Annotated in this window: 57 protein-coding genes (2 of these 57 cut by a window edge); 23 read left to right on the forward strand and 34 right to left on the reverse strand. The window is 60.1% G+C overall.

The genetic code is table 11. The features are described from left to right. Positions 1-465: the 5' portion of a porin family protein gene (locus CKO36_RS00515; protein WP_200279070.1), read on the reverse strand. The gene continues 762 nt to the left of window position 1, outside the view; only the first 465 of its 1,227 coding nucleotides appear in the window; it begins with the start codon at positions 463-465; the stop codon falls past the left edge of the window. Positions 466-611: 146 nt separating this feature from the next. Then, positions 612-1,250, reverse strand: coding sequence for a polysaccharide biosynthesis/export family protein (locus tag CKO36_RS00520; protein WP_200279072.1), 639 nt, complete (start codon positions 1,248-1,250; stop codon positions 612-614). 416 nt (positions 1,251-1,666) lie between these two features. Here CKO36_RS00520 and CKO36_RS00525 point away from each other — a divergent pair, with 416 nt between their 5' ends. From CKO36_RS00525 to CKO36_RS00535, 3 genes are all read left to right on the forward strand, one after another. Continuing rightward, positions 1,667-2,320: a P-loop NTPase family protein gene (locus CKO36_RS00525; RefSeq protein WP_200279074.1), complete on the forward strand. Its 654-nt coding sequence runs from the start codon at positions 1,667-1,669 to the stop codon at positions 2,318-2,320. Positions 2,321-2,336: 16 nt separating this feature from the next. Beyond that, the gene (locus CKO36_RS00530; protein WP_200279076.1) at positions 2,337-3,122 is read left to right on the forward strand and encodes a hypothetical protein; all 786 of its coding nucleotides are present in this window, start codon (positions 2,337-2,339) and stop codon (positions 3,120-3,122) included. Between the two features lie 88 nt (positions 3,123-3,210). Beyond that, positions 3,211-4,764 (forward strand): FG-GAP-like repeat-containing protein, encoded by a 1,554-nt coding sequence (locus CKO36_RS00535; RefSeq protein WP_200279078.1) that lies wholly within the window; start codon positions 3,211-3,213, stop codon positions 4,762-4,764. A gap of 6 nt (positions 4,765-4,770) precedes the next feature. Here the strand turns inward: CKO36_RS00535 and CKO36_RS00540 are convergent, their stop codons facing one another. From CKO36_RS00540 to CKO36_RS00560, 5 genes are read right to left on the reverse strand one after another with little or no spacing between them, the layout of a single operon-like run. Further along, positions 4,771-6,159, reverse strand: a complete 1,389-nt coding sequence (locus CKO36_RS00540; protein WP_242469288.1) for a YihY/virulence factor BrkB family protein — start codon at positions 6,157-6,159, stop codon at positions 4,771-4,773. 36 nt (positions 6,160-6,195) lie between these two features. Further along, entirely contained in the window at positions 6,196-6,678 is a 483-nt protein-coding gene (gene smpB / locus CKO36_RS00545) for an SsrA-binding protein SmpB (RefSeq protein WP_200279080.1), read from the reverse strand. 23 nt (positions 6,679-6,701) lie between these two features. Further along, positions 6,702-8,087 (reverse strand): TRAP transporter large permease, encoded by a 1,386-nt coding sequence (locus CKO36_RS00550; RefSeq protein WP_200279082.1) that lies wholly within the window; start codon positions 8,085-8,087, stop codon positions 6,702-6,704. Next, complete coding sequence (locus CKO36_RS00555; protein ID WP_200279084.1) at positions 8,080-8,676, reverse strand: TRAP transporter small permease subunit; 597 nt, start codon at positions 8,674-8,676, stop codon at positions 8,080-8,082. The genes CKO36_RS00550 and CKO36_RS00555 overlap by 8 nt, the downstream gene beginning before the upstream one ends. A gap of 15 nt (positions 8,677-8,691) precedes the next feature. Then, complete coding sequence (locus tag CKO36_RS00560; protein WP_200279086.1) at positions 8,692-9,060, reverse strand: DUF2782 domain-containing protein; 369 nt, start codon at positions 9,058-9,060, stop codon at positions 8,692-8,694. Between the two features lie 98 nt (positions 9,061-9,158). On the opposite strand from CKO36_RS00560, the gene bioA reads away from it, so the two are divergent. From bioA to ybgF, 8 genes are all read left to right on the forward strand, one after another. Beyond that, positions 9,159-10,466 (forward strand): adenosylmethionine--8-amino-7-oxononanoate transaminase, encoded by a 1,308-nt coding sequence (gene bioA / locus CKO36_RS00565; RefSeq protein WP_200279088.1) that lies wholly within the window; start codon positions 9,159-9,161, stop codon positions 10,464-10,466. A gap of 115 nt (positions 10,467-10,581) precedes the next feature. Continuing rightward, a complete protein-coding gene (ybgC, locus tag CKO36_RS00570) occupies positions 10,582-11,049 on the forward strand; it encodes a tol-pal system-associated acyl-CoA thioesterase (RefSeq protein ID WP_338053390.1) in 468 nt (155 codons plus the stop codon). Next, complete coding sequence (tolQ, locus tag CKO36_RS00575; RefSeq protein WP_200279090.1) at positions 11,039-11,713, forward strand: protein TolQ; 675 nt, start codon at positions 11,039-11,041, stop codon at positions 11,711-11,713. The genes ybgC and tolQ overlap by 11 nt, the downstream gene beginning before the upstream one ends. 39 nt (positions 11,714-11,752) lie before the next feature. Then, a complete protein-coding gene (gene tolR / locus CKO36_RS00580) occupies positions 11,753-12,193 on the forward strand; it encodes a protein TolR (RefSeq protein ID WP_200279092.1) in 441 nt (146 codons plus the stop codon). A gap of 9 nt (positions 12,194-12,202) precedes the next feature. Further along, a complete protein-coding gene (tolA, locus tag CKO36_RS00585; protein WP_200279094.1) occupies positions 12,203-13,165 on the forward strand; it encodes a cell envelope integrity protein TolA in 963 nt (320 codons plus the stop codon). A gap of 23 nt (positions 13,166-13,188) precedes the next feature. Continuing rightward, complete coding sequence (gene tolB, locus CKO36_RS00590; RefSeq protein WP_200279096.1) at positions 13,189-14,481, forward strand: Tol-Pal system beta propeller repeat protein TolB; 1,293 nt, start codon at positions 13,189-13,191, stop codon at positions 14,479-14,481. 93 nt (positions 14,482-14,574) lie between these two features. Next, entirely contained in the window at positions 14,575-15,099 is a 525-nt protein-coding gene (pal, locus tag CKO36_RS00595) for a peptidoglycan-associated lipoprotein Pal (protein WP_200279098.1), read from the forward strand. 42 nt (positions 15,100-15,141) lie between these two features. After that, positions 15,142-15,978 carry a tol-pal system protein YbgF gene (gene ybgF, locus CKO36_RS00600; RefSeq protein WP_200279100.1) on the forward strand — a complete coding sequence of 279 codons (837 nt, stop codon included), beginning with the start codon at positions 15,142-15,144 and terminating at the stop codon, positions 15,976-15,978. A gap of 38 nt (positions 15,979-16,016) precedes the next feature. Here ybgF and hda read toward each other — a convergent pair whose 3' ends face one another. The 5 genes from hda to CKO36_RS00625 all read right to left on the reverse strand — a co-directional run bounded on the left by hda (position 16,017) and on the right by CKO36_RS00625 (position 21,155). Next, positions 16,017-16,712 carry a DnaA regulatory inactivator Hda gene (gene hda, locus CKO36_RS00605; protein ID WP_200279102.1) on the reverse strand — a complete coding sequence of 232 codons (696 nt, stop codon included), beginning with the start codon at positions 16,710-16,712 and terminating at the stop codon, positions 16,017-16,019. A gap of 89 nt (positions 16,713-16,801) precedes the next feature. Continuing rightward, complete coding sequence (gene wrbA / locus CKO36_RS00610) at positions 16,802-17,392, reverse strand: NAD(P)H:quinone oxidoreductase (RefSeq protein WP_200279104.1); 591 nt, start codon at positions 17,390-17,392, stop codon at positions 16,802-16,804. A gap of 51 nt (positions 17,393-17,443) precedes the next feature. Beyond that, positions 17,444-18,946 (reverse strand): D-glycero-beta-D-manno-heptose-7-phosphate kinase, encoded by a 1,503-nt coding sequence (gene rfaE1 / locus CKO36_RS00615; protein WP_200279106.1) that lies wholly within the window; start codon positions 18,944-18,946, stop codon positions 17,444-17,446. Further along, entirely contained in the window at positions 18,943-19,521 is a 579-nt protein-coding gene (locus CKO36_RS00620; protein ID WP_200279109.1) for a D-sedoheptulose-7-phosphate isomerase, read from the reverse strand. Before CKO36_RS00620 ends, rfaE1 begins: the two co-directional genes overlap by 4 nt. A gap of 95 nt (positions 19,522-19,616) precedes the next feature. Beyond that, a complete protein-coding gene (locus tag CKO36_RS00625; protein WP_200279111.1) occupies positions 19,617-21,155 on the reverse strand; it encodes a mechanosensitive ion channel domain-containing protein in 1,539 nt (512 codons plus the stop codon). A gap of 100 nt (positions 21,156-21,255) precedes the next feature. Between CKO36_RS00625 and polA the strand changes: the two genes are divergently transcribed. Continuing rightward, positions 21,256-24,018, forward strand: a complete 2,763-nt coding sequence (gene polA, locus CKO36_RS00630) for a DNA polymerase I (protein WP_200279113.1) — start codon at positions 21,256-21,258, stop codon at positions 24,016-24,018. A gap of 183 nt (positions 24,019-24,201) precedes the next feature. Here polA and CKO36_RS00635 read toward each other — a convergent pair whose 3' ends face one another. The 9 genes from CKO36_RS00635 to CKO36_RS00675 all read right to left on the reverse strand — a co-directional run bounded on the left by CKO36_RS00635 (position 24,202) and on the right by CKO36_RS00675 (position 32,909). After that, positions 24,202-24,366 carry a hypothetical protein gene (locus CKO36_RS00635; RefSeq protein ID WP_200279115.1) on the reverse strand — a complete coding sequence of 55 codons (165 nt, stop codon included), beginning with the start codon at positions 24,364-24,366 and terminating at the stop codon, positions 24,202-24,204. 309 nt (positions 24,367-24,675) lie between these two features. Next, positions 24,676-25,419 carry a PP-loop family protein gene (locus tag CKO36_RS00640; RefSeq protein ID WP_200279117.1) on the reverse strand — a complete coding sequence of 248 codons (744 nt, stop codon included), beginning with the start codon at positions 25,417-25,419 and terminating at the stop codon, positions 24,676-24,678. 11 nt (positions 25,420-25,430) lie between these two features. Beyond that, a complete protein-coding gene (locus tag CKO36_RS00645; protein WP_200279119.1) occupies positions 25,431-25,964 on the reverse strand; it encodes a metallophosphoesterase family protein in 534 nt (177 codons plus the stop codon). A 74-nt stretch (positions 25,965-26,038) separates the two neighbouring features. Further along, complete coding sequence (locus CKO36_RS00650; protein WP_200279120.1) at positions 26,039-27,040, reverse strand: zinc-binding dehydrogenase; 1,002 nt, start codon at positions 27,038-27,040, stop codon at positions 26,039-26,041. A gap of 25 nt (positions 27,041-27,065) precedes the next feature. Beyond that, positions 27,066-27,410 carry a helix-turn-helix domain-containing protein gene (locus tag CKO36_RS00655; RefSeq protein ID WP_200279121.1) on the reverse strand — a complete coding sequence of 115 codons (345 nt, stop codon included), beginning with the start codon at positions 27,408-27,410 and terminating at the stop codon, positions 27,066-27,068. A 115-nt stretch (positions 27,411-27,525) separates the two neighbouring features. Then, positions 27,526-28,461, reverse strand: coding sequence for a CPBP family intramembrane glutamic endopeptidase (locus tag CKO36_RS00660; RefSeq protein WP_200279122.1), 936 nt, complete (start codon positions 28,459-28,461; stop codon positions 27,526-27,528). Positions 28,462-28,585: 124 nt separating this feature from the next. After that, on the reverse strand, positions 28,586-30,238 hold the full coding sequence (gene groL / locus CKO36_RS00665) for a chaperonin GroEL (RefSeq protein ID WP_200279123.1): 1,653 nt from the start codon (positions 30,236-30,238) through the stop codon (positions 28,586-28,588). Positions 30,239-30,339: 101 nt separating this feature from the next. Then, on the reverse strand, positions 30,340-30,630 hold the full coding sequence (gene groES / locus CKO36_RS00670) for a co-chaperone GroES (protein WP_200279124.1): 291 nt from the start codon (positions 30,628-30,630) through the stop codon (positions 30,340-30,342). Positions 30,631-30,806: 176 nt separating this feature from the next. Then, positions 30,807-32,909 carry a GTP-binding protein gene (locus CKO36_RS00675; protein WP_200279125.1) on the reverse strand — a complete coding sequence of 701 codons (2,103 nt, stop codon included), beginning with the start codon at positions 32,907-32,909 and terminating at the stop codon, positions 30,807-30,809. On the opposite strand from CKO36_RS00675, the gene CKO36_RS00680 reads away from it, so the two are divergent. After that, positions 32,898-33,953: a L,D-transpeptidase family protein gene (locus CKO36_RS00680; protein WP_242469289.1), complete on the forward strand. Its 1,056-nt coding sequence runs from the start codon at positions 32,898-32,900 to the stop codon at positions 33,951-33,953. The genes CKO36_RS00675 and CKO36_RS00680 overlap by 12 nt on opposite strands. Here the strand turns inward: CKO36_RS00680 and CKO36_RS00685 are convergent. Further along, entirely contained in the window at positions 33,932-34,129 is a 198-nt protein-coding gene (locus CKO36_RS00685) for an alanine-zipper protein (protein ID WP_200279126.1), read from the reverse strand. The two genes, CKO36_RS00680 and CKO36_RS00685, sit on opposite strands and share 22 nt — an antisense overlap. Before the next feature lie 295 nt (positions 34,130-34,424). On the opposite strand from CKO36_RS00685, the gene CKO36_RS00690 reads away from it, so the two are divergent. Further along, complete coding sequence (locus CKO36_RS00690) at positions 34,425-35,039, forward strand: chorismate--pyruvate lyase family protein (protein ID WP_200279127.1); 615 nt, start codon at positions 34,425-34,427, stop codon at positions 35,037-35,039. On the opposite strand, the gene lipB is transcribed toward CKO36_RS00690, so the two are convergent. From lipB to CKO36_RS00740, 10 genes are all read right to left on the reverse strand, one after another. Continuing rightward, positions 35,036-35,593, reverse strand: coding sequence for a lipoyl(octanoyl) transferase LipB (lipB, locus tag CKO36_RS00695; RefSeq protein WP_242469296.1), 558 nt, complete (start codon positions 35,591-35,593; stop codon positions 35,036-35,038). The genes CKO36_RS00690 and lipB overlap by 4 nt on opposite strands. A gap of 59 nt (positions 35,594-35,652) precedes the next feature. Then, entirely contained in the window at positions 35,653-36,000 is a 348-nt protein-coding gene (locus CKO36_RS20225; RefSeq protein WP_200279131.1) for a DUF493 family protein, read from the reverse strand. Continuing rightward, on the reverse strand, positions 35,993-36,856 hold the full coding sequence (locus tag CKO36_RS00705; RefSeq protein WP_200279133.1) for a D-amino acid aminotransferase: 864 nt from the start codon (positions 36,854-36,856) through the stop codon (positions 35,993-35,995). The genes CKO36_RS20225 and CKO36_RS00705 overlap by 8 nt, the downstream gene beginning before the upstream one ends. Beyond that, positions 36,853-38,007 carry a D-alanyl-D-alanine carboxypeptidase family protein gene (locus CKO36_RS00710; protein WP_200279135.1) on the reverse strand — a complete coding sequence of 385 codons (1,155 nt, stop codon included), beginning with the start codon at positions 38,005-38,007 and terminating at the stop codon, positions 36,853-36,855. The genes CKO36_RS00705 and CKO36_RS00710 overlap by 4 nt, the downstream gene beginning before the upstream one ends. 131 nt (positions 38,008-38,138) lie before the next feature. Then, positions 38,139-38,984, reverse strand: a complete 846-nt coding sequence (locus CKO36_RS20050) for a septal ring lytic transglycosylase RlpA family protein (protein WP_200279136.1) — start codon at positions 38,982-38,984, stop codon at positions 38,139-38,141. 74 nt (positions 38,985-39,058) lie between these two features. After that, positions 39,059-40,174 (reverse strand): rod shape-determining protein RodA, encoded by a 1,116-nt coding sequence (rodA, locus tag CKO36_RS00720; protein WP_200279207.1) that lies wholly within the window; start codon positions 40,172-40,174, stop codon positions 39,059-39,061. A 12-nt stretch (positions 40,175-40,186) separates the two neighbouring features. Continuing rightward, positions 40,187-42,067 (reverse strand): penicillin-binding protein 2, encoded by a 1,881-nt coding sequence (gene mrdA, locus CKO36_RS00725; RefSeq protein WP_200279137.1) that lies wholly within the window; start codon positions 42,065-42,067, stop codon positions 40,187-40,189. A 44-nt stretch (positions 42,068-42,111) separates the two neighbouring features. Continuing rightward, on the reverse strand, positions 42,112-42,591 hold the full coding sequence (gene mreD / locus CKO36_RS00730) for a rod shape-determining protein MreD (protein ID WP_200279138.1): 480 nt from the start codon (positions 42,589-42,591) through the stop codon (positions 42,112-42,114). 8 nt (positions 42,592-42,599) lie between these two features. After that, positions 42,600-43,499 (reverse strand): rod shape-determining protein MreC, encoded by a 900-nt coding sequence (gene mreC, locus CKO36_RS00735; protein ID WP_200279139.1) that lies wholly within the window; start codon positions 43,497-43,499, stop codon positions 42,600-42,602. A 76-nt stretch (positions 43,500-43,575) separates the two neighbouring features. Then, positions 43,576-44,622, reverse strand: a complete 1,047-nt coding sequence (locus tag CKO36_RS00740; protein WP_200279140.1) for a rod shape-determining protein — start codon at positions 44,620-44,622, stop codon at positions 43,576-43,578. A 489-nt stretch (positions 44,623-45,111) separates the two neighbouring features. On the opposite strand from CKO36_RS00740, the gene gatC reads away from it, so the two are divergent. From gatC to CKO36_RS00760, 4 genes are all read left to right on the forward strand, one after another. Further along, the gene (gatC, locus tag CKO36_RS00745) at positions 45,112-45,393 is read left to right on the forward strand and encodes an Asp-tRNA(Asn)/Glu-tRNA(Gln) amidotransferase subunit GatC (RefSeq protein ID WP_200279141.1); all 282 of its coding nucleotides are present in this window, start codon (positions 45,112-45,114) and stop codon (positions 45,391-45,393) included. Positions 45,394-45,468: 75 nt separating this feature from the next. After that, on the forward strand, positions 45,469-46,935 hold the full coding sequence (gene gatA / locus CKO36_RS00750) for an Asp-tRNA(Asn)/Glu-tRNA(Gln) amidotransferase subunit GatA (RefSeq protein WP_200279143.1): 1,467 nt from the start codon (positions 45,469-45,471) through the stop codon (positions 46,933-46,935). A gap of 8 nt (positions 46,936-46,943) precedes the next feature. Next, positions 46,944-48,404, forward strand: a complete 1,461-nt coding sequence (gatB, locus tag CKO36_RS00755; protein WP_275957798.1) for an Asp-tRNA(Asn)/Glu-tRNA(Gln) amidotransferase subunit GatB — start codon at positions 46,944-46,946, stop codon at positions 48,402-48,404. A gap of 102 nt (positions 48,405-48,506) precedes the next feature. Beyond that, on the forward strand, positions 48,507-48,956 hold the full coding sequence (locus tag CKO36_RS00760; RefSeq protein ID WP_200279147.1) for a rhodanese-like domain-containing protein: 450 nt from the start codon (positions 48,507-48,509) through the stop codon (positions 48,954-48,956). Positions 48,957-48,960: 4 nt separating this feature from the next. Here CKO36_RS00760 and CKO36_RS00765 read toward each other — a convergent pair whose 3' ends face one another. Both CKO36_RS00765 and parE read right to left on the reverse strand, forming a co-directional pair. Next, positions 48,961-50,079 carry an FIST signal transduction protein gene (locus tag CKO36_RS00765; protein WP_200279149.1) on the reverse strand — a complete coding sequence of 373 codons (1,119 nt, stop codon included), beginning with the start codon at positions 50,077-50,079 and terminating at the stop codon, positions 48,961-48,963. A 46-nt stretch (positions 50,080-50,125) separates the two neighbouring features. Then, complete coding sequence (gene parE / locus CKO36_RS00770) at positions 50,126-52,012, reverse strand: DNA topoisomerase IV subunit B (protein WP_338053391.1); 1,887 nt, start codon at positions 52,010-52,012, stop codon at positions 50,126-50,128. 302 nt (positions 52,013-52,314) lie between these two features. Between parE and CKO36_RS00775 the strand changes: the two genes are divergently transcribed. From CKO36_RS00775 to CKO36_RS00795, 5 genes are all read left to right on the forward strand, one after another. Further along, a complete protein-coding gene (locus CKO36_RS00775) occupies positions 52,315-52,533 on the forward strand; it encodes an exodeoxyribonuclease VII small subunit (RefSeq protein WP_200279210.1) in 219 nt (72 codons plus the stop codon). A 70-nt stretch (positions 52,534-52,603) separates the two neighbouring features. Beyond that, positions 52,604-53,497 carry a polyprenyl synthetase family protein gene (locus CKO36_RS00780; protein WP_200279153.1) on the forward strand — a complete coding sequence of 298 codons (894 nt, stop codon included), beginning with the start codon at positions 52,604-52,606 and terminating at the stop codon, positions 53,495-53,497. A gap of 147 nt (positions 53,498-53,644) precedes the next feature. After that, a complete protein-coding gene (gene folE2, locus CKO36_RS00785) occupies positions 53,645-54,424 on the forward strand; it encodes a GTP cyclohydrolase FolE2 (protein ID WP_242469301.1) in 780 nt (259 codons plus the stop codon). 373 nt (positions 54,425-54,797) lie between these two features. Next, complete coding sequence (locus CKO36_RS00790; RefSeq protein ID WP_200279157.1) at positions 54,798-55,628, forward strand: glycine/sarcosine N-methyltransferase; 831 nt, start codon at positions 54,798-54,800, stop codon at positions 55,626-55,628. Next, positions 55,625-56,175 carry the 5' portion of an SAM-dependent methyltransferase gene (locus CKO36_RS00795; RefSeq protein ID WP_200279160.1) on the forward strand. The gene runs 292 nt beyond the window's last position, so the window shows 551 of its 843 coding nt (coding positions 1-551); the start codon lies at positions 55,625-55,627; its stop codon lies off the right edge, out of view. The genes CKO36_RS00790 and CKO36_RS00795 overlap by 4 nt, the downstream gene beginning before the upstream one ends.

The raw sequence follows: 56,175 nt of genomic DNA on the forward strand, positions 1-56,175 counted from the left end.
GTTTGTTTGTACAAAGCCTGAGGTTTCCACCTCGCTGGTGAGCGTTGAGTCGTAGTCAATACGCATGTCCAAGTCGAAGCGACTGCGTTCGAGTTGATAGGCGGCATTCAGTCCAAGAAAGCCATCGGTCCTGTCAAGCTCTGAAACCCCGGTATAGCGGCGAGAACTGATGCCGCTGTTGATCGCAATCTCCTCGGCCTCGGTGCGCCGACCAAATTTGGTCTCGGCGCGGACAATCGCGCCCATCGAACTTTGCGCGTCAATGCTTGTCAGTCGCACATTGTCATCATAGAAACTGTCCAGGCTGGCTTGCGATTGCAGATACCAGTCCTGCGCTGATGCCGATAGCGACAGCAGCGTGGCAATTGCCAGCCACCAGGGCCGGCTCGGTTGCCTGTTTCTTTTGCGAATGGTGGCGACCGGCCAGCTGTCAGCCGACGGCTGGGACTCAAGCCGCGAATGCACTACTGTCTGATTTGACAACGCCCTGAACCTTATATTCTCGATTAAATGTTAGCTTATGCCTCCAATTATATGAGAAATCGAGAATTCTGCTAAATCTTTATTTTTTTAGGTCGGGATTCTGTGTCATGCCGTGGGATGAGGCTCATTTAGGGCACGACGATGACATCACCAGCTTGCAGTGGAATATTTTGCTGGAGGTTTTTTCCTCGTTCAACTTCCTTGTAATTGAACAGGATTTGCACCTGCTTTCCGTTGACATTGCGTAGAACCTTGATGTCTTTGCGGTCAGCAAAGGGTGTCAAGCCACCGGCCATGGCCAGCGCCTGCATCACCTGCACATTGCGGCCGATCACAAAATCACCTGGTTTATTGACTCGACCGAGGACGTAAATGCGATTACCCGGAATATCTTGCAGACTGACGGTAACCAAAGGATTTGGCACGTACCGAGAGACACGTTCCGCGATAATACCGGTGAGCTCTTCAACCGTGTGCCCCTGAGCCTTGAGATTCCCTACCAGCGGAAAAGAAATCCACCCGTCCGGCCCCACCAGTACCGGCTGATCCAACCCTTCCTCGCCCCAAATCGAGATGAGAATGATGTCGCCCGGGTGAAGGCCGTAACCAGTGGACTCGGTTGGGGCTCCCGTCATGCCATCTTTCGGTGCGGCTGCATCGGGGGGGGCCGCTGTAACCAAAGGGGTCAGCAGGATCGCCACCCCGCACAGACCGAATGTAAGCCAAATCACCAATGGTCTCCGTAAACCGAATTGCAGCCCCTGCATGGTGTCGCTCCCTCTGTCTATTCTATAACTTGTTGAAAAGCGCAACCCTGACTTGCATATAACCCATATCGACCAAGGCGGTATGAGCAGCACCTCTGCCATAGCGTCAACGCAAATCTTGATACTGATATCAATATTATCACGGTTGGGAAGGCCCTTGAGAAGGCAGGACTGTGGTGCCCGGTACTTGACAGCTTAACTTTACTCTTCCCCGTTTGGCGGTAGCCCTGATCGTTGTGGAACACCAGGATTCGTTGTAAGATTTGCGTCATCACATTTAAGAACAAAATCCAGCCGCCAGAGAATTAGCTGTCTTATGAGACCCGACACAGCTCAACGAGCGATCATTCCCCCTGAAGTTTTTTTATACACAATAATTGTGTCTAATGCGAGCTGTGTGAGCGGGGAGCAAGCTCATGAATGAGCAGGAAAGCCGGCGTGGGATTCTGGAACAAGCAGCTGAATCAAGGCGTATTTTTCTTGCAGTTGACAATGCCTTGGGTCGTCAAGCGACGGCTTCCATGCTGGTAACGAGCGCTTGTCGCGGTGAGGGGAAAACCTTGGCAGTTGCCACGCTTGCTGCATCGGCAGCACTACTGAGCAAAGGGTCTGTTCTGGCGATTGATTTCAACTGGTTTCGCCCCGGCTTGCATGAGTGCTTCGGGGGAAGTCTTGGGGATACGATCGAAAAATACGCTACGGCCAGCCTGGATGAAATTACGCGTCCCACCGGCATTGAAAACTGCGACATCATCGCTGCTCCTGCTAATCACAATAGTCAAGAGCAGCATTCGGTAAGTGAATGTTACAAAATTGCAATCCGTTTGATTGAGGAAGCCAAGCAGACTTACCAATTTGTCATCATTGATGCGTCATCGATCATACCGACCAACCACCAGATGATGGATCCAGTTATTTTGGGCGCAATGGCCGATGGCATCGTTCTCGTGATCCAAGCTGGCGTTTCTCTCAGGCAAAATGTCCGGAGAGCCCAAAAGACATTGGAAGGGGCTGGTGTGAATATCTTAGGTGTTATCAATAACCAATTTCGACCCCAAAAAACCCGCTAAGGTAGCACTACAAGCCATGCTATTTTTTTTCCGAAGATATCGCTATGCCATCATTGCACATAAGGCGTGGTTATTATTGATTATAGTAATTTCTTTTTGCGTGGGCGGCTGGTTCGCCGCCCGGCCTGACCTTTCGATTGTATACCAATCGTTTTCGGTTGCGGGCGATCCCCTCATCGCGGCAAGCGACAGCCCGGTCAATGTACTTCCTTTGTCTCGGCTGATTGATCAACCAACGGAATTTTTCAGCGAGCGATTCGCAACAACGCAACTTCGCGAGGAATTAAGTCTGGCCGGGCTTCTGCCTGATAACATTCAGTCCAACGACTTTGGCCTGGGTCGCTTGGCACGCGATACCATGACTTTGGAGCGCACATCTTCCGGAAAAGTTCGCGTTCGCTACAAAGGCAACAATGAGAAGGTCGGAGTAGCCTTAGTCAAGTTCTTTTCCAAGCGGCTTGCCGAACGCGCTCGTAGCGGCAAGACACGCGCGGCAGGCCAGATGGCAATATCGGGAACTCCGAATGCCGGCAGCCCCATTTCGGTGCAACCAATATTAACGCCGGATCAGTCGATCATCATAGACACCGCGCGCTCCCCATTTCACATTGCCAAGCTGGTGCCTGCACTACTTACCTTCGCAATCTTAATGGTTGTCTTCTTGTTAGCCGTTGGCATCAAGGAATTTTTAAACGCAGCATTCAAATCTGAGCGTCAAATGGCACAATACCTTGGCCTCCGGGTGTTGGGGACCATGATTGATGCGGATCGGCTTTCAACGGCTCGCCAGTCTTCGACTTGAACAAATAGAGCGGGCCTAATCCTGTGAACCTGCTATTATTTAATTTAAGAGAATATTGAGGGTAAAACCTGACAGGAGGTTACAGACCATGGCGCGACTTAGCACTATACATGCCACAATCGCCTTAGGCGGATTGTTGTGTCTTTCAAGTTCTATCATCTCCGCAGCGTCATACAATCTTGCATGGGATCCAGTTGAGGACAGCCGGGTAGCGGGATATCGGTTGCACTACGGAGAGGTTTCTGGCGAGTACACTAAAACTGTCGACGTTGGAAAAAATACGCAGCACAGTGTTGCTGGCATCCCGGGCAACAAAGTTTACTATTTTACCGTCACCGCTTACGACGGTGCAGGGAACGAATCTCCCCCGTCAGACGAAGTAAAGGCCGAGCCTAGCAACTCGTCTAAAGCCAAAAATTTCGCTGATGCCTCCGCTTCCACTGCATCCAACACCAAGTCCAATGATCAAAGGGCAAGGAGTCTGAGGACTATCCCGGGTAGCGCCACTGATGATGCTGGTTTGACCAATAACCTCTCGCCAACCGATATTGGGGCTTCTTTGGTTCCAAAATTGCTCACTGGCTTTGGTCCCGATCCTATTAATGGGGGCTGGGCCATGCTTTTGAACTCTGACTGGTTCGAAGAAAACCGTATCCTGTTGGATTGGCCGGAATACAACGCCTTGAGTGGAGAAATCCGCCCGGCAACAGGTGATATCGACGGCGATGGCCATGATGAGATTGTCATTGGGCTAGGACCGGTTGAAGGTGTTCCGGAAATTCCGCAAGGAACTTTTCGGGTGCTTGATGACGACCTAACTCCCTTAGCATGGGGACAAATCGAATGGACCGACTACAATAACCAAAATGGCGAGACTATTCCGGCAGTTGGCGACATCGACGGCGATGGTCGAGCCGAGATCATCATTGGGCTTGGCGCCGGCGGTCAGGGTATGTTGCAAATTTTCTCCTACCAAAATGGCGCTCTAGTCAGTTCCGGCTGGGCCGAGGTTGACTGGGCTGATTATGCGAAACTGAATGGCGAAACACGTCCTGCGGCTGGTGATGTTGACGGCGACGGGGTCTCGGATTTGGTCATCGGCTTTGGGCGAACGGCGGGCATTGCCAACGGAAGTGGCGGTGGGAATTTTGTTATCAAGAATCATATTACCGGAATCGCCCCGTCCATAGCCGGGCAGCCTAGTTCGCTAATTGGTAGTAACGACCAGTTTGTATCCTTAAGCTGGGCCGATTATGGACAGATCAACGGTGAAACCTGGCCAACAACCGGAGATATCGATCAAGATGGGCGGGACGATGTCATTTTGGGGCTTGGTGAGGGTGGTGACGGCGTAATTGAGCTATTTCGCTCGGAACCAGATGGTTATGCACTGCCGTTAGGCTTTGTAGAGTCCTCCCAGTCGGGCAACGGCACTAGGGTGGGAGCGGTGCGACCGGCTGCCAGGGATTTGAATGGCGATGGCAGGGTGGAGGTTATCGCTGGACGTGGATTGGCTAATGAGGGGCGTATTGAAGTTTTTGAAAATGTTTCATCTGTTCTACTTTATAGAGACAGTATATTTTTGAAAGACACTGGTGAGACCGGCGCCATTGGACAGGTTTGGCCTGCTTTCAAGCAATGATTGCTTTCAAGCGGGCTTTTCTACATCCATCAAATCCTTTAGCGTTAACCCAGTCACGGCTTCGGTGACAGCGGTGTCGATACTTGCCTCGATCTTGGCCACCGGGCCGGTGAGCGGTGCTGGCACCTGTTCCTCTTCGTAGTGGCGCACGGCGTTAAGCACGGCGATGATGGGAATCTGCTCGGGTGGCCGTCCTGGAATGAAGCCGACGCTATCGTCTTGCGCGTGACCGCTACTAGAGCCATAGCCGGAACTGGGATTGGAACCCTGGGCGTTGGCCTGGGTGCGGCGAATGATGTGTTTGGCCTCCAGCATGTCAAGCAGGGTGGCGCTATTGGTTCCGGGGATACCGCAGGCTTTGGCCAGAGTGTCAGCGCTTGGTGGCTCCAAGCCCTGCTGATAGTCACTGGTAATACGGCTGGCCAACAGCAGCGCCAGACGCTCGCGCAGGCGGTTGCTCAGGCGTGGTTGGCGTTCCTTGGTGGCCAGATAAGCGGGGTTTTGCACATAAAAGGCGATATTGGCGCCGATCAGCACAATCAGCCAGGCAATATAGACCCACATCATGAACAGAATCAGAATCGCCAGCGAGGAATAGATGGCGGCATATTTGGTGGAGCTGGACATGAAAGTGGCAAACAGCAAGCCCACCAGTTGCCACAGCAGACCGGCCACCAGGGCTCCGATCATGGCGGCGCGCAAGCGTACCCTGGTGTTGGGCACATAGGCGTAAATAAAGGTAAAGGCCAGGCTGATCAGCCCATAGGGCAGCAGCCAGGGGCCGAGCGTGCCGAGCACAAAGCCCATGGCCTGTTGATCCAGCAGCCATTGCACCAGGATATTGCTGCGCAGCGAGGCTGTGGCTCCCACAGCGGCGAAAAACAACACCGGGCCAATCAATAACACGCTTAGATAATAGCTGACGCGCTCCGCCAGAGGGCGAATGTGCTGGATGCGCCAGGCGGAGTTGAACACCTGCTCGATTTTTTGGATCAGCGAGATTACTGAATACAGCAACACGGCAAGCCCAACAGAGCCCAACACCTTGACGTTGGTCTTGTCGACAAAGGCAATCAGATTGCTTGCAATCTCTCCGCCCTGGTCGCCCAAGGGGGCGAGTACATGCAGCAGCCAGGGTTCCAGCTGATTATGGACCCCGAACCCCTTGAGCACTGAGAAGCTGACCGCCAGCAGCGGCACCAGTGACAGCAGGGTTGTGTAGACCAGGCTCATGGCCTGCAGGGACAGCAGGCCCTGGTGAAAATCCCGCCCCAGCGCGAACAGAGTCCGTCCCACCCAGAGGCCGTATGCCTGCCAGGCGGGGAGTTGTTCAAGCGGGGTGTGCCACAGCAGCCGCTCGGCCGTGCCTGGAACGGCTTTAAGATTGAGCATCATCCGGCCGCAGTGCAGACACCGACTGACTCCCAGCCGCTACACATGCGTACGCGCCAGACGGGCCTTCTCGCGTTGCCAGTCGCGGTCTTTCTCGGTAGCGCGTTTGTCGTGCAGCTTTTTGCCCTTGGCCAGGCCGATTTCCAACTTGGCGCGACCGCGCTTCCAATACATGGCCGTTGGCACCAGGGTATAGCCGGCGCGCTCGGTTTGGCCAATCAGCCGGTCAAGCTCCCCGCGATGGAGCAGCAGCTTGCGGGTGCGGGTGGGATCCGGAGTGACATGGGTCGAGGCCGAGGATAAGGGAGAGACATGGGCACCAATCAGAAAAGCCTCGGCATGTAACACCTTGACATAGCTCTCCTTAAGCTGCGCGCGTCCGGCGCGCAGACTCTTGACCTCCCAGCCCAGCAGGACCAGACCGGCCTCGATGCGTTGTTCGATGTGATAGTCGTGTCCGGCTTTTTTGTTCAGCGCAATGGTATTGCTGCCGGCGGACTTTTTCTTGCTAGATTTTGCCATGCCTCAAGTGTAAGCGATTTCGCTCAATCCTGATAAATTGCGTGCGGCAGCCAGGTGGCGATGTCCGGGAACAGCGCCAACGTCCCCAGCATTAGCAGTTGGATCAGAATAAAGGGCGCCACGCCCTGGTAAATTTGCACGGTACTCAGTTGCGGCGGTGCCACACCGCGCAGGTAGAACAGCGAGAAGCCAAAGGGCGGGGTGAGGAAGGAGGTTTGCAGGTTAATGGCGATCATTACCCCGAGCCAGATCGGGTCGAGTCCCATAGTCAGCAGTACCGGCCCGACAATGGGCACCACGACAAAGGTGATTTCGATGAAGTCCAGAATAAAGCCCAGCAGGAACATCACCAGCATGACCAAGGCCACCGCGCTCAGAGTGCCACCGGGCAGGCTGGTGAGAAATTCCGTGACCAGTTCATCACCATGAAAGCCGCGAAACACCAGTGAGAACACCGCTGCACCAATAAAAATCAGAAACACCATGCTGGTGACCAGGGTGGTTTGTCGCACCACTTCGCGCATAGTGCTCAAACTGAGCTGACGTTGCTCGGCTGCGAGCAGCATGGCACCAACAGCCCCCACAGCTGCGGCCTCGGTCGGAGTGGCAAAACCGTAGAGAATCGACCCCAGTACGGCGACAATCAGCACCAGGGGCGGCAGCAGCACGCGCACCACCTGCAACCAGAGTCCGGAACCGCTGCGCAGGCGCTCGTCGGCCGGAATTGCCGGCACCCAATGCGGTTTCAACCAGGCAATGAGCAGCAGGTAGGTGATATAGGCGGCCACCAGCAGCAGTCCAGGAATCAGAGCGCCAACGAACAGATCCCCGACCGATACCGTCTTGGGCGACCAGATGCCCATATCGAGCTGTGCCTGCTGATAGGCGGAGGAGAGCACGTCACCGAGGAGCACCAACACAATGGACGGCGGAATGATCTGCCCCAGGGTGCCGGAAGCGCAGATGGTGCCAGCCGCCAGGCTCGGTGAGTAGTGGCGCTTGAGCATGGTTGGCAGCGACAGCAGCCCCATGGTGACCACAGTGGCGCCGACAATGCCGGTGCTGGCGGCGAGCAGCATCCCGACCACCGTCACCGAGATGCCTAGCCCGCCCCGCATGGGGCCAAACAGCATCGCCATAGTATCAAGCAGCTTCTCGGCCACTCGCGAGCGTTCTAGCATCACTCCCATAAACACGAACAGCGGCACCGCAATCAGGGTTTCGTTGGTCATGATGCCGTAGACGCGGTTGGGCAGCGCTTGCAGGAAGGCATGATCGAATAGACCAAAGCCTTCGCCGATCAGCGCCATGATCAGCGCCGTGCCACCCAGCGACAGCGCCACTGGATAGCCCAGCAGCAGCACCAAGCCGACCATCACAAACAGCAGCACCGGCATCCAGTCAGCCATGTGCGCCTCCACCCGTGGTCTCAGGGGGCGTGGGGCTGGTCAGGGCGGACTCGCAGCCAGCCAGAAAGAGGCCGTTGCGCAGCACCAGCACGACAGCCTGGATCAGCAGCAGCAGCGGCATGAGCAGAATCAGCGTTTTCAGCAGCCAGACGCCGGGTAAGCCACCGGCCTCGCGCGAGCCCTCGTGCAGCTTCCAGGACTCGACCACATAGTCGCCACTGACGAACAGAATAAACAGGCACACCGGGATCAGCAGCAGCAGGGTGCCGAGCAGATCCACCCAGGCACGCTGCCGGGGCGAGAAGCGCTGCGAATAGAAAATATCGACCCGTACATGCGCATTGCGCCCCAGGGTGTAGGCGATGCCAAGCATGAACAGGGTCGCGTGCATGTAGGTGACGGACTCTTGCAGGCTGATCCAGCCGAGATCAAAGGCATAGCGCAGCACAACAACGAGAAAGGTCACCAACACCATGGCCAGCGCCAGCCAGGCCAGGGTCTGACCGATGGTCAGGTTAATCCGGTCGAGCCAGCGCGCCAGCCGCAACAGGCGCGCCTGAGGCTGAGAAAGGGGTGCCTGCTCAGTCATGGGACTCCGGGGCGGCTACCAACTAAACAGCAGCCATTGCGGCACGGACAGATTCGGTCCACGGTCTTCATCGGCATCGAGTTCACCATCGCCATCGGTGTCAAACATATAATAGGGTGGGCCGGCGAGCGGATCGATTTTGACCATATAGAGTTTGCCCTTGATGCGATACTCATAGATCACTTCCGTGTCGGTTTCGGTAATGGTCACTTCGGGGGCAATGCCGTCCTGTGCCGAGGCGCCGGGATAGACGCTGCTCGCAGAGGGCGCCGGAGTGGGCAACGCCAGCGGATAATCTGGCGGCGCAGTCGGCGGCGTTTGGGCGAGCGGACTTGTGACAAATCCAAGCAGCGCAAGCGCCGAGGCGATGAACAGGGTTTTCATGGGTTAGTCTCCAGCCATGGGTTGCGGCCTGTGCGCCGGTCCCCTGCGCACGCCAAGTTCTTAGTTTATCATCGACACGCAAGACAGGAGGCCTGCCAATGCAAGAGGACAGACTGCTCGAACTCGATGCCCGCCATGCTTGGCATCCCTACAGCGCGACACGCCATCCGGATCCAGTCTATCCGGTGCGTCGGGCGCAGGGGTGCCGCCTGGAACTCACCGATGGCCGGCAGCTAATCGACGGCATGGCCTCCTGGTGGTGCGTGATTCATGGCTACAATCACCCGCGCTTGAATGCGGCTGCGCAGGCGCAGTTGCAGGACATGGCGCATGTGATGTTCGGTGGCCTGACCCATGCTCCAGCCATGGGGCTGGTGGAGCGGCTGGTGCGCCTGACTCCGGCGCCGCTGCAACGGGTGTTTCTGAGCGATTCCGGCTCGGTTGCGGTCGAGATCGCACTCAAAATGGCCATGCAATACTGGCAGGCGCGCGGAACACCGGACAAAGTCCGCTTTCTGGCATTACGCCGTGGCTATCATGGCGATACCTTCCATGCGATGTCAGTCTGTGATCCCGTCACCGGCATGCACCGACTGTTCAGTGGCGCGCTGCCGCAGCAGCTGTTTGCCCCAGCACCGACGCCAGGGTTCGACCAAGGCTGCACCGAGGCGCAGATCGCTGACATGCAGCAGTTGCTCGACGCACATCACCAGCAGCTGGCTGCGGTGATTCTGGAGCCCATTGTGCAGGGCGCCGGCGGCATGCGCTTTTACTCCCCTGAGTATCTGACCCGGGTGCGTGCCCTGTGCGATCACTATCAGGTATTGCTGATTGCCGATGAAATCGCCACCGGCTTCGGGCGCACTGGCCGGCTGTTTGCCTGCGAGCATGCCGGCATCAGCCCGGACATCATGACACTGGGCAAAGCGCTGACCGGGGGCTATCTGACCTCGGCGGCCACCCTGACCACCGAAACGGTCGCCGATACCATTGCCAGCGCCGAGCCGGGGGTCTTCATGCACGGCCCCACCTTCATGGGCAATCCACTCGCCTGCGCCATCGCCAATGCCAGCATCGATCTGCTGCTTGACAGCGATTGGGCGGCTAACATCCAGCGTATCGAAACCGGGCTACGTGCCGGCCTGGCCCCCTGTCGCGAGCTGTCCGGCGTCGCTGAGGTGCGGGTGCTCGGGGCCATTGGCGTGGTGGAGATGGAGCAGCCAGTCGCCATGCGCGAGATTCAGCGTCACTTTGTGGCCCAAGGCGTTTGGATTCGCCCCTTTGGACGTTTGGTCTATTTAATGCCGCCCTTTGTCATCACCGACGCCGAGTTGGAGCACCTCTGCGCGGCCATGCTGAGCGTCCTGCACGCCTGGGGATCGAACCCGTCGCCAGCTGTCGCCTGATCACGCTCGCTTGCTCATGCTGCCCGAGCAGACGCTTTCGGCTATGATAAGTCGCGCTGGACGCAACCGGCTCAGGGGCCAGCGTTTAGTCACATCCAGACTTCATGCAAACTTCATGCAGACCGTTCAAATCATGCACGCCGCTCAGTCACAGGATTCAACATCAAGCCAACCACCCACCTTTGTCTGGCCGGTGCGCGTTTACTACGAGGACACCGATGCCGGCGGTGTGGTCTATAACGCAAACTATCTGCGTTTTTTTGAGCGCGCCCGCACCGAATGGCTGCGCGCGCTTGGCTTCGAGCAGGATCAGCTGCGTGCGACGCATGATCTGCTGTTTGTCATGCGGCGCATCAATGTGCGCTTTGTGCAGCCGGCGCGCTTCAACGATGCGCTCAGTGTCACAGTGGTGGTGCAGCATCTCGGGCGTGCCAGTATTGATTTTGAGCAGCAGATTCGCCGCGTGGCCGATGACCAACTCTGCTGCCAGGCCGAGGTGAATATTGCGGCGGTGAGTGCCGCCTCGCTGCGGCCCACCCGTATACCGCCCCATCTTTTCGCGGAGATCGCCGATGAGCGCTGAGCTTTCGCTGTTCGATCTGTTCGTCAATGCCAGTTGGCTGGTGCAGCTGGTGTTGCTGGTGCTGATTCTGGCCTCAGTGTTGTCCTGGGCGGTGATTTTCGACCGCTCGCGGGTGATCAAAAAAGCCCGGCAGGCGGCTGAAACCTTTGAGCACCGCTTTTGGTCCGGAGGTGATCTGAGCGCCTTGTATCGCGATCTCGGTCAGAGCGAAGCCAGCGGTTCCGGGCTGGCGTCGATTTTTCGCGCCGGTTTTAAGGAATATGTCCGGCTGCGCAAAATCGAACCCGATGACACCATGGCCGTCATCGTCGGCGCCGAGCGCTCCATGCGCGTGGCGCTCAGCCGCGAGATGGATCGGCTTGATGCCAATCTGGCCTTTCTAGCCACTATCGGCTCCATTGGCCCCTATGTGGGCCTATTTGGCACCGTCTGGGGCACCATGACGGCCTTTTACGCCTTGGGCAACCTGCAACAGGCGACCCTGGCGGTAGTGGCGCCCGGCATCTCCGAGGCACTGATTTCCACTGCCGTGGGGCTGTTCGCTGCCATTCCGGCCGTAGTAGCTTTTAATCGCTATGTTGATCAGGTTGAGCGGCTGCACAATCGCTACGAGGAGTTCATGGAAGAGTTCTCCACACTGCTCCAGCGCCAAGGCCATCAATAAGCGCCATCACATCAGGGCCATTCATCGCCAGAGTCATCAATGAAGCGCAAAGACCGCCGCAACCGCCGCCGGCCCATGGCCGAGATCAACGTGGTGCCCTACATTGATGTGATGATGGTGCTGCTGGTCATTTTTATGGTCACGGCACCGCTGATCAATCAGGGCGTGAAACTTGACCTGCCCCAGGCGCAGGCTGATCCGCAGCCGGCCGAGGATAATCCGCCGGTGGTGATCCATATCGATAAATTTGGCGACATCTACCTCGATTCTGGCGATGCGAACCCGCAGCGGGTCGATCAACAACAGCTGTTCGAGCGCCTGGAGCGCGTGCTGGCCACCACGGCGAATGTTCAGGTCATGCTGCGCGCGGATGAATCCATCACCTATGGGCGCATCGTCGATGCCATGGTCGCCGCTCAGGCCGCCGGAGCGCCCAGCGTGGGGCTGGTGACGCAGCCGCCGCCTGAGGAGAGCCCCTGACCAGGCGTCATGTGGAACATTCTGCAACGCGACCCACGCGTCTTTTTATGGGCGCTGCTGCTGCACGTGGGGCTGGCCATCCTGCTCTTCAGCGGTATCCACTGGATCCCGCGTGAGCAGGCACTCGGCGCCGATGAAGAACAACAGTCAGTCGAAGCACGCCTGCTGCTGTCGTCCCAGCAGCAGGATCGCGTCGCCGAGTTGCGTGATCCGGAAGCCTTCCGGGCTGCACAGGAAGCCGAGCGGCAGCGTCAGGCAGCTGAGCGCCGCCAGATGGCCGAGGCCGCCCGGCGCGCGGCAGCTGAGGCGGAGCGCCAACGGCAGGAAGCCTTAGAAGCGCAACGCCAACGCGAATTGCAAGCCAAGCGCGAGGCCGAAGAACGCGAAGTGCGCCGTCAGGCGGCAGCCGAGGCCAAGCGCCAAGCCGAACAACAGGCGCGCCTGGAAGCGGAGCGGGTCGCCCGTCGTCAGGCCGAGCGGAAAGCCCAACAGCAGGCCGAACGTGAGGCCCAGCAGCAGGCGGAGCGCGAAGCCAAAGAACGTGCGCAGCGTGAGCGTGAGGCCGAGCAGCAAGCTCAGCGCGAAGCCGAGGAACGCGCCCAGCGTGAAGCCAAAGCGCAGGCGGAGCGCGAAGCCGAGCAGCAGGCCCAGCGTGAGGCTGCCGCAGCGGCCGCTGACGCCGCCCGGGTACAACGCCTCGCCAGCGAATGGGTGCCTAAAATCGAGCACCGGGTGAAGCAAGTCTGGGTGCGTCCCCAGGGACTCCGAGTGCAGGTCGCAACTCTGGTGTCTCTCAAACTCAATCCCGGCGGCGAGGTGGTGCCAGGCAGTGTCAAAGTCATCGAAAGCAGCGGCTACCCGGCCTTCGATACTTCAGTGGTTCGCGCCATTGTGGATGCTTCCCCTCTGCCGGTCCCCGAGGGCGAGGATTTTGAACTTTTCCGTGAATTTAACTTCCGCTTTAGACCTTAGGAACTTTGTAGGAACCTGTCATCATGATGCGCCTTCTGTCCCTTGTGTTGTTGCTGTTCGCCACCAGCGGTATCGCTCAGGCGCGCCTGACAATTGAAATCACCGGCGGTGTCGAAGGCGCGCAGCCCATCGCCGTCGTGCCCTTTGGTCGTCTGGACGGCGCCCAACCTGGCGCCGACCTGGCCAGCATCATCGCGGCCGATCTGGCGCGCACCGGACGTTTTAAGCCCATGCCGCCGCGCGACATGCTGATGACACCGCATCGTGCTGAGGAGATTGATTTTCGCGAGTGGGAGCTGCTGGCCACCAACAACCTGGTCATTGGCGAGATCCGGCCTGCCGCCAGCGGCGGTTACCGTATTGACTACAGCCTGTTCGATGTCTTTGGTGGCAAACAGCTGCTTAGCAGCAGCCTGCAGAGCAACGAGCAGAGTTTGCGCCTGAGCGCGCATCGCATGGCCGATGCCATTTATGAAAAGCTCACCGGCGACCCAGGTGTCTTCTCCACGCGCATTGCTTATGTCACCTCAGTCGGGCGCGGCACTCCGAACGAGCGCGTCACCTTGCGGGTGGCCGATGCCGATGGCTTCAACCCCCAGACCATTGTTGACTCGCCCGATCCCATCATGTCTCCGGCCTGGTCCCCAGACGGGCGCAAGCTGGCCTATGTGTCCTTCGAGCATCGCCAGTCCGCCATCTATATTCAGGAATTAGCTACGGGGCGACGCACCAAAATCGCCAGCTATCCCGGCATTAACGGCTCCCCAGCGTTTTCGCCCGATGGCGCTCGCCTGGCCATGACCTTGTCGAAAGACGGCAATGCCGAAATCTATGTGATGGATCTGGGATCCAGGCAGTTGACTCGCCTGACGGATCACTACGCCATCGACACCGAGCCGGCCTGGTCGCCGGATGGCGGCACCCTGTACTTCACCAGCGACCGGGGCGGCCACCCGCAAATCTATCGCATCCCGGCCAACGGAGGCGCCGCTGAGCGGGTCAGCTTTGAGGGCGACTACAATGCCGCCGCTGAGGTCGCGCCCAACAGCCGCGCGCTGGTGCTGGTCACCCGCACCGCCGGGCGTTTTCACATTGCGCTGGACCAACTGGGCAGCACCACGCGCCGCTTATTGAGTCCCGGCCCCCTGGATGAATCCCCCAGTTTCGCACCCAATGGCAGCATGGTAATTTACGCATCACAAAACAATGGCCGCGGGGTTCTGGCCGTCACACCCATTGCCGGTGGTTCCGGCCAGCGTCTCACCCAGGATGTCGGCGAAGTACGTGAGCCGGCCTGGTCGCCCTTTTTACGCTGAATCCAAATGGCTTTCCCCATCACATCCGAAGCGCCGCCGGCCAATCGCCACCCATAATGCCTGCGGCCCTGGCCTGATAACCTGGAGTAACCCGTGAAAAAACCGCTGTTCATCCTACTGGCCAGCCTCATTCTGACCCCATTGCTAAGCGGCTGCCCAACGACACCTACACAGTCCGATACCGGGCTGACAGGCGAGGAACTCGATGCCATGGGGGGCGGCTATGATAGCGCCACAACTGCCGGCGTCGATGCTTACAGCCGTTCGCCGCTGGAAGATCCTTCCAGCCCCCTGTATCAGCGGGTTATCTACTTCGGCTACGACACCTCGGCCATCGATCCCAAATATGCCAATTTGCTGCGCGCACATGCCGATTATCTGGCACGCACCGCTGATGCCTCGGTCGTTCTGGAGGGGCACACGGATGAGCGTGGCACCCGGGAATACAACCTTGCTCTGGGGGATCGCCGTGCGGATGCCGTGCGCCAGTTCCTGGTCACTGAAGGCGTCCCGGCACAAAAAATTCGCACCCTGAGTTATGGCGAAGAGCGCCCGGCCGAGGTTGGACACAGCGAACGTGCCTACTCGCTGTCGCGCCGGGTTGAACTGGTTTACTGAGGCCTTAGTCTATGGCTGTTACCACTTAAACAGGAGGATGCCTTGAAACGGCTCCCTATCGTATTCGCGCTCGGGTGGATGCTGGTCACAGCCAGCGCCAGCGCCGATCCCATGCTGGAAGCGCGCGTCGCCAAGCTCGAACGCATGCTCAGCGAACAGCGCCAGTCCGATCTGCTGTTGCAGATTCAGCAATTGAAGCAGGAAGTGCAAAATCTGCGCGGCATGGTCGAGAAGCAGCAGTTTCAACTCCAGCATCTCAGGTCACCAGCATCAGAGACCACCGCCCAGAGCACGGAGGCATTCCCGCCTAAACGTCCAGCGCCGCCTCCACCTACACTGGATGCACCAGGCACCGAAGCCGCGCCGGGTTCGCGGTTCAGCCTGCCCGGACTCGAAACCAACCCAGGCCCCGGCACCCTCACCGAGTTACCACCCGCTGATAGCCGCTTCCCCGCACTCCCTCAGCCCGAAACCGAAAACGGTGGCGAACGCGACGCCTATCGTGAAGCCTTTGAGTATCTCAAAGCGCGCAACCAGGAAGCGGCGCGCACCGCCTTTGAAGAGTTGTTGCAACGGTTTCCGCGCGGTGAATTCGCCGACAACAGTCGCTACTGGCTCGGCGAGATCAGCTACCAAGACAAGGACTATCCCGAAGCGCGTGCCGCCTTCGAACAACTGATTCAGGACTATCCCTCCAGCCCCAAGGTGCCTGGAGCCATGCTCAAACTTGGGTATCTCGATTACGACGAGCAGCAGTACGACCAGGCCCGCGTCATGCTCCAGGCCGTGGTGCGCCGCTTCCCCGGCAGTGCCGAAGGCCGCCTGGCCGCCAAACGCCTCGCCGAGATCGATGCTGTCACCGCTGGCAGTCAACGCTAAGCTTTCAATATACAGCCCGATACAACTGCGCGAAGCGGTTAAGCCCGACAGCCCCCCAGCAGCGCGCTCAAAAAGGGTACAGTTGGTATGCGCCCCTGGGCCAGGCTAACGGCGTCGATTTCATCGAGCAGCCTGAGCAGGCTGGCCGGGTCGCGCGGGCAGCGGCTGAGCAGGTAACGTCGCGCGGCGACATCCAGGGCAAAACCGCGGGCCTGTGCTCCCTGCTCCAGCAGGTCATCCAGCCCCAGGTCATTGAGTGGCTGAAGCAAAAAACTTGGCCCAGAACAGAGTCGGGACTGTAAATCGGCCAACTGAAAACCAATAGTTGCGGGAGGGCGGGTGGCAGCAATCAGCAGGCGCCCGCCATGCTCCTGCAAACGGTTGAAGAGTGCAAAAAGTGTTTGCTCCCAAGGAGCCTGGCCGGCGATCTCCTGCACATCATCAAGCGCGACGGCATCCAGCACCTCCAGCCCCTCACAGACCGCTGGCGCCAGACCGGCTTGCGCCAAAGATAGATAGACCAAACTGCGCGCGCGTGCTTGCAGCTGGGCACAGGCGGCTTGCAACAGATGCGTCTTGCCGCAGCCGGGTTCTCCATGCAGCGCCAGATAAGGTGCTCCAGCGCCGGCAATCCACTGACGCAACGCGGCCAGCGGCTCGGCATTGCGCCCTGGGATAAAGTTTGCCAACGTCTGCGGCTGCGGCAGACGCAGTGCCAAGCCAAGTTGTTGCATGGGAACGCGGAACCGGCCGGCGCGCGGCACTTAGCACGCGCGAGCGCAAGCACCGCGCAACAGCAGCGACCAGCGTACTGATCGCATGATTAAGCGGCCAGCGCCCGAGCGGTGCGCGCCAGTCGGCGGCCCAGCCCCTGGCACAGGCGCGTTTCGGCTTCGCTCAATGGCTGGTCGTTGTTGATGCCGGCCAAATGCGACGGCCCATAGGGAGTGCCGCCTCCGGTGGTATGCAGCAGGTCAGTTTCGCTGTAGGGCAGGCCCAGGATCATCATGCCGTGATGCAGCAGCGGCAGCATCATGGAGGTGAGCGTGGTCTCCTGCCCGCCGTGCAGGCTGGAGGTGGAGGTGAAGACACCCGCCGGCTTACCCGCCAGGGCGCCTTTCAACCACAGCGCCGAGGTGCCATCGAGAAAATACTTCATGGGCGCAGCCATGTTGCCAAAGCGCGTCGGGCTGCCGAGCGCAAGACCGGCGCAGTCACGCAAATCTTCCTGCGTAGCATAGGGCGCGCCGGTGGCAGGAATGCTGTCTTCCACGGCTTCGCAGACGGTCGAAACCGCCGGCACCGTGCGCAGTCGCGCCTCCAGACCTGCTTCTTCGACTCCGCGCGCGATCATGTGCGCCATCTCGGCAGTGGCTCCGTGGCGGCTGTAGTACAGGATGAGGATGTAATTCATGACAGTGGTCGCTGGTCAAATAGGTGATAAACAGTGATCAGTAAGCAATCGTCAGTGATCAGTGATCAGTGATGCTTGGGAGATGCTTTCCAGAGCGGCGATCAGGGCGCTGCTGCTACGCTCGGGCAGCAGCGGGATCAGCACCAGCTGACCGCCGTAGCGCTGCACCTCATCGGCGCCAACCACCTGCTCGGGACGATAGTCGGCTCCCTTGACCAATAGTTCGGGGCGAATGGCGCGAATCAACTCCAGCGGCGTGGCTTCGGCAAAGAGCACCACGGCATCAACGGCGGCCAGGGCGGCTAGCACCCGCGCGCGGTCGGCTTCCGGCATCAGCGGGCGTTGTGGCCCTTTGAGTGCGCGCACCGAGGCATCAGTGTTGAGCCCGACGATCAGGCGCTGTCCATAGCGTCGTGCCTGCTCCAAGTAGCTGACATGGCCGGCATGCAGCAGATCAAAACAGCCGTTGGTGAAAACAATGCGCTCTCCCTGAGCGCGCCACTGCTGCAAGCGCTCCAGCAAGGCTGGTAAGGTAAGAATTTTTGCCATCGGACTGACTGCACTGGTGTCATCCAGGGCGGCCAAGAGATCGGCGCTGTCCAGTTGCGCGGTGCCAAGCCGACCCACCACCACTCCGGCGCCCAAATTGGCCAGCGCAACAGCATCGGCACCGGCGAGTCCGGCCGCCAGGGCGGCAGCCAGCACCGCAATGGCCGTATCCCCGGCACCCGAGACATCGAAGACCTCGCGCGCCAGCGCCGGGAACGGCTGCTGTCCTTGGGCATTGATCAGCGCCATGCCGTGTTCGCCCAGAGTGACGACCAGGGCCGTCAGCCCGAGGGATTGGCGTAAGCGTTCGGCACCATCAAGCAGGGCGGGCAGAGGGGCATCGTTGCCCAGTCCGAGCGCTTGCGCCAGTTCCAAGCGATTGGGGGTAATCAGGGTCGCCCCCTGGTAGCGGCTGAAATCCCGCCCCTTGGGATCCACCCATACCGGGCAGCCGCACGCCCGTGCCGCCTGAATCAGCCGCTGGCACAGATTGCCACTGAGCACCCCCTTGGCGTAATCCGACAGCAGCAGCCCATCCCGCTGCGCCAGCTGGGGACGGATGGATGCAAACAGCGCTTCTTCCAGCAGGCCGGGTAAGGGCAGATCCTCCTCGCAGTCAATGCGCAGCATCTGCTGATGATTGCCAATCGCCCGCGTCTTGGTGCTGGTGCCGCGCTCAGACGTACTCAGTACAGCGCTGGTGCCAATGCCGGCCTCGCCAAGCCGTTGCCGCAGGCGTTCACCAGCGGCATCCTGACCAGTCACACCGGCCAGCTCGACGCTCAATCCCAATGCGGCCAGATTGCGCGCGACATTGGCCGCGCCGCCAGCGACCTCGGTCTCGCGGCGCAGCCGCAGCACCGGCACCGGTGCCTCAGGTGAGATGCGCTGAACCTCACCCCACAGGTAGCGATCCAGCATCAGATCGCCCACGACCAGCAGCCGCCGCGCGCCAAAGCCCGCCACGACGGCCTGTCTGACAGCACTCAAGTCGCCAAAGCTCATGACGCCACGCCCGGGGCAATAGCGGCCTCAATCGCATCACACAGGATATGTCCAATCAGCTGATGCGCTTCCTGAATGCGTGCGGTGTGCCGAGAGGGCACGCACAGACACAGCTCGCAGTAGTCCGGCAGCTGTCCGCCGTCCTGCCCAGTCAGTCCGGCGCGAAACAGACCTCGCCCAGCAGCGACCTCCATTGCTCGCAGCACATTGGCGCTATTGCCCGAGGTGGACAGGCCGATCAGCAGATCGCCGGGACGCGCGATGGCCTCGACCTGACGGGCAAAAATTGCCTCGAAGCCATAGTCATTGGCCACCGAGGTGAGAACGGAGGAGTCGGTGGTCAGCGCCAGCGAAGCCAGTCCGGGGCGCTCGCGTTCAAAGCGCCCCACCAGTTCGGCGGCCAGATGCTGGGCATCGGCTGCGCTGCCACCGTTGCCCATCCACAGAATCCGCCCACCCGCCTTCAGAGTGGCCAGACCACGCTCCGCCAGGGCGGCAATCTCGCCGGTCAGGCCGGTCAGAGCCTGGATGGTTTCGAGATGTTCAGCAAAGGTCGCGCGAATCCGCTGGTGCATCAGGCGTTACGTCTGGAAAAATCGGAAGAAGGTGCAAGTATCCGGGTTTCAGCCCACCAATGGCAAACGCGAAGCGATCAGGCTGGCGCATCCCGTTACCCGCGTCGCCTCACCAGCTCCTCAATGCGACGGCGAATCTCGCGGAAACTGCGCTTGGGCACATAGCGCCGGGACGCCTCGCGTGCCCGTTCGGCAGCATCGAAGCGGTGTTTAACCGTCGCCGCCAGGGCGGCGGCGCGATCCGGGTGTGCAGCCAGCACCTGCTGCAAACACTCAAAACTGATGCGCACCAGCACCACATCACTGCGCGCGCAGTATTCCAGAAAAGACGGATCATTGGTTGCCATCGACAGGATGCCATAATAGTCCCCCGGCCCCAGCAGCTCGGTAACCTCTTTCGCACCACCCGGCAGGGTGATGCTGGACTCGACCAAACCGTGAATCACCACATCGAAGGCTTGAGCAATCTCGCCCTCGCGCAAGAGTACGGTGCCGGTGTCGAAGTCCAGATAGCGACTCAAGGCGGCGATCCGTTCAATCTCCTCATCCGTCCATTGGCGTGACACATCAAGCTGTTTGAGTGCCTGAAAAATGCTCGGACGCTCCCGGGTGTTGGCGTCGGCGCGGCGCGTGCGCCACTCCGAGACGGCGGGCGAGATATGAATACCGGCGTTCAGAAAGGCATAGTGAATCTCGCGAAACAATTCCTCGCGGCCGCGAAACATGGCCGGATAATTGTCATAATGCACCCACACCATGTATTCATAAGGCTGAGTCATGGCATTGGCTAGGCGCACCACCGGCAACGGTCGGTTCAGCACATGTGGAGCACGCATGGCGGCATCAAGCAACAACGCCGTGGCAAAGCGTGGATCCACCTCGGCCGGTACCTGCACCATGTACCAGGGGGCGAACTGACGCCGGCCACCCTCGTAGTTCTTGATGTTCTGCCCGGCGATCAGTGAATTGGGAATAATGTGTCGCGCATTGTCCCAGCCCAGCAGTCGCGTGGCGCGCCAGTTGATATCCACCACCCGCCCGACAATGCCGCCGGGCAATTCGATCCAGTCGCCGATCTGAAACGGCTTTTCGATGCCCATGGCGATGCCGGCAAACAGATCGCTGATTGGACGCTGCAAAGCAAAGCCGGCCAGAGCCGCCGCCACGCCGGTTGAAACCCAGACACCCGCAATGGAATAGCCCTGCTGCCACATAAACAGACTGATGCCACCAAGCAGACCGCCAAGGTAACCGAGCGCACGCAGCAATCCGGGCACGGTTTCGCGATAATCCGCGATACGCTTCTCAAACAGAAACACTTCGATCACGCGCGCGCCCGACCATGACAGCACAACGAAGAAGACCAGGACGGTCATGACGCGCAACGGCTGATCGGCGCGCGGAATTTCAAGTTGCTCCACTGCCAGACGCAGCAGGGAGCCGATCAGGATCACACTCGCCGGCAACACCACCAGATCCACCACCGAAACCAGCCCCGGCATGGGCGGCAGCAGCCCGCGCTGATCGAGCTTGCGCAGCCCCAGTTCCCACAAGGCCAGCAAGCCGACGCAGGTGGCCAGCAGCCAGGCCGGCTTATTCAGCAGCACATCAAACAGATTCAGCTCGTGCATCATGGTGCCGCCTCTGAGACTAGCACTGACACCCTGGTGCGCATCGTGCTAATTTGCCCCTTCAGCCACCCGCCACCCACGCCTGCCCAATGCCCCATTGCCCATGTCAACATCCTACGACCTCGTGCTCATTGATGCTTCTGGTTATCTGTTCCGTGCTTACCATGCGCTGCCCAAGCTCAGCAACTCCCAAGGCGAGTCCACTGGTGCCCTGGTTGGCGTGCTGAATATGATCCGCACCCTGCGCGACCGCTATCAGCCGCGCTACCTGGGTGTGGTGTTCGATGCTCCCGGGCCAACCTTTCGCCATGTGCGCTTTGCCGATTACAAGGCCCAGCGCCCGGAGATGCCGGCGGACCTGCGCGAGCAGATTCAACCCCTGCAAGCCATCATTCGCGCCCAGGGACTGCCGCTGCTGGTCATTCCGGAGGTGGAAGCCGATGATGTCATCGGCACTCTGGCCACTCAGGCCGACCAGGCCGGGCTGCGCACGCTGATTTCAACCGGGGACAAGGATCTGGCGCAACTGGTGAATGCGCGCATTCATCTGATCAACACCATCAGCGACCATTTGCTCGACCCCGCCGGTGTGCGCGAGAAGTTTGGCGTACCGCCCGAGCGGATAGTCGATTATTTAAGCCTGATGGGCGACTCGGTCGATAATATCCCCGGTGTGCCCAAATGCGGTCCCAAGACGGCGGTCAAGTGGCTGAACCAGTATGGCGATCTCGACGGCGTAACGGCCCATGCCGGCGAGATCAAGGGCAAAGTCGGCGAGTCGCTGCGCGCCTGTCTGGATCAGTTGCCGCTGGCACAAGAGCTGACCACCATTAAACGCGATGTGCCACTCGATCTGGCGCCAACCGATCTGCTACCCACTGCACCGGAGATTGAGCACCTGCGCCACTGGTATCAGCGCATCGAATCGCGCCGGTTGCTGGCAACCCTGGAGACAGGTGTTGAAAACGGAGCGACCCGCAACAGCGTCTCGACCAAGGAACAGGCCGACCCGCCGGGAGAGAACCACACCGAGCCACCCATCGGCACACCGAGCGCGTCCAACTATGAAACCATTCTGAGCGAGGCGGATTTTTCCCGCTGGCTGGAGCGTCTGCAAGCCGCTGAGCTGTTCGCGCTGGACACTGAAACCACCGCGCTCGATTATATGCGCGCCGAAATCGTTGGCCTATCTTTTGCAGTCGAGCCAGGCGTAGCGGCCTATCTGCCCCTGGCGCACAAGTCTATGGACGCACCGGTCCAGCTGGATCGCAACCAGGTACTGACCGCACTCAAACCGCTGTTGGAAGACCCACAGCGGCCCAAGCTGGGGCAAAATCTGAAGTACGACATGAATGTGCTGGGCAATCATGGTATTAAACTGCGCGGCGTCGCACACGACAGCATGCTCGAAAGCTATGTGCTCGAAAGCACCGCCAGCCGCCACGACATGAACTCCCTGGCAAAGAAATATCTCGGCCACGACTGCATCGCCTTCACCGACATCGCCGGCAAGGGCGCCAAGCAGCTCACCTTCGATCAGATCGCGCTGGAGCAGGCCGCGCCCTATGCGGCCGAGGATGCCGACATCACCCTGCAACTGCACCGCTGCTTTTGGCCCAAGCTCGAACAGGCGGGGCGCCTAAAGGATCTCTACCAACACATCGAAATCCCCCTGGTACCGGTGCTATCGCGCATGGAACGCATCGGCGTGCGCATTGATGGCGACGAACTCGCGCGCCAGAGCCAGGATCTGGCTGAGCGCATCGTGGAACTCGAAAGCCAAGCCTATCAGGCGGCCGGGCGGCCCTTTAATCTCGGCTCGCCCAAGCAGATCGGCGCCATCTTCTTCGACGAACTTGGCTTGCCGGTGGTCTCGCGCACCCCCAAGGGCGCGCCCTCGACCTCCGAAGCCGTGCTGGAAAAGCTGGCCGAAGATGGCCACGAACTCCCTCAGCTGATCCTGGAGCATCGCGGCCTGTCCAAACTGCGCTCCACCTACACCGACAAGCTGCCGCAGATGCGCCATCCACAGACCGGACGAGTGCACACCAGCTATCATCAAGCCGTAGCCGCCACCGGGCGCCTGTCATCGAGCGACCCGAATCTGCAGAACATCCCCATCCGCCGCGAGGAAGGCCGGCGCATCCGGCGCGCCTTCATCCCCGAACCGGGCCATCGGCTGGTCGCGGCGGATTATTCGCAGATCGAACTGCGTATTATGGCGCATCTGTCCGGCGACGAGCGCCTGCTCGCCGCCTTCGCCGAGGGGCAGGACATCCACCGCGCCACGGCCGCCGAAATTCATGGTCTACCGCCCGAGCAGGTCAGCGCTGAGCAGCGCCGTTCAGCCAAGGCGATCAACTTCGGGCTCATCTACGGCATGTCCGCCTATGGACTCGCGCGCCAGCTCGGCATTAGGCGCGGCGAGGCCCAGACCTATGTGGATACCTACTTTGCCCGCTATCCCGGCGTCAAAGCCTTTATGGATCGCATTCGCGAACAGGCCGGTTGCGATGGCTATGTCGAAACCCTCGACGGACGGCGACTCTATCTGCCGGAGATCACTCACAAAAACCAACAGCGCCGCCAGGCCGCCGAGCGCACCGCGATCAACGCCCCCATGCAAGGCACAGCGGCGGACATCATCAAACGCGCCATGATTCAGGTCGATGCATGGATTGAACGCGAGCAGCCCCCAGTGCGTATGATCATGCAAGTGCACGACGAGCTGGTGTTCGAAGTGCAGAGCGAAGCTTTGGATAGCGCCAGCGCGCGCATTCGCGAGTTGATGCAGTCAGCCGCCGACTTGGCCGTGCCCCTGATTGTTGATGTTGGGATCGGGGATAATTGGGATGAGGCGCATTGAGAAGCTGCTTTTTAGACAAGCTTCGAAGATCGGTTGAAGGGGCTGAATCAGGCGGCTGGCCGGCCGTCGGCCGGGGTGTGAAGAATCCGAATCAGGCGTAGTCGTCAATGATTGGACGGCGAAGGTTTCTCCGATCCGGGGAGACACGCGACGAGAGAAGATTGTTTTCCCTGGGGGAGCCGGTCAAGCGACGATCGCCGCGTCGGCGATCACCATCGCGGCGATCACCAGCACGCCGCTCTTCCTGGCGCCGTTCAATGGCTGAGCGCAAACCGCCGCGACGATCATCCGTGCGTCTTTCCTTGCGACGGCGCTCGCCGCGACGCCTTTCCTCCGCGCGACGCTCATCGCCGCGACGCTTCCAGGGAGTAGATTGAGAACGCGGCATACTTTGCGCCGCCAGATAGGGGTTGCGCTCCTGCTCCTCACCGGTGGGCGTACCTTTGAAAAGGGTCGAAGCAATGGGTCGAATAGCTTCAAGTCGATCAAACATGGTCGGACCTCAAGGGGCTACTTCAAACTCACAGAGCCTTTCCTTAAGTACTATCGTCCTAATCGGTCACTTCTTGAACAAAGATCACAAAGATCGTTGAGCAACCCTTACAGTAACCCCCATTCCATCCGCCGCAAAAGATTCTTTATGTGTAAATCGCGTATTTACAGGTCGCCTTCGGTTAAAAGCGGCGTCATTGCATGCAGCAGATTACCAAACAGACGCGGATTGATTTGCTCCTCGCGCGCCAGCAAGGCTTTGAAATACTCGCGTTGCGTGGGCTTCTCAAAACAGGCCGGACAACTGTCAGGCACCACCGGCAAGGCTGCTGCCTCAGCATAGGCGCGGGTCTGGCGCTCGCGACAGTAAACCAGGGGGCGAATGACGCGCAGATCCCCGGCATCAATCCGGTAGTGCGCCTTCATGGTGCGTAGTTGCCCACCATGGAAAATCGACATCATCAGGCTCTCGGCTAAATCATCAAGATGCTGGCCAAGCGCCAAGACGTTATAGCCCTGCTCCCGACACAAGCGGTACATGATGCCGCGCTTCATGCGCGCACAATAGGCGCAGAAGGAATCCCCATCCATGTGCTGTTGCGCCTGTTCCATGATTGGCTGGCGCTCGTACAGATAGTCGATGCCCAGTGCGGCGTAATAGCCGGTGAGCGGTTGTGGATCAAAGCCCGGGATCTGGGGATCGACGGTCAGCGCCGCCAGTTCAAAGCGCACGGGTGCGCGCCGTTGCAAGTGCCAAAGAATCTGCAACAGCGACAGGGAATCCTTGCCACCGGACACCGCCACCAGAACGCGATCTCCGGTTTGGATCATGCGGTAGTCGGCAATGGCGCGACCGACGTGTCGCAACAGGGTTTTCGGTGGGCTATCTGGACGTTTGCGGTGACTCATGGCAGCGGCCTTTAAGCGGCAAAGCGATGTTCCTCGACCGCCCAGGCATCCAGGCTGGCGTTCAGCACCATGCAGGATGGGCCGCCATGGGTGCGGGCATAGCCCGCTGCGCCCGGATTCAACACCCAGGGCTGTTTCTGACAATCGGCAATCATCTGGTGACTGTGGCCGTAAACGATCACCCGCGCGTGCGGATAGCGATGGCGCAAGCGCTCATGGCGCCCGGCGGCGGCCAAGCGATGGCTATGTTCGACCACCAGGATGCCACCCGGCAGTTCAACACTGGCCCAGCGGGGAATGCGTTCCAACAGGCGTCGCTCCTCGGCCGGCCAGCTACGAAAGACATCATTGTTGCCACGCACGGCATAGACACGTCCAAGCCGGGGCTGCAAACTTGCCAGCACGGCAGCTGAGCCAATATCCCCGCCGTGCACGGCAATATCGCAACTCTCCACCAACTCCAGCACGCGAGCGTCAACCTGGCCATGGGTGTCTGCCAGCAAAGCAACTCGCAGCTGCTGGGGCGAGCACGTCGGCTCGCTCATGGATGCAGCAATAGAAGACCCGTTGTAATCGAGTCAGCTGGCATAAGCAACAGGTCGTCCATGAGCACAGATCGCTAGCCGTCGATGCGCAATACCAGCTTGCCGGTCAGCCCACCGGCTTCGAGCCGGCGGTGGGCGTCGCCGGCCTGATCAAGTGCGAAGCGCTCGGTGACATCAATGCGCAAACGCCCCTGCGTAATCAGCTCGGCGCACTGGCCAAGAATCCAGCCCTGATGAGCCATGGCTTCGGGGATGCCGCGCACCTGCGGAGTCAACATCAGCTCCAGGCTGAGACGCAAATTGCGCTGCCGCGCCTCGCTGAGGTCCAGCGCCGGGCCGGGATCAAGCAGGGTCACCAGATCGCCGTACAGCGCCATGACCGGGATCGTCTGGCGGAACACCTCGGGACCGACGGTGTCGAGCGCAATATCCACGCCACGCCCCTGCGTCCAGTCGGCGACGGCCTCAGGCAGCGACTCCTCACGATAGTTAATGGCGCACTCCGCCCCGAGGCGATGTACATAGTCAGCCTTGTCAGGATGGCTAATGGTGGTGGCCACCCGCGCGCCGGCCGCCACTGCCAGTTGAATCGCCACATGGCCCACACCACCGGCACCGCCATGAATCAGCACCTGCTGGCCCGGTTTGATTCCGGCGCGATCATGCAGCGCCTCCCAGGCCGTCAGCAGCACCAGGGGCGCGGCGGCAGCCTGGTCGATGTCCATGCCTTGCGGCAGCGGTTGCAGCAAGGACTCATCAACCACGTTCAGCTCGGCATAATTGCCACGCGGCCCACCCAGACCGCCGCTGCAATACCAGACCGCATCCCCCGGTCGCACCCGGGTAACCTCAGCACCAGTCGCCTCCACCACGCCAGCGCCATCGCAGCCCAGCACCGTGGGACCGTCCACCGGCCGCATCGGGCCGCGCGCGCGAATCTTGGTATCCACTGGATTCACCCCGGCCGCCTGCACGCGCACCAGCACATCATGCGGCGATTCGATCCCGGGAGCCTCAATGGGTGCCGGATGCAGTACCTCGGCACCGCCCGGCTCGGTCATAACAATGGCTTTCATGAGCATGGCAGACGTGATCGCGTACTCAGTTTGCTTTGGCCAACTCGGCCACTTCTTCCAGCACTCGCAAACGGCCAGTTGCATCCAACTGACGGAAATGACTGACCAGGCGCTGCTCCTCGGTCGATAACTCAGGCGCTGAGTCATCCAGGCAGAGCAGGTGCACCGGCGACACAGTTCCCAGCGCCTGCGCCAGGGCTTGTGCCTGTTCGAGGCCCATGCGCCGAATGCCCTGTTCATAGTTACTGATACGGGACTTAGACAGTGTATTCCCTGTCCGTTCCGATAATTGCGCTAGACTCAGCTCCTGAGCCTTGCGCGCTTCCCGCAGTCGTTGTCCAATCGCGAGGTTCAGCTCGTCTTTATTCATTGGTTTCCGTCAATCAAAAGCAAAATTTCCATCAACACCCGCACCACCTGGATCAGCTACTATGCCTGTCACGGCAATCAGAGGCAAGACGCATTGTCGCCTGTTTGACCGCGCATCAGCCCGGTTTCCGGGATTCGCGCGCCGCGTGCAAAGGCTCCAGTGGTTCAGGCACCGTCGCGGCCTCGGATCGGTGCCGCCTCAGGCTCAGTCGTTCTGTGGCGATGATCAGCCCCAACACCACCGCTGCCAGCAGGCCGATGACCCCATCGTAGTCACCCGCCAGCCAGGACCAGGGCGCGGTCTCGACCCCGTCACTCAAGCGGCGGCTGACCTGAATCACAAACACCCAGCCGGCATGCAGACCAATGCCAAGCGCCAGGCTGCCGCTGCGCTCGCGCACCAGTGCCAGCAGCAGGCCGGCCAGCCAGAGCGCCAGCAGGGAATCCAGATGGTGCAGCTGCAAGGGTCCGGCGAACAGGCTACCCAGCATCCAGGCAATACCGCTCCAGTCAGCCACCATGCCAGCGGGTAATGCCTGGGGCTTCATGAAATGAACCAGCGCATAGAGAGCTGCCGACCAACTGGCCGCTGACCAGAGCGAATGCCGGCGGCGCAGCGCCGCGAAAAGCGCGCCGCGAAAGAAGGTCTCTTCGAGCAAGGCGATCAGCAACCCGGCGATCAGCGCGCGCAGCGCGGTTTGGGCAAGTTCGAGTGGCAGACTGGGTTCCCAGGACTCAAACACCCGCGCCCCACTGAGGAGCAGCAGCGCAACAATGCTGCCCATCATCAGGGTGCCAAGACACCAGCCCAGCATGAGCTTGCGCCCAAACACCCGACGCGCCTGATCAAAGCCCAGACAGGTGCGATGATCAAGCCGCAGCCAGTGCAAAAAGGGCCACAGCCCCAGTAGCATGATCACTTGCGCAAGGCGGGCCAGGATTCGCTGCGGCTCGGCATCAATCAGCTGATTCTGAAGCAGAGGCGCGCTGAAGACGGCCGCCAGCAACAGGCTGCCGAGCATATAAGCAAAGAACAGGGCTGTCGGGCGCATGACACCTCTCGCATCACAGAACAACAAAAACCCCCGCGGGAGCAGGCACTCCGTTGGGGGTTCGGGTTTCCCGGCCGCGCGCAAGATGCGCCGGCCAGGTCAGGGACTCACCGGATGAACCGGATTACATCATGCCCATGCCACCCATATCACCCATGCCGCCCATGCCGCCGCCAGCGCCACCGGCTGGAGCTTCGTCCTTGGGCTCATCGGCCACCATAGCCTCGGTGGTGATCATCAGACCCGCGACGGAGCAGGCGTTCTGCAATGCGGTGCGGGTGACCTTGGTCGGGTCGAGAATACCCATGCCGACCACATCGCCATATTCGCCACTGGCGGCATTGTAGCCGTAGTTGCCTTCACCTTCGGCAACCTTCTGCATGACCACCGAGGCTTCAGCACCAGCGTTGTTGACGATCTGACGCAGCGGCTCTTCCATGGCGCGCAGGGCAATGCCGATACCGACATCCTGATCGTGGTTGGCGCCCTTGAGGCCGCGCACGCCGGTGAGCGCCCGCACCAGAGCGACACCACCACCGGGGACGATGCCTTCCTCGACGGCCGCACGGGTTGCGTGCAGAGCGTCTTCGACACGGGCCTTCTTCTCCTTCATCTCGACTTCGGTCGCGGCACCGACCTTGATCACCGCCACGCCGCCAGCCAGCTTGGCCAGACGCTCTTGCAGCTTCTCGCGGTCGTAGTCGGAGGTGGTCTCCTCGATCTGGGCGCGGATCTGCTCGCAGCGACCCTTGATGTCCACCTCGGAGCCGGCGCCGTCGATGATGGTGGTCTCTTCCTTGCTGACCTGGATCTTCTTGGCCTGACCGAGTTCGTTCAGGGTAGCTTTCTCCAGCGACAGGCCGACTTCCTCAGAAATCACGGTGGCGCCGGTCAGGATAGCGATGTCTTGCAGCATGGCCTTGCGACGATCACCGAAGCCGGGTGCCTTCACGGCGCAGACCTTGATAATGCCACGGATGGAGTTGACCACCAGGGTCGCCAGCGCTTCGCCTTCGATGTCCTCGGCAACAATCATCAGCGGCTTGCCGGACTTGGCCACACCTTCGAGGATGGGCAGCAGATCGCGGATGTTGGAGATCTTCTTGTCGTGCAGCAGGATGAAGGGGTCTTCCAGCTCAGCGGTCTGGCTCTGCTGGTTGTTGATGAAGTAGGGCGACAGATAGCCGCGGTCGAACTGCATACCCTCAACCACGTCGAGTTCATTCTGCAGCGACTTGCCTTCTTCAACCGTGATAACGCCTTCCTTGCCAACCTTCTCCATCGCTTCAGCAATGATTTCGCCGATGCTGTCATCGGAGTTGGCGGAAATAGTGCCAACCTGGGCGATTTCCTTGTTATCGGAGCAGGGACGCGACAGATCGCGCAGTTTTGACACGGCCGTATCAACGGCCTTGTCCATGCCGCGCTTCAGGTCCATGGGGTTCATGCCGGCAGCGACGGCTTTCAGACCCTCGCGCACCATGGCCTGCGCCAGCACGGTGGCGGTAGTGGTGCCGTCACCGGCGACATCGGAGGTCTGAGACGCGACTTCCTTGACCATCTGTGCGCCCATGTTCTCGAACTTATCGGCCAGCTCGATTTCCTTGGCCACTGATACGCCGTCCTTGGTGACGGTGGGTGAGCCAAAGGATTTCTCCAGCACCACGTTACGACCCTTGGGGCCCAGGGTCACCTTTACAGCGTTGGCCAGAATATTGACGCCATCCATCATGCGCGCACGCGCATCAATGCCAAACTTAACTTCTTTTGCACTCATTGTGCCTTACTCCCGTAATCTTAACTGGTCTCGCGACTGGGCGACGCGAAGAAAAATGTCGGTTGAGTCGGCCTGCCGAAGCTCGGCCGGGGCTCGGCTTTTTAGCCTTCGATGACACCCATGATGTCTTCCTCGCGCATCACGAGGAAATCCTCGCCGTCGATCTTTACTTCAGTGCCGGAATACTTCCCAAAGAGCACCTTGTCGCCGACCTTAACGTCGAGCGCACGGGTATCGCCGCTGTCGAGGATCTTGCCGTTGCCAACGGCGATCACTTCGCCGCGGATGGGTTTCTCAGTGGCCGAGTCCGGAATGACAATACCGCCAGCAGAGGTGCGCTCCTCTTCCATGCGACGAATGACGACGCGGTCATGCAAAGGACGAATATTCATCAGTGAATCTCCTCAAGTAGGGTGCGTGGTCGAGTGCCGGACCAAGCGAACGACCGAGTCAGGCGACCGTGCGGGCGATTGGTTGTTAGCACTCATCAGTAACGAGTGCTAATAATAGTGCCGGCGCGCGCGCTGTCAAGGGGGCAGGACGCAAATAGGAGATTTTTTTGTCCCGGCTAGATCGCGTCGAAGCGCTCGAACTGCATGCTGAACTGGCCGCGTCCCTGGGTCAGGCTGCGCAGTTCGGTGGCATAGCCGAGCAGGGCCTCCAAGGCCACCTCGGCCTGCACGCGCGCTTCGCGCTCGCTCCCGGCCGCGCCCCCCGTCAGAGTGCCGGCCTCATGCAGTGCGGTGGCACGAATCACGGCATGACGCGCTTGCAGGTCGCCCAGCACCGGGCCAAGGTGCTCTTCCGGTACCGACAGATCGACCCGCATGAGCGGATGCAGCACCAGCGGCCGGGCCTGAATCAGTCCCTGACGCAAGGCTTTGGCCGCTGCGGCGGTCAGTGCCTCAGGGGAACTGGCCTGAGCAAAGAGCTCGACCCGCAGCAGTTCCACGATCACATCCTCAACCGGCGCACCCTGCACGGGACCGCTGTCCAGGATCTGTTGCAGGCCCTGCTGAATGGCCTGGCGCTGCTCGGGGCTTAGCGTCGCCCCCTCCGGTGTGAGGCTCGGCTCACCACCCAGCTGTCGCCCCGCGCCGCGCGCATTGGGCGTGACTCGCAGCCCGACGCTGGCGTTGACTTCCGGATGCTTGCCATCGGGTGAGGCCGGGCGCTGATAGCGCGCCTCCACACTGGCTGAGGCGCCAATGCTTTCACGCACCGCCACGGCCGGTCGCCCGCTGCGCACATGCAGATGAAATTCACGCTCCAGCCGCTCCAGGACAATTTGCAGATGCAGTTCACCCATGCCGCGCAGCAGGCGCTGGCCGGTGTCCGGATCTTCCTCGACTCGCAGCGTGGGATCTTCTTGAGCCACCTTATCCAGGGCACTCAGCAGCTTGTCGTCCTCCGCGCTGCTCAGGGGCTCAATTGCCAAGCTGAGCACCGGGGTGCGGGTTTCAATGCGTTCCAGGCTGAGCAGGTGTTCGGGGTCGCAGAGGGTATCGCCAGTGGCCGCATGGCGCAGTCCGGCGAGCAGCACGATTTGCCCCGGCTCAGCCAGCTCCACTTTGGTCTTTTTGCCAGCATCAAGATCGAAAATGCGTGCAATCTGTTCCTTGACTACGCGCCCGTCAGCGCCAATAAAGGCGACGCTGTCCCCAGGACGCAGGCTGTTGCGATACAGTCGGGTAAAGCAATGGCGCCGCCCGTCCCACAACTGCACCTTGAATACTAGTGCCGCCAGCGGCCCGTCAGTGCTGATGTGAATGGATTCGGTAGCCGAGGCTGCGTCGTCCGCCACCCGTTGTGCCAACATCGCCGGGCGATCCAGGGGCGCCGGTAGCAAATCCACCACAGCATCCAGCAGCGGCTGCACACCCAGGTTGCGTAGCGCGCTGCCACCCAGACACGGAAATAACTGACCGCTCAGGGTTCCGCGTCGCAACGCGGCGAGCAGTTGCGCCGGTTCAATCGCCTCACCGGCCAGCACCGGGTCGGCCAAGGTCTCGTCCACCTCGGCGGCGGCCAGCAGCAGCGTCTCGCGGTACTCTGCCACCTGCAACCACAGGGCTTCAGGACAGGGTGTGCGGTGCAGCAGCTCACCCTGCTCGCCCTGGAACTCGATCAAGTCCTGCCCGATAAGGTCAATCACCGCGTGGCGCTCCGGCAGGGGTACGGTGATCGCCAGGGGTTGTACGCCGAGGCGCTCGCGGATATCCGTCATAGCGCGTGCAAAATCGGCGCCCGGGCGGTCCATCTTGTTGATAAAAAAAAGCGTTGGAAGCTTAAAATGATTGCGCTGCCGCCACACGGTTTCGGTCTGCGGCTCGACAGCGCGCACCCCATCGAGCACCAAGATAACGCCATCGAGCACGCGCATGGCGCGCTCCACTTCGATACTGAAGTCAACATGCCCCGGGGTATCAATGATTTGCAGCCCATGCTCGCGCCAGGGCGCATGCGTCACCGCCGCCGTGATGGTAATGCCGTGCTCCTGCTCCTCGGCCATCCAGTCCATGTGGGCTGCGCCCTCATGCACCTCGCCGATTTTGTGCAAAGCGCCGGTATAGAACAGAATACGCTCTGTCAGAGTAGTTTTGCCGGCATCGACATGCGCGGCGATGCCGATATTGCGAACGCGTTGGAGTTTGTGTGAATGCTTAGTCACAGCCGTGATGGGGATTTCAAAACAGGTCGCCTGGCCGGGTACTTTTTACCATCTTGGCCATTTGCGCAACAAATCAAGCCTGCGACTTCAGCGCGACCCGCGTGCTCGAAGTGGCGGTCGGCGGCACTGCTTGCGAGCCTGTGGCTCGGCGCTGCGGTCCCGGGAATCAGTCTGGGTTCGCCACCCTATCGCCTCACCAGTCCCGACGATGATGTCATCGGCACGCCCTTTTATGTCAAGGCCGACTCGCGGCAAACCCTGCTCGATATTGGCCGGCATCACGGACTGGGCTTCGATGAGATGGAGCAGGCGAATCCGGATGTGGACATGTGGGTGCCCCAGGATGATGTCGATGTGCTAATCCCCGCGCGTCAAGTGCTGCCGGATGCACCGCGCCAAGGACTGGTACTGAACACCGCCGAGAAGCGACTCTATTATTTCCTGTCACCGCAAGCAGTCGAAACATTCTCGGTGGGCACGGGACGCGAGGGTTGGGAGACGCCGGTGGGGCAGTACAGCATTGTCGAGAAAATCAAGGGTCCAACCTGGACGCCACCGGCGTCGATCCGCGCGGAGCATGCGGCCAAGGGCGAAATTCTGCCGGCGGTGGTGCCGGCGGGGCCGGACAATCCACTGGGTGCCTATGCCATGCGACTGAGCAATCGCAGCTATCTGATTCACGGGACCAACAAGCCCTGGGGCGTCGGTATGCCGGTCAGCCACGGCTGTACCCGGATGTTCCCGGAGGATATCGAGCATTTGTTTCAGAAGGTGCCGGTCGGAACGCCGGTGACCATTGTCGATCAGCCTTATAAGGTCGGCTGGCTTGGGGATCAGCTGTTTTTGGAGGCCAATGCATCGGCGCAGCAACAAGCGGCCACACAAATTGAGGATTTGATTCCGGCGGCCATTGCACAAGCAGCGGATGTAGCCATTGACTGGGAGGCCGTCAGGCGGGTGAAAGATGAAAATACCGGCCTGCCCACGGTGGTAGGCGGCCGGCGGGAATCAGCCAGTTGGCATCACTTGGACATGATCTTCTGATACATGCGGTTGATGCGCTCCTCGTTAGCCTGGCAGCAGGCCTGAGCGGAATTGGCGGCGTCCATAGCAGCCTGAGCCATGTCACGCGCTTCCTGATCGGTGGCGCAGCCGCCGAGCATGGCGGTGCTCAGCACAACGGCGGCCGACAAAGAGACAAGTTTGGTTTGCTTGGTCATAAGAATTTTCTCCATAAATATCTGTTGCCTGATGGCGGTCTTGTTATATCACACTCTGCACGCAATTTGCGGCCCGATGCAAAAATCACTGTTGGTTAAAGGCGTTGTGGCGCGGCAACTGATGCTGATATAACAACCACCAGCCCCATAATTGGGCATTTGCGTTGACAAGGCCAAGTCAGTTCGAGCACATTGGCATCTTTCCGCTGATCGCCCCGCCCAGTTCAGCCAACCCTTAGGGTCAGGCATCCCTGATCTTCATCCTTTAAAGATATCTATTGCGTATTCAATTCCGATGGAGCCCTTTTACTCGAACTTCTATTCGAGCGCCCGCGCTACAGCCCATCAGACGGAAGTTAACCCCTTTCGTTGTCAGGGTTTTGTGCGCAATGGCACTATTGCGTGTCGAGATGGCCACCGCCGCGCCATTCAATCCCTGCCAGCGTTTTTGCGTGCCCTGCTGGTGACTGATGGCACGGTGACAAAAATCCTTGAGGCCTATTTCTGGGAGCCGGTGGTCGTCGATACCCTGCATCAAGCCTTCACGGTCATGCCGGCCGAGATTCCCTGGATTGAAATCAACCCGGGCGACAACGCCCTGGTGCGCCGTGTGCGCTTGCGCGGGGGGGATTCCAACCGCGAGTACGCCCAAGCCGACTCAGTGATTCGCGCCGAGCGGGTGCCGGAGCATTTTCGCCAACGCTTGATTGATCGTGAAATCGGGATCGGCGCTTTGATCCGCGACAGCGGACTAGAAAGCTACCGCGAGGTGATGGAGGTCGGCGTGAATCCAGGCCAGGCACCCACGCCCGGCGACAGTCTGTTTCGCACCTATCGCATTATCATCGACAAGGAGCCGGTGATTCTGATCACTGAGACCTTCCCGCTGGCGTTGTTTTGCGATCCCTAACCGCTCAAATCCAGCTGCTCGCGCAGTGCATCAACCAGCAGATTGGCAACCGCCGCCAGCGGCAGGGCGCACCCCAGATCAGCTAGTTGCGTGACTTGCAGGCCGGGATAACCACAGGGATTGATGCACGCGAAGGGGGCTAAGTCCATGGCCACATTAAGCGCCAGGCCGTGATAGCTGCATCCCTGGCGCACGCGCAAACCCAAGGCAGCAATCTTGGCCTCCGCGACATAGACCCCGGGTGCTCCGGCGCGAGTGCTGCCCGCAATGCCCTGGGTCTCCAGCATCGCGATCACCGCCTGCTCAAGCCGCTGTACCAGCTCACGCACACCCAGCCGCGCACGCCTTAAATCAAATAACACATAGACCACCAGCTGCCCCGGCCCATGGTAGGTCACCTGGCCGCCACGATCACAGTGAATGACAGGGATCGCGCCGGGGTTCAGCAGATGTTCCGGGCGCCCGGCCTGCCCCAGGGTGAATACCGGATCATGCTCCAGAATCCACAACTCATCCGGTGTGCTAGCATCGCGCGCAGCGGTGAAATCTTGCATCTGCTGCCAGGTTTCCTGATAGGCGCAGCGCCCGCGTTGCCGTACATGCCAGGCGTCAGTCACAGGGCATAGACGATCGCTTCGTGCGCCGTCAATTCCTGATAAATTGCATCAAGCTGTTGTTTGCTCTGGGCTTGCACCACCACGGTCACCGACAGCCATTTTCCGTTGGTGCTGGCGCGCTGTCGTACCTGCTCTGGTGCCAAAACAACCTGATGACGCTGCAAAATGTCGAGAAACAGCGCGGCAATATCGCGTTCGGCCAACCCCATGGCCTTGATTGGAAACTGACAGGGAAACTCCAGCAGGGTCTCGGCGGGCACTGATGGATCCCGAGACGGATCCTGGGGGGAGTGCTGGCTTGCATCCTGGGTGTCATGAATGTCTGAAGCGCTTGGATCAACCATGGGGAGTCCGCATGAGTTCCGTTTTACAGGCCTGATAGGCGGCATCAAGTTGCCGCCACAGCGGTCCAACCTGGCCCTGACCAACCGGCGCACCATCAAGCCGGGTGACCGGAAGCAGTTCCCGGGTGGAGCTGCAAATCAAGAGTTCGTCAGCACGCCGGCAGTCCTCGACTGACAGTGGGCGCTGCTTAAGGGTCAGCCCCTGGCGTTCGCTGAGCTCAATGATCAGTTCCCGGGTAATACCCGACAACAACTCGGGACCGACCGGGGGCGTTGCCAATGCCCCGTCTTGCACGATAAAGACATTGCTGGTTGAGCCCTCAACCACCCAACCATCGCGCACCAGCAGCGCCTCCTCGGCGTCATGGTCCGCCGCTTCCTGCCGGAGCAGCACAGCGGCAACCAGCGAGATCGATTTGATATCGCAGCGCTGCCAACGGATATCCTCGCGCAGCACGGCCGCCACTCCCTGTTCGGCGATACGCGGATCACGCGGTGCCATGGGTTTGGTCATCACAAATACAGTTGGTTCGACGCACTTTGAGAAGCGATGCTCGCGCACCGGCGGCGCACCCCGTGTGACTTGCAGATAAATGGCCTGATTCTCAGCCGCCTGTGAGGCGATAAGACGTGTGAACAGGTGTTCCCAATGCGCGCGGGACAAGGGATTAGCGAGGCGAATACCGGCCAGACTGCGCTCCAGCCGATCAAGATGAGCCGCCAGTCGCAACGGCTGGCCATGATAGACGGGGATAACCTCGTAAACGCCATCGCCAAACAGAAAGCCCCGATCCAGCACCGGCACGCGCGCCTCGGCCAAGGGCATAAAGGCGCCGTTCAAATAGACCTCGGTCATCCCTGAAACCACAGCAGCACGGTATCCACGGCCAGCCGAAAAATACCGCCCCGAGGAACAGACCCCAGCGCCACCAGAGGGATGCGGCGCAGTTCTTCATTTTCAAGTCGAACCACGATTTCCCCGACCTGTTCGCCCTTGGTCACCGGCGCGATGATATTGGCCGGCGACTCCAGCACGGTGGAGACCTTCTCATAGGTGCCGCGCGGGATACTGATATCAAGATCAGTCGCCGGACCGACCGGTAGCTCCTTGCTGGCGCCCTTCCAGATGCGCAGGATTTCAACCGGCTGCTCAGCGGGAAACAGCTTCAGGGTTTCAAAAAACCGAAATCCGTAGTTCAGCAGTGCCAGGCTGTCGCGTGCACGCGCCTTGGTGCTGGCGGTCTTCATGACCACAGAAATCATGCGTTGGTTATCGCGTTGCGCCGAAGCCACCAGGCAGTAACCGGCTTCCTTGGTGTGCCCGGTCTTAACGCCATCAACACTCGGATCCTGGCGCAGCAGGATATTGCGGTTGTACTGACGAATGTCGTTGTAAGTGAACTCCTGCAAGGAGTACCAGCTGTAGTAATCGGGAAAATCGCGAATAATGGCCCGCGTCAAGGTTGCGATATCGCGTGGCGTGCTGTAGTGCTCGGGATCGGGCAGGCCGGGGGCATTGGTAAAATGCGAGCTGTTCATACCCAGGTGCCTGGCCTCGGCATTCATCATGTCCGCAAAGGCCGATTCAGTCCCGGCGATATGCTCGGCCAAGGCCACACTGGCATCATTGCCCGACTGCACAATCATGCCCTTGACCAGATCCTCAACCAGCACCTGCTTGCCGACCTCGATAAACATCTTTGAGCCACCGGTGCGCCAGGCCTTTTCACTGATCAGCACCTTGTCATCAAGCTGCAAATGGCCGGCCGCCAGCTCACTGAAGACCACATAGGCAGTCATGATTTTTGTCAGACTCGCCGGCGCCAGGCGCTCATCGGCATTGAGTTCGGCAAGCATTTTGCCACTCTCGAAGTCCAGCAGCACATAACCACCGGCATCCAGCTGCGGCGGTTCAGGGGTGACCAGGGGGGCGGCCAGCAGGGAGATGGGCAGCAGCCAAACGAGCAGCAGCCATGCAAGATGCGGAAATTTTGCCAGAGGGTACATTGTGGAAGCATCCGCCAGAAAGCGCGGCCATAGCCGCTGAATGGAAAATTTTACCTGATCGGCCCCCTTATCAACAGAGGTGATCCACAGCTCTGTAGTGAGCAGCCTGAACTTGACTGCGGCGGGAAGCCTTAGCGCCCGATGACCACCCCTTGAGCGAGTCCGAGATGCGTCAGGCGTTGCGAGACGGCTTCAGCCTCGGCACGGGAACTCAAGGGACCCACTTGCACCTTGTAGGGAGCCGATTCGGCTTCAGCGCCGGGGCGAATGTTGACCGACCCCGGAACATGCGCCAGCAGCCGGTGACGCAGTTGCTCGGCGTTGGCAAGTTCGCCGAAGGCTCCCACTTGCAGATACAGCTGATCATTTTGGCTGAACGTCTCATCAAAAAAAGCATTGGGTTGGCGCTCGTGATGTTCAAGTGGCGCCGCCGGTGGGGCTTCCACGATGCCGCCATGATCGCGTGGGTCAATCGAGCGCACTTCAACCTTGGCGGTCCCCGTGGCCACGATATTGAGCTTGCGTGCGGCAGCATAGGACAGATCAATGATGCGACCGCGATGGAAGGGACCGCGGTCATTCACGCGCACCACGATGCTACGGCCGTTTTCGAGATTGGTCACGCGCACATAGCTTGGCAGGGGCAGGGTCTTGTGCGCGGCTGTCATTTGATGCATGTCATACACTTCCCCGCTGGACGTGCGCCGGCCATGAAATTTGCTGCCATACCAGGAGGCCAGCCCGCGTTGAACGAAGTTCCTGCTGCTGCGCTTGGTCTTGTACTGGCGCCCCAAAACCTCATAGGATGACATATTGCCGTACTTGGATTTTGGCTCCACCTTAGGCACGGCATCAGGCGGATCGCCCAGATCCTGGTTGACATCAGAGTGCGTCGCCAGGCCACCACCGCAGCCGGCCAGCAGGGAAACCAGAGCACCGATGATCAGTCGGCGGGAGAAGAAAAGGCAGGCGTTCATCTTGGTCTCATCGGGTCTTGGGGCTCAGTTGTTTGCGGTCCTGATAAACCACCTTCATTATAGCGCGAAACACCTTATCTTGATTGAGAATATTTCGAGGTCTGGATCGACATCAGGATGCCAAAGCCGGCCATAATGGTGACCAGCGAGGTTCCGCCATAGCTGATCAACGGCAGAGGGACACCCACCACCGGCAGCAACCCAACCACCATGCCGGTATTGACGAACAGATAGACGAAAAACACCATGGTGATAGCACCACCGAGCAGGCGCGAAAAGCTGTTATGCGCATGCACGGCGATATACAGCCCGCGGAAGATAATGAACAAATACACTGCCAGTACCACCAGTATGCCGACCAAACCGAACTCCTCGCCCAACACGGCAAAAATAAAGTCCGTCGAGCGTTCCGGCAGAAACTCCAGATGCGACTGGGTGCCGTGAAACCAGCCTTTGCCATAGATACCGCCCGAGCCGATGGCAATCTGCGACTGAATAATGTGATAACCGGCGCCAAGCGGGTCGGACTGTGGATCAAGAAAGGTCAGCACGCGCTGGCGCTGGTAGTCGTGCATCAGATACCAGAGTACCGGCGCCCCCCCTGCGGCCAGCCCTCCAAGCACGGCGATCAAGCGCCAACTGAGTCCGGCCATAAAGAGCACCACCAACGCCGCGCTGGTCACCATGAGCGCGGTGCCTAGATCCGGCTGCTGGGCAATCAGCAGCACCGGCACGGCAGTGATGATGACACCGACCAGAATACGCGGCAGGCTGGGCGGCAGCGTGCCGCCGGAAAAGAACCAGGCCAGCATCATAGGCACCGCCAGCTTAAGCAACTCGGAGGGTTGAAAGCGCAGAACGCCGAGATTCAGCCAGCGCTGCGCTCCCTTGCCAATCTCACCAGTCATGGCCACCGCCACCAGCATGGTCACGCCCAGCAGAAACAGCAGCGGCGACCAGCGGCGCAAATGCTCGGGATGAATCTGCGCGATCAGAATCATTACCCCCAGGGCCAGGCCAAGTCGGAAAATCTGCCGTTCCACCTGACCGGTGGACTGTTCCGTCGCACTGAACAAAATCGCCAGTCCGCAGGCGCATAGCACAAGAATTCCCAGCAACAGCGGCCAATCGATGTGCAAGCGCTCCAACAAGCCACGCTCGCTGTCTTCACTCAAGGTGTCGGAAAACAGGGTCACAGCGGGTCAATCTCCGTCAGCGTCGGCGCCCGGCGGTGGTGGCGGCTCAACCCGTCGTTTCAGCAGATAGCTGTCAATGACCTGACGTGCAATGGGGGCCGCCGTAGAGCCGCCATGACGCCCATTTTCGACGATCACCGCAACGGCTATCTGCGGAGCCTCAATGGGTGCAAAGGCGATAAAGAGCGCATGATCGCGCATGCGCTCGGCCACCTGAGCCTCGTTGTAGCGTTCGGTCTGACCGATGGTGAACACCTGGGCGGTGCCGGTCTTGCCGGCAATCCGTATCAGTCGATTGCGGATACGCCGGGCCGTGCCACGTGAGCCCTCCACCACCAGTGCCATGGCATCGACAATCCCCTGCCATTTGGCCTCGCCATCCACGGCAATGCGATGACTGACCGCTTCGGTAGTGTGCACCAAACCCGTGGATGGATCCCGCACCGCCTGCACCATGCGCGGCTGAAAGTAGGTGCCATGATTGGCCATGGCCGCCGTTGCAGCGGCTAACTGCAAGGGAGTTACCAAAAAAGCCCCTTGCCCAATACCAACAATAAGCGTCTCGCCTGGATACCAGGGCCGACCACGCACCCGCTCCTTCCACTCGGGCGTGGGCAGCAGACCACCCAACTCATCGGCAAAGTCAATGCCGGTTTTGGCGCCAAAACCAAAATCGGCCAAAAAGCGATCCAGTCGCTCAATGCCCATATCGTGAGCAAGACGATAAAAGAACACATCGCATGACTGCACCACAGCATCGGTCACCGTCAGAGTGCCGTGACCGCTGCGCTTCCAGCAGCGGTAGCGATGGCTGTGCCCCGGGAGCTGAAAATATCCCCCGCAGTATTTGCCATCACGAAAGCTGATAGCACCACTGGCCAGACCACCCAGTCCAATGAAAGGTTTGATAGTCGAGGCCGGGGGGTACTGCCCCCGCACGGCTCGATTGTAGAGCGGTTTGTCGATTGAGTCGCGCAACGCGACATAATCCTTGACGCTGATGCCGTCAACAAACAAGTTGGCATCGAAGCCGGGCGTGCTGACCATCGCCAGCACTCCACCCGAATTGGGATCAATGGCTACCACAGCACCGCGCTTGCCCGCCATGGCCCGCATGATGTCCTGCTGTAGATCAATGTCCAGAAACAGCACCAGATCCTCACCCGAGGTCGGCAGCTGTTCCTCCAGTGTGCGCAGCACGCGTCCGCGCGCATTGATCTCCACCTGTTGAAAGCCCACCTTGCCGTGCAGGGCATCTTCATAGGCCTTTTCGATGCCGATCTTGCCGATATGACTGGTCCCGGCATAGGCCGATGGATCAATGCGCTCCATCTCGCGCTCGTTGATACGCCCAACATAGCCCAGGACGTGACTGGTATCGACGCCGAAGGGATAATAACGCAGCAGTTCGGCGTGAATCTGCACCCCTGGGAAACGATGGCTGTGCACGGCAAAGCGGGCACGCTCGGTATCGCTCAGATCAAGCCGGATGGGCACGCCATCAAAGCGCCGGTGCTGGCGGCGCAGACGCTCGAAACGTTGGCGGTCAACGTCATTGATATTAATCAGGCGGCTCAACGCATCAATGGTTTGGGCGATATCATCAACTTTGCCCGGGATGATTTGCAGCGAATACGAAGGCACATTATCGGCCAGCAGGACATTGTTGCGGTCGTAAATCAGCCCGCGCATGGGCGGCAGCGGCTCCACCCGAACGCGATTATCCTCGGACAGGGTTCGATAATGCTCGCTGTTAAATACTTGCAGATAAACCAAGCGGGCGACCACGGCGGCCAGGCATAAGATGGCCACCAGGCCTGACAGTATGACCCGCCGAGTGAACAGCCGGGCTTCACCACGCGGATCATTAAACTTGGCATCAAGCATCTGGGTACTGAATCAGGACAGGGAATCGGGACAGAGGGCCGGAATTAAGTCACATCCAGGCGTCGCACCAGAGCCCGCAGCAGAGCGGCGAACCAGGGCCACAGCAGCATGCTGACGATGGTGGCATTCCAGTAGGACAGTCCGGGCGTTGGCTGATTCGTGGCACTCAGCACCCAGAGCGACACTAGGCGCTCCACGGTTAGAATCAGCCAGACCGACAGCGCCTGCTGCCAAGCGAGAAAGAGCGCAATCCGATGTTGCAGCTCAACGGTCAGATAGCCCATGATCGAAAAGCTGAGGGCATGCAGCCCCAGCAGGGAGCCGGTCACCACATCCAGCATCAAACCGGCAAAAAACGCCCAAAACACGCCCACGCGATCCGGGAAGGCCGTCACCCAGAAAACGATCGTCAGTGCCGCCCATTGCGGACGATAGCCGATGGCCCAAGTCGGCATCGGCAGAATGGTCAGAAACCAGGCCACGCCCAGGGTCAGCAGGATGGTCCAGAGAAAACGTATGGACACGCGGACGCTCAGGGTTCCAAAACCGCGTGCTGGGAAGACGCGGTTCCAACCCCACCCGCATCGGTCACAGCACCCTCTTCCATGAGCCTCGGCAATGACCACACCATCAGCACCTCGTGACTGCGATCAAGCCGTGCCGTGGGCTCGGCGGTAACGGTTGCAAAGCGTTTGCCCGGTTCAATGCTCACTTCCGTCACCCGCGCGACCGGATACCCAGGCGGATAGGTGCCGCCCAGTCCAGAGGTAACCAAGAGATCGCCCACCCGAATATCGGCTTTTTTGGGGACATGCAGCAGATTTAACTGGTCGATCAGCCCAGACCCGGTCGCGATGGACCTGAGTCCATTGCGGTTGACCTTGACCGGCAATGAGTGTCTGGCATCGGTGATGAGCAACACTGTGGAGGTGAGAGGGTTGGCGCGCTCGACCTGCCCCATCACCGCATTGGCATCTAACACAGGCTGGCCAACAAAGACTCCCGACAGGGTTCCCTTATCCACCAGCACCTGCTGGCGGTAAGGATCAAGATCCACTTGCAACAACTCGGCAATCAGTACCCGCTCACCCACCTTGAACGCTGAGCCTAACAGATTACGCAGCCGTTCGTTCTCTGATTCCAGGGCATCGAAGCGCTGCAAACGCGCGCTCAGCGTCAGATTTTCCTGGTGCAGACGCTTGTTCTCAGCGCGCAACTGTGCCTTGTCGGCCACTTGATTTTCAATGTTTCGGGCTAAGCGTGAGGGCAAGGCTGCAAGAAAATGCAGTGGATAAAGGGTCACGGCCAGCCCGGAGCGCAGGGCATCAAACTCTCGATAGTGCAGATCAGCAATGATCAGCGCCAGCGCCACCAATGACGCCATCACCAAGCGCACAATCGCCGAAGGTCCACGGTTAAACAGAGGCTTCATGCAAGGACTGCAGAAGATTATCCGGCTGGAAGGAAGGGCATGCGCAGACCCGGATCCTGCTCAAAGCATGCGTGCGTTACTCGCCGACGAAGAAATCAATACCCCGGCTATCGAGCATATCCAGCGCCATACCACCGCCCCGGGCCACGCAGGTCAGTGGATCATCGGCAATGACCACCGGCAACCCGGTCTCTTCTGACAGCAGGCGATCAATGTCGCGCACCAAAGCACCACCGCCGGTAACCACGATGCCACGCTCGGCGACATCGGCGCCCAGCTCCGGTGGCGTCTGCTCAAGCGCAATTTTCACCGCACTGACGATACCCGAGAGCGGTTCCTGCATGGCCTCAAGGATCTCGTTGCTGTTCAACGTAAAACTGCGCGGCATGCCCTCGGCCAGATTGCGGCCCTTGACTTCGACTTCACGCACCTCGGTACCGGGAAACGCCGAACCAATCGCATGCTTGATGCGCTCGGCGGTCGCTTCGCCGATAAAGGTGCCGTAATTGCGCCGCACATAATTGATAATGGATTCATCAAAGGTGTCGCCACCGATGCGTGTGGACTGGGAATAAACGATGCCATTGAGCGAAATTACGCCCACTTCCGACGTGCCACCCCCGACATCAAGCACCAGCGAGCCGCGCGCCTCGGCCACCGGCAGACCGGCGCCAATGGCCGCCGCCATGGGCTCTTCGATCAGGAAAACATCACGCGCGCCCGCTCCGGAGGCGGATTCCTTGATAGCGCGCCGTTCCACCTGAGTCGAACCGCAGGGTACGCACACCAACACCCGCGGACTGGGGCGAATCAGCCGTGTCTCATGTACCTTATGGATAAAGTACTGGAGCATTTTTTCGGTGACGGTAAAGTCGGCAATAACGCCGTCCTTCATCGGGCGGATGGCTGTGATATTTTGCGGCGTGCGCCCAAGCATGGCCTTGGCGTCCTCGCCAACAGCGGCAACGGTTTTGCGCCCGCCATCGTGATCCTGGCGAATGGCAACCACCGAGGGCTCGTTCAGGACAATCCCTTTGCCACGCACATAGATAAGTGTATTGGCAGTGCCCAGATCGATCGACAGATCGTTGGAAAACATACCGCGAACGCGTCTAAAAACCATCGATTTCCTTCCTAAAAACCGGCAGAACAGACCAGGCTGCACCGGCCATGTGCCTAAAGACACCCCTACGAGCGTGCTGGGGATGAGCGCAAAAAAAGCTCCGCATCCTAATCGCGGCGCTTTAGCCACTGGAGTTGTCTTTGAACCGCGTCAGCTCATGGCTGTGCAGGCTACAAAACATCCTGAGAGAAGCAGAGGGTTGAGCGCTGCGCGCGCGGGACATTAAACATCCAAACCCCTAATCTAGCAATCTCAGCCTTACTCGGCAAGACACCGAACGGCAACAGTGCCAAAATCTCTCAAGATCTCATAGATCCAACCGCCGGCAATTCCAAGCGGCGCGCTCTTGTGGTAGCTTGGAGGGCTTAATATCGCCGCCTGGCATCCAGTTCGCTAAACTGGGATGCTCAGCGTCCGTACTGGTTTCGAGTGCTTAAAGTTGCGCATGATACCAGCATCCATTCACCCCTATCCACTGACTAGGCTACCATGCAATCGTCTGATGTCGCGCGAATCGCGCATCTTGCCAAACTTGCCACTGATGCCAGCGAACTGGAGCAATACGCCAGCGAGCTGACAGCCATTCTGACCCTGGTTGAGCAAATGAATCGGCTTGACACCGCCGGAGTCGAACCCCTGGCCCACCCACTGGAGCTGACCCAACGCCTGCGCCCCGATGTGGTAACCGAGCCGGATCAGCGCGAAGGCTTCCAGCGCCATGCGCCGCTGACCGAAGACGGCTTCTATCTGGTGCCCCGGGTCATCGAGTAGCCAGGCGCCTGCCGCGATTGGCATCCTTCTTCAGAACCCTGTGTCATCCATTGCCAGCCCCAGGATTGCAGCACCATGCTTGACCAAGCCACCGGCGATTCCATCTGCGCACTGGCCGCGCGTCTGCGCCGCCGCGAATGCTCCAGCCGCGAACTGACGGCGGCCTACCTCGCCCGCATCGAGCACCACGACGCCGCGCTCAACAGCTTCATCACCGTCACCCCCGAAGCGGCGCTCGCGGCCGCCGAGGCTGCCGATCAGCAGCTCGCGTGCGGCGCAGGCGGTCCGCTGACCGGCATTCCCATTGCGCATAAGGACATTTTCTGCACCCAGGGCGTGCGCACCAGCTGCGCCTCACGCATGCTGGATAACTTCATCGCGCCCTACGATGCCACCGTTGTCAGCCGCCTGCACCAGGCCGGCGCCATCAGCCTGGGCAAAACCAACATGGACGAGTTCGCCATGGGCTCGTCGAATGAGACCAGCTGGTACGGCCCGGTCACCAATCCCTGGGATTCAACCCGGGTGCCGGGAGGATCATCCGGCGGCTCCGCAGCGGCGGTGGCCGCCGGGCTCTGCATGGCCGCCACAGCCACCGACACCGGCGGCTCCATCCGCCAACCGGCGGCCTTTTGCGGCGTCACCGGCCTCAAACCCACCTACGGGCGCTGCTCGCGCTGGGGCATGATCGCCTTTGCCTCCAGCCTCGATCAGGCCGGGGTAATCGCGCGCAGTGCTGCCGATGCCGCGCTGATCTTGCAGGCCATGGCCGGCTTCGACCGCCAGGACTCAACCAGCGCCGATGAACCGGTGCCGGATTACTCGGCCGAGCTGGAAACAAGTCTCCAGGGGCTGCGCATCGGGCTGCCGCGTGAATTCATGAGCGCAGAGCTTGACAGCGACATCGCCGCATCTGTCGAAGATGCCATCGGCCTGTTGCGCACCCTGGGCGCCGAGGTGCGCGAGATCAGCCTGCCCAACAGCGCACTTGCCGTCCCAGCCTATTATGTGGTGGCGCCGGCGGAGTGTTCCTCCAACCTGGCCCGCTATGATGGCGTACGCTTCGGCCATCGCTGCACCGATCCCGTCGATCTGGAGGACCTGTACCGGCGCAGTCGCGGCGAGGGCTTCGGGGCCGAGGTCAAACGCCGCATTATGATCGGCACCTATGTGCTCTCAGCCGGCTACTATGATGCCTATTATCTGAAAGCCCAGCAGATTCGTCGCTTGATCAAGCAGGACTTCCAGCACGCACTGAGCGAGGTTGATGTCATTCTCGGCCCCACCGCGCCCACCACCGCCTTCGCGCTCGGGGACAAGAGCGCCGACCCGGTGGCCATGTACCTGAACGACATTTACACCATCTCGGCCAATCTCGCCGGTCTGCCCGGCCTGTCGCTGCCCATCGCTCCCGTGCAAGGCTTACCGGTGGGTCTGCAACTGATCGGCAACTATTTTGCCGAGGCGCGTCTGCTCAATGTTGCGCATCAGTTGCAGCAACACAGCGACTGGCATTTGGCACGCCCATCGGCGTTCGCCTGAACACGCACTTGCGGAGACGAAGCATGCAATGGGACGTTGTGATCGGTCTTGAGATTCACACCCAACTCAAGACAGCGTCAAAAATTTTCTCCGGTGCCGCCACCACCTTTGGCGCCGAACCCAATCGCCAGGCCTGCGCGGTCGATCTCGGCCTGCCCGGCGTACTGCCGGTGCTAAACATCGAAGCCGTGCGCCACGCGGTGCGCTTTGGCACCGCCATCGGCGCCGAGATTGCGCCGCGTTCGGTGTTCGCACGCAAAAACTATTTTTACCCCGACCTGCCCAAAGGCTACCAGATCAGCCAGTATGAGCTGCCGGTAGTTGGGCGCGGCCAGGTGGAGATTCTGCTTGATGACGGCGACACCAAAACCATTGGTGTGACCCGCGCGCATCTGGAAGAAGATGCCGGAAAATCGGTGCATGAGGATCATCTCGGGGGAGGACGGCTCAGCGGCATCGATCTCAACCGAGCCGGGACGCCACTGCTGGAGATTGTCTCCGAGCCGGATCTGCGCTCGCCACAGGAGGCGGTCGCCTATGCGCGCAAAATTCACCAACTGGTGCGCTGGATCGGCATCAGCGACGGCAACATGCAGGAAGGCTCCTTCCGCGTCGATGCCAACATTTCCCTGCGCCCGGCCGGCTCCGACACCCTGGGCACCCGCGCCGAGATCAAAAACATCAACTCCTTTCGCTTCCTGCACAAAGCCCTGGAATTCGAGATCGAGCGTCAGCGCGACATCCTCGAAGACGGCGGCACGATCGTGCAGGAAACCCGGCTCTACGATGCCGAGCAGGATGAAACCCGCTCCATGCGCTCCAAGGAAGAAGCCAACGATTACCGCTACTTCCCTGATCCGGATTTGTTGCCGCTGAGCATCGACGCAGATTTCATTCAGGCGGCCACGGCGGAACTGCCGGAATTGCCGGAGGCCATGCGCGCGCGCTTGATTGAGCAGTACGGGCTGAGCGCGACGGACGCGACCGTGCTGACCGGCTCCCTGGCTATGGCGGACTACTTCGAGCAAACCGTTGCCGGCTGTCATGATGCCAAGCTGGCGGCGAACTGGATCACCGGCAGCCTAGCCGCCGCGCTGAATAAAGCCGATCTTGATATCGAGCACAGCCCGGTCAGCCCAGCGCAACTGATCGGCCTACTCCAGCGCATTCAGGACAACAGCATCTCGGGCAAGATCGCCAAACAAGTCTTTGACGGCCTGTGGCAGGGCGAGGGTGACGCTGATGCCATCATCGCTGCACGCGGACTGACGCAAATCACTGACACCGGCGCCATCGACAGCCTGGTCGAAGCGGTGATGGCCGCCAACCCGCAGCAGGTTGAGCAGTACCGGGCCGGCAAGGAGAAGGTGTTTGGCTTCTTCGTCGGTCAGGTGATGAAGCAGAGCCAGGGCAAGGCCAATCCCGCGCTGGTGAACCAGCTGCTCAAAGACAAGCTTGCGGGCGGTTAGCCAGGCCGGGCGCTATCAGCCCTTGTGCAGCGTGCTCTGACACCCCATGTGCCACACAACTGCCACAACAACGCATCGTTTTATGTAAGAAGGAGGCACTTGGTGCATCAGTTCAAATTACCTTGGTTATTCGCTCTCTGGGTCGCGGCAACCTTGTTGCTCAGCGGCTGCTCGGCGCAAGCCGGCCCGACCATCAGCGCGCCCGAAGCCCAGCAGGCCAGCGCCGAGCAGCGCCTGACCCTGATTGATGTGCGCACGCCCGCCGAATGGCGTCAGACCGGCGTAGCTCCCAGCGCGCTGCTGATTGACATGAACCAGCCTGGTGGCAAACAGGGCTTTGTCCAGCGGGTACTCCAGGCGGTGCAGGGCGACAAAACCACCCCCATTGCCTTGATCTGTCGCACCGGCAATCGTAGCGGCGCCACGCAGCAGGCGCTGCTGGAAGCCGGCTTTACCCAGGTGGTCAATGTCAGCGAGGGCATGGCCGGCAGTCGCGCCGGCCCCGGCTGGCTGCGTCGCGGACTCCCGGTCGAAGCCTGCACAAATTGCTGAGGTCTCAGGGAAAAACCGTCAACACGCCGGTATAGCCGTACAGACGGTCCTGGAAAATCTCCCCATTGGCAAAGAAGCCAACTAGGGGAAAGTCGCCCAACTGGTCACGAATGAGCCGCAGTTCGTCGGAATCCTCGCCAAACAAGTTGGCACCGCGCCCCAGGCAGGACACGTAGATGCCGCCGCGCGGCGGCTGTTTGAGGCGCGATTTCAGATGCCTGAGCATCCGCGCCAGATCCTCGCGCGCGCTGTTGGCATCGCGGCGGCAGAACATCAGGTTCTGCCCCGCTTCCACCAGCTCGGCAATGGCTAGCAAGCGCTTGCTGCTGTCGATGCCCACCAGATTGCGCACCAGATAATCGCCAGTATCGCTGCCACGAATCGGCAACCCGGCGAAGACCCGCCCGCCGATCTGGCTCAGATCACGGGCCAGCTCAGGGCCAATGTCGCTTTTGAGCACATCGAGCGCCGGGCGCCCATCGAGCTGCATGATTACATTGCGCTGTGCTTCAGTGATGCGCCGTTGGGGGCCGATGGGCGAGCAACCCTGGCTGAGTCCGGTCTGTACCGCCACGGCATCGCTCAGCACCACACCAGACAGCCCGCCCCCGCAGGACTCATTGGCAATCAGGCGCGCCTCCTGGCCCACAGCCGCGCTGGACAGCCCGCCGACCAAAAACCCCGTTGCCGTACGCGCAGCCAGCTGTTCGATCAGCTCCCGCGTCTGCTTGTTGCCTGGATCGGCATGCACCAGGGCGATATAGGGCAAATGATTGCCCAGCCAGGCCTGCTGCGCGGCATCAAAGGTTTTCAGGTCGTGGGTGATGGGCGGAAATACCCGAAAGCTCTCCTCTGGCAGATCAGCCACCATGGCGGCCAGGGCCGGGCGATCATAGGACTCAACCCCGGTGGCACAGATGCCGCCAGCGACAGCACCAACCCAGTGTTCCACCTTGGTGGCCAGACGCAGGGCATCCAACACCTCATCAAGATGGGGGCTGAGCGGCTCGGTCAGGTACACAAAGCCCAGGTGACCTGGGGCGCCGCGCAGCTCAGCCGTCGCTTGGTTGAGCATGTGCCGCCAGTCCTCGCCGCTGACGTGGGTGTGGCGAAATGCAGTCATCGTCATCTGTCCTCCCGCAATAAGGAACCCTACCGGACCGGCATGTCTAGATCTCGGCCAGGTCGCCTTTTTGCTGTAACCAGGCCCGGCGGTCAGCCGCGCGCTTTTTGGCCAGCAGCATGTCCATCAGCAATCCGCCTTGTTCTGGATCATCCGCCGTCAGTTGCACCAAGCGCCGGGTGTCGGGATCAATGGTCGTTTCGCGCAGTTGGCGCGGATTCATTTCACCCAAACCCTTAAAGCGCTGCACACCGATTTTGCCTTTGAGTTTTTCCGCCGCGATGCGATCTAGTACGCCCTGTTTTTCGGCATCATCCAGGGCATAGAACACCTGCTTGCCGACATCAATACGATACAGCGGTGGCATGGCGACATAAATATGGCCGCCGGCCACCAGTGCAGGAAAATGCCGCAGAAAAAGCGCACACAGCAGGGTAGCAATATGAGCGCCGTCAGAGTCGGCATCGGCCAGGATACAGATTTTGCCAAAGCGCATGCGGGTGAGATCCTGACTACCCGGATCAACCCCGATGGCCACGGCAATATCATGCACCTCCTGCGAAGCCAGCACATCGCCGGAGTCCAGCTCCCAGGTGTTCAGAATCTTGCCGCGCAACGGCATGATGGCCTGGAATTCGCGATCCCGCGCCTGCTTGGCCGAACCACCGGCGGAGTCGCCCTCGACCAGAAACAGCTCACTGCGACGCGGATCGGTGGAGGTGCAGTCGGCCAGCTTACCCGGCAATGCCGGCCCCTGGGTGATCTTTTTGCGCGCCACTTTGCGCCCGGCGCGCATCCGCGCCTGGGCGGCGGCAATTACCAACTCGGCAATGCGCTCGGCATCGGCTACATGCTGATTCAGCCACAGGCTGAAGCTATCCTTGACCACGCCCGAAACAAAGGCGGCCGATTCACGCGAGGACAGCCGCTCCTTGGTTTGCCCGGAAAACTGCGGGTTAAGCAGCTTAACCGACAGAATGTAGCTGATGCGGTTCCAGAGATCCTCCGGCGCCAAGCGCAGCCCGCGCGGCAGCAGATTGCGAAATTCGCAGAACTCGCGCAGCGCCTCGGTCAGTCCCGAGCGCAGGCCGTTGACATGGGTGCCGCCCTGCACGGTGGGGATGAGATTTACATAGCTCTCGGTGATCAGCTCACCTTCCGGCACCCAGGCCACTGCCCAGCTCGCCGATTCGGCCTCGCTTTCCATGGCGCCCACGAACGGCGCCTCGGGTACCGTCGGCTGCTCGCCCAGCGCCTGGCGGAGATAGTCTGTCAGGCCATCCTGATAACACCAGCTGTCGCGCTCGCCACTGGCCTCATCGTAAAAGCTCACCTCCAGACCCGGACACAGCACCGCCTTGGCCCGCAGCAAATGGCGCAGAGGGCGCTGGGCAATTTTGACGGTATCGAAGTAACCGGCCTCCGGTGAGAAGCGCAGCCGGGTGCCGGTCTCCAGGCGCTTGACGCTGCGCGTTTCCGTCAGCTCCGTGACCTTCTCGCCCTGCTCGAAGGCCATGTGATACTCCCGGCCAGCGCGCTTGACCCACACATCAAGCCGCTTGGAGAGCGCATTCACCACCGACACCCCCACCCCGTGCAGACCACCGCTGAAACGATAGCTGCCAGCGGAAAATTTCCCGCCGGCATGGAGCTTGGTCAAAATGACCTCAATCCCGGGCAAGCCCAACTGCGGATGCCGGTCAACCGGCATGCCGCGCCCATCGTCGCTGACCTGCATTGATCCGTCGGCAAACAGCTCCACCTCAATACGGCGGGCATGACCAGCCATCGCCTCGTCAACGCTGTTATCCACCACCTCCTGAATCAGATGATTGGGGCCTGAGGTATCTGTATACATACCCGGACGTTTGCGCACCGGGTCGAGGCCGCTGAGAACCTCAATGGATGAGGCGTCATACCCGCCTTTGGTCACAACTGAAACTCCTAGATAATTCAATAGAGAAGGGGCCAACACTGACACCAGGGCCAGCCCGTCGGGCTTCAGCACTTGTCCGTCCAGACTACAGGCTAAATGCGGATTGGAGGCTGGCATCTTCGCCCCCGCCACCCGGGCCGATTGACCGCGAAACCGCCGTAAGCTACCGTAGTCGCCTTGAAAGTCCAATGGCAATTGACCGAAGAGCCTGACACTTGGCCAAGACCACACGCGCATCCAACCCCAAGGCAACAGCCCCAGCCGCCGCCGAAACAGCCCCTCAGACCGGCACAGACGCGGTGCACTTTGAACAATCCCTGGGCGAACTTGAAGCCTTGGTGGAGCGACTCGAACAGGGCGATCTGCCGCTGGAAGAATCCCTGGCTACCTTTGAGCGTGGGATTCATCTGAGCCGCCATTGCCAAAAGGCGCTCGATGAGGCAGAACAACGCGTGCGCATCCTGACCGAAACCTCCGCGTCCGCCGAACCCATCCCTTTTAATCCCACTGTATCCTGAGTGCTCAGCCCGGCGGCGCCGGATGTTGAGCGCTGATGATCACCCGCTACAGACTGCAACAATAGATACGATGGCCAATAAGCCACTGCAACAGTTCCTGACAGCCTGCCAGACCCGCATTGAGCGGGCGTTCGACACCCGTCTGCCCAGCTCAGAACAGGAGCCTGAGCGTCTGCACCAGGCCATGCGCCATGCCGCGCTGGGCGGAGGCAAGCGCCTGCGCCCGACTCTGGCTTATGCCGCCGCCAGCGCGGTGGGCGTCACGCGCGAACAGATCGACGCTGCCGCCTGTGCTCTGGAGCTGATCCATACCTACTCGCTGATTCACGATGACCTGCCGGCGATGGACGACGACGATCTGCGCCGGGGTCGCCCGACCTGCCATAAGGCTTTTGACGAAGCAACCGCCATTCTGGCCGGCGATGCACTGCAAACCCTGGCTTTTCAATGGTTGGCCACCGATTCGGCCAACAGCCCCGACGCCCGCCTGCGCATGATCGAGTTGCTGGCGCGCGCCTCGGGCTCGCGCGGCATGATCGCCGGACAAGCCCTTGATCTGGCCAGCGAAGGACAAACTCTCAATCGTGAGGCACTGGAAACCATCCATCTGCACAAAACTGGTGCGCTGATTCAGGCTAGCGTCAATATGGCCACCTTGGTGCGCCCGGATTGCCCCGGCGAGCAGGCCAGTGCCCTGGATGGCTATGCCCGCGCGATCGGGCTGGCGTTTCAGGTGCAGGACGACCTGCTCGATGTTGAGGGCGAGACCGCAGTGCTAGGCAAGCAAAGCGGTCAGGATGCCGCGCATCAGAAAGCGACCTACCCGTCCCTGTTGGGTCTGGAGGCCGCGCGTGAAGAAGCCGCCCGGCTGGTTGCGGAAGCGCAGCGGTGTATCAGCTCCTTCGACGGCGGCGCCGACCCGCTGCGCTGGATTGCAGACTATATCATTGCCCGCGACTATTAACCGTTGCGCGCCAGGCCAGGCTTCGCTCCGCTCGCCTGGCGATCAAGAGGATTTGTTTTAATGGAATCAATTTTGCGCGATGATTCCGCGCTGGAAGCGGCGCCTTCATCACAGAGCGCCTCCACCGGGAAGGCATCACGGCCTGTCATGGCTGACGTGCAGGCGAGTGCTGACAGCCGGCATATTGCCATTGACCGCGTGGGTATCAAGGACATCCGCCACCCGGTGCGCATTCAGGATCGCAGCGGCCATGATCAGCATACCGTTGCGACATTCAACATGTATGTGCATCTGCCGCAGGACTTCAAAGGCACCCATATGTCGCGGTTTGTGGCCATTCTGAACAATCATGAGCCGGAAATCAGCGTCGCCACCTTCAAGGACATGCTCGCGGAAATGGCCGAACGGCTTGAATCCCGTGCCGGTCATATCGAAATGCGCTTCCCGTTTTTTATCAAGAAACAGGCACCAATCACCGGCGTTGCCAGCCTGCTTGATTATGATGTCACCTTCATCGGTGAAGTTCAGCAGGGGGTCGCCAGTCTGTCGGTGCGCGTGGTGGTCCCTGTGACCAGTCTTTGCCCCTGCTCCAAAGAAATTTCCGCCTATGGCGCGCATAATCAGCGCTCCCATGTCACGGTGACGGTGCGTACGCGCGGTTTTTTGTGGGTGGAAGAGCTGATCGACCTGGTCGAATCCCAGGCCTCCTGCGAATTGTACGGACTACTTAAGCGCGCGGATGAAAAATACGTCACCGAGCACGCTTACAATAATCCTAAGTTTGTCGAAGATACGGTCCGCGACATCGCCGGCTTGCTCAATCAGGATGATCGGGTGGCCGCCTATGTGGTGGAATCAGAAAACTTTGAGTCCATTCACAATCATTCCGCTTACGCAATGATTGAGCGCGACAAGGACGGTTTTTAAGTCCCAGCGTGAAATCCAGGCTGACTTCGCGTATAATACCTCAATAGCTATCAAGCTGTGCCCATGCAGTCAGGGTGACGGGTGTTACATCGCGCCCCGCTCACAGCACTGCCATCTCATCGGATCGTCATCACTTGGCGGTCATTCAAGTCGCGCCCCTTTGCCGGCAAGCTGGCAGGCGGGCGACGCGCTGCCCCGCGCTTCTGCGGGGTTCAAATCGGCTGGCGTTAAACGGCGTCAGCACCGCAACAAATCACTGGCTTAACGCCAGCTTCGCGACAACGCGCTTGCGTAATCGTCGTCTATGGGCGCCTCCCTGGTGCCTTCGCTGCGGCTCGCCCCGCATCTGCCCCGCTTCGTTAGAGGAAACGCGATGACCTTAAATAGCCAACAACAGCCTGCACAACAACATTTCGGTGAAGACCCCTTAGCGGTTCGCGACACCAATCATTACCAAAACGAATATATCCACCCCTTCGTGGAACACTGGGACCAACTCATTGATTGGGATGGCCGCGCTGAATCGGAAGGAGACTTTTTTATCCGTTCGCTGCGTGAACTCGGGGCCAAAAAGGTCCTGGATGTTGCCACCGGTACTGGCTTCCATTCGGTGCGCTTGCTGCGCGCCGGCTTTGATGTCACCAGCGCTGACGGCAGCCCGACCATGTTGGCCAAAGCCTTCGAGAACGCCCGTAAGCGCAACTTTCTGCTGCGCACCGCACAGGCCGACTGGCGCTGGCTGAACCGCGACATTCATGATTATTACGATGCAGTGATCTGTCTGGGTAATTCCTTCACCCATCTGCACGATGAGAACGACCGCCGCAAGGCCCTGGCCGAGTTCTATGCCACCCTGAAACACGACGGGGTGCTCATTATCGATCAGCGCAACTATGACGCCCTGCTCGATCATAAGATCGAACCCACGCACAATTTCTACTACTGTGGCGACAATGTGCGCGCCACTCCCGAGCATGTTGATGACTCCCTGGCGCGCTTCCGCTACGAATTCCCGGATGACGAAGTCTTCCACCTGAACATGTTCCCGCTGCGCAAGAACTATGTCCGGCGGCTGCTGCGCGAGGTCGGTTTCCAGCGCGTCACCACCTATGGTGATTTCCAGGAAACCTATCACGATAACGAACCGGACTTTTTCATCCATGTCGCCGAGAAAGGCTATGTTGAAGGAGGTGAGGAAGAATGACGGAGGGCTATACCGAGGTGGTCGAAACGGCGCGCGCCTATTACAACAGCGAGGACGCCGACCAGTTTTACTTCCATGTATGGGGTGGGGAAGATATTCACATTGGCCTCTACCGCACACCGGATGAACCGATTCGCGACGCCAGCCGGCGCACCGTTGAGCAGATGGCGGCACAAATTCCCGGGCTTGGCCCCCAAACCCGGGTGCTGGACATGGGCGCCGGCTATGGTGGCGCGGCACGCTATCTGGCCAAAACTTTCAGCTGTCAGGTCACAGCGCTGAATCTAAGCGAAACCGAAAACGCCCGCGATCGCGAGATGAACCGCGCGAGCGGACTCGATCACCTGATCACCGTAGTCGAAGGCAGCTTCGAAAATGTTCCGGCACCCGATGCGAGCTTTGATCTGGTGTGGTCCCAGGATGCGATTTTGCACAGCGGCCAGCGTGCGCAAGTCATCCAGGAAGCCGCGCGGGTGTTGCGCCCAGGTGGCGATCTGATCTTCACCGATCCGATGCAAGCCGATGATTGCCCGGCGGGCGTCTTACA

Source organism: Rhabdochromatium marinum (assembly GCF_016583795.1).
Classification (GTDB): domain Bacteria; phylum Pseudomonadota; class Gammaproteobacteria; order Chromatiales; family Chromatiaceae; genus Rhabdochromatium; species Rhabdochromatium marinum.

Excerpts from the sequence above, each read along its gene's own strand:
- CKO36_RS00520 (WP_200279072.1), bottom strand. The coding sequence starts at position 1,250 with ATGCAGGGGCTGCAATTCGGTTTACGGAGACCATTGGTGATTTGGCTT.
- CKO36_RS00525 (WP_200279074.1), top strand. The coding sequence starts at position 1,667 with ATGAATGAGCAGGAAAGCCGGCGTGGGATTCTGGAACAAGCAGCTGAA.
- CKO36_RS00530 (WP_200279076.1), top strand. The coding sequence starts at position 2,337 with ATGCTATTTTTTTTCCGAAGATATCGCTATGCCATCATTGCACATAAG.
- CKO36_RS00535 (WP_200279078.1), top strand. The coding sequence starts at position 3,211 with ATGGCGCGACTTAGCACTATACATGCCACAATCGCCTTAGGCGGATTG.
- CKO36_RS00540 (WP_242469288.1), bottom strand. The coding sequence starts at position 6,159 with ATGATGCTCAATCTTAAAGCCGTTCCAGGCACGGCCGAGCGGCTGCTG.
- smpB (WP_200279080.1), bottom strand. The coding sequence starts at position 6,678 with ATGGCAAAATCTAGCAAGAAAAAGTCCGCCGGCAGCAATACCATTGCG.
- CKO36_RS00550 (WP_200279082.1), bottom strand. The coding sequence starts at position 8,087 with ATGGCTGACTGGATGCCGGTGCTGCTGTTTGTGATGGTCGGCTTGGTG.
- CKO36_RS00555 (WP_200279084.1), bottom strand. The coding sequence starts at position 8,676 with ATGACTGAGCAGGCACCCCTTTCTCAGCCTCAGGCGCGCCTGTTGCGG.
- CKO36_RS00560 (WP_200279086.1), bottom strand. The coding sequence starts at position 9,060 with ATGAAAACCCTGTTCATCGCCTCGGCGCTTGCGCTGCTTGGATTTGTC.
- bioA (WP_200279088.1), top strand. The coding sequence starts at position 9,159 with ATGCAAGAGGACAGACTGCTCGAACTCGATGCCCGCCATGCTTGGCAT.
- ybgC (WP_338053390.1), top strand. The coding sequence starts at position 10,582 with ATGCAGACCGTTCAAATCATGCACGCCGCTCAGTCACAGGATTCAACA.
- tolQ (WP_200279090.1), top strand. The coding sequence starts at position 11,039 with ATGAGCGCTGAGCTTTCGCTGTTCGATCTGTTCGTCAATGCCAGTTGG.
- tolR (WP_200279092.1), top strand. The coding sequence starts at position 11,753 with ATGAAGCGCAAAGACCGCCGCAACCGCCGCCGGCCCATGGCCGAGATC.
- tolA (WP_200279094.1), top strand. The coding sequence starts at position 12,203 with ATGTGGAACATTCTGCAACGCGACCCACGCGTCTTTTTATGGGCGCTG.
- tolB (WP_200279096.1), top strand. The coding sequence starts at position 13,189 with ATGATGCGCCTTCTGTCCCTTGTGTTGTTGCTGTTCGCCACCAGCGGT.
- hda (WP_200279102.1), bottom strand. The coding sequence starts at position 16,712 with ATGCAACAACTTGGCTTGGCACTGCGTCTGCCGCAGCCGCAGACGTTG.
- wrbA (WP_200279104.1), bottom strand. The coding sequence starts at position 17,392 with ATGAATTACATCCTCATCCTGTACTACAGCCGCCACGGAGCCACTGCC.
- rfaE1 (WP_200279106.1), bottom strand. The coding sequence starts at position 18,946 with ATGAGCTTTGGCGACTTGAGTGCTGTCAGACAGGCCGTCGTGGCGGGC.
- CKO36_RS00620 (WP_200279109.1), bottom strand. The coding sequence starts at position 19,521 with ATGCACCAGCGGATTCGCGCGACCTTTGCTGAACATCTCGAAACCATC.
- CKO36_RS00625 (WP_200279111.1), bottom strand. The coding sequence starts at position 21,155 with ATGATGCACGAGCTGAATCTGTTTGATGTGCTGCTGAATAAGCCGGCC.
- polA (WP_200279113.1), top strand. The coding sequence starts at position 21,256 with ATGTCAACATCCTACGACCTCGTGCTCATTGATGCTTCTGGTTATCTG.
- CKO36_RS00635 (WP_200279115.1), bottom strand. The coding sequence starts at position 24,366 with ATGAGCGTCGCGCGGAGGAAAGGCGTCGCGGCGAGCGCCGTCGCAAGG.
- CKO36_RS00640 (WP_200279117.1), bottom strand. The coding sequence starts at position 25,419 with ATGAGTCACCGCAAACGTCCAGATAGCCCACCGAAAACCCTGTTGCGA.
- CKO36_RS00645 (WP_200279119.1), bottom strand. The coding sequence starts at position 25,964 with ATGAGCGAGCCGACGTGCTCGCCCCAGCAGCTGCGAGTTGCTTTGCTG.
- CKO36_RS00650 (WP_200279120.1), bottom strand. The coding sequence starts at position 27,040 with ATGAAAGCCATTGTTATGACCGAGCCGGGCGGTGCCGAGGTACTGCAT.
- CKO36_RS00655 (WP_200279121.1), bottom strand. The coding sequence starts at position 27,410 with ATGAATAAAGACGAGCTGAACCTCGCGATTGGACAACGACTGCGGGAA.
- CKO36_RS00660 (WP_200279122.1), bottom strand. The coding sequence starts at position 28,461 with ATGCGCCCGACAGCCCTGTTCTTTGCTTATATGCTCGGCAGCCTGTTG.
- groL (WP_200279123.1), bottom strand. The coding sequence starts at position 30,238 with ATGAGTGCAAAAGAAGTTAAGTTTGGCATTGATGCGCGTGCGCGCATG.
- groES (WP_200279124.1), bottom strand. The coding sequence starts at position 30,630 with ATGAATATTCGTCCTTTGCATGACCGCGTCGTCATTCGTCGCATGGAA.
- CKO36_RS00680 (WP_242469289.1), top strand. The coding sequence starts at position 32,898 with ATGCTTAGTCACAGCCGTGATGGGGATTTCAAAACAGGTCGCCTGGCC.
- CKO36_RS00685 (WP_200279126.1), bottom strand. The coding sequence starts at position 34,129 with ATGACCAAGCAAACCAAACTTGTCTCTTTGTCGGCCGCCGTTGTGCTG.
- CKO36_RS00690 (WP_200279127.1), top strand. The coding sequence starts at position 34,425 with ATGGAGCCCTTTTACTCGAACTTCTATTCGAGCGCCCGCGCTACAGCC.
- lipB (WP_242469296.1), bottom strand. The coding sequence starts at position 35,593 with ATGCAAGATTTCACCGCTGCGCGCGATGCTAGCACACCGGATGAGTTG.
- CKO36_RS20225 (WP_200279131.1), bottom strand. The coding sequence starts at position 36,000 with ATGGTTGATCCAAGCGCTTCAGACATTCATGACACCCAGGATGCAAGC.
- CKO36_RS00705 (WP_200279133.1), bottom strand. The coding sequence starts at position 36,856 with ATGACCGAGGTCTATTTGAACGGCGCCTTTATGCCCTTGGCCGAGGCG.
- CKO36_RS00710 (WP_200279135.1), bottom strand. The coding sequence starts at position 38,007 with ATGTACCCTCTGGCAAAATTTCCGCATCTTGCATGGCTGCTGCTCGTT.
- CKO36_RS20050 (WP_200279136.1), bottom strand. The coding sequence starts at position 38,984 with ATGAACGCCTGCCTTTTCTTCTCCCGCCGACTGATCATCGGTGCTCTG.
- mrdA (WP_200279137.1), bottom strand. The coding sequence starts at position 42,067 with ATGCTTGATGCCAAGTTTAATGATCCGCGTGGTGAAGCCCGGCTGTTC.
- mreC (WP_200279139.1), bottom strand. The coding sequence starts at position 43,499 with ATGAAGCCTCTGTTTAACCGTGGACCTTCGGCGATTGTGCGCTTGGTG.
- CKO36_RS00740 (WP_200279140.1), bottom strand. The coding sequence starts at position 44,622 with ATGGTTTTTAGACGCGTTCGCGGTATGTTTTCCAACGATCTGTCGATC.
- gatC (WP_200279141.1), top strand. The coding sequence starts at position 45,112 with ATGCAATCGTCTGATGTCGCGCGAATCGCGCATCTTGCCAAACTTGCC.
- gatA (WP_200279143.1), top strand. The coding sequence starts at position 45,469 with ATGCTTGACCAAGCCACCGGCGATTCCATCTGCGCACTGGCCGCGCGT.
- CKO36_RS00765 (WP_200279149.1), bottom strand. The coding sequence starts at position 50,079 with ATGACTGCATTTCGCCACACCCACGTCAGCGGCGAGGACTGGCGGCAC.
- CKO36_RS00780 (WP_200279153.1), top strand. The coding sequence starts at position 52,604 with ATGGCCAATAAGCCACTGCAACAGTTCCTGACAGCCTGCCAGACCCGC.
- folE2 (WP_242469301.1), top strand. The coding sequence starts at position 53,645 with ATGGCTGACGTGCAGGCGAGTGCTGACAGCCGGCATATTGCCATTGAC.
- CKO36_RS00790 (WP_200279157.1), top strand. The coding sequence starts at position 54,798 with ATGACCTTAAATAGCCAACAACAGCCTGCACAACAACATTTCGGTGAA.